The sequence below is a fragment of the Mycolicibacillus trivialis genome (assembly GCF_002102395.1).
GTDB classification, from domain to species: domain Bacteria; phylum Actinomycetota; class Actinomycetes; order Mycobacteriales; family Mycobacteriaceae; genus Mycobacterium; species Mycobacterium triviale.
The window spans coordinates 1-53,060 of record NZ_LQPZ01000007.1 but is presented as its reverse complement, the minus strand read 5'-3'; the positions used below and the strand labels follow the sequence as shown (position 1 = coordinate 53,060).

General features: G+C 70.7%; 44 protein-coding genes. 25 read left to right on the top strand and 19 right to left on the bottom strand.

Going from position 1 to position 53,060, the window contains the following annotated elements:
* Nucleotides 1–1,201, bottom strand: a 1,201-nt coding sequence (locus AWC30_RS01435; protein WP_234807892.1) for a lytic transglycosylase domain-containing protein, incomplete at its 3' end; no start/stop codon positions are given.
* Between the two features lie 270 nt (nucleotides 1,202–1,471).
* Here AWC30_RS01435 and AWC30_RS01430 point away from each other — a divergent pair.
* From AWC30_RS01430 to AWC30_RS01400, 7 genes are all read left to right on the top strand, one after another.
* Nucleotides 1,472–2,437, top strand: a complete 966-nt coding sequence (locus tag AWC30_RS01430) for an HpcH/HpaI aldolase/citrate lyase family protein (protein WP_085107821.1) — start codon at nucleotides 1,472–1,474, stop codon at nucleotides 2,435–2,437.
* Between the two features lie 130 nt (nucleotides 2,438–2,567).
* Entirely contained in the window at nucleotides 2,568–3,089 is a 522-nt protein-coding gene (locus AWC30_RS01425; protein ID WP_085107819.1) for a YflT domain-containing protein, read from the top strand.
* Nucleotides 3,090–3,127: 38 nt separating this feature from the next.
* The gene (locus tag AWC30_RS01420; RefSeq protein WP_207568379.1) at nucleotides 3,128–4,537 is read left to right on the top strand and encodes an extracellular solute-binding protein; all 1,410 of its coding nucleotides are present in this window, start codon (nucleotides 3,128–3,130) and stop codon (nucleotides 4,535–4,537) included.
* Nucleotides 4,534–5,451, top strand: coding sequence for a carbohydrate ABC transporter permease (locus tag AWC30_RS01415; protein ID WP_085107816.1), 918 nt, complete (start codon nucleotides 4,534–4,536; stop codon nucleotides 5,449–5,451). Before AWC30_RS01420 ends, AWC30_RS01415 begins: the two co-directional genes overlap by 4 nt.
* Nucleotides 5,444–6,280 (top strand): carbohydrate ABC transporter permease, encoded by an 837-nt coding sequence (locus tag AWC30_RS01410; protein WP_085107813.1) that lies wholly within the window; start codon nucleotides 5,444–5,446, stop codon nucleotides 6,278–6,280. The genes AWC30_RS01415 and AWC30_RS01410 overlap by 8 nt, the downstream gene beginning before the upstream one ends.
* Nucleotides 6,281–6,284: 4 nt before the next feature.
* Nucleotides 6,285–7,439 (top strand): ABC transporter ATP-binding protein, encoded by a 1,155-nt coding sequence (locus AWC30_RS01405; protein ID WP_085107811.1) that lies wholly within the window; start codon nucleotides 6,285–6,287, stop codon nucleotides 7,437–7,439.
* Complete coding sequence (locus AWC30_RS01400) at nucleotides 7,436–8,044, top strand: suppressor of fused domain protein (protein WP_085107808.1); 609 nt, start codon at nucleotides 7,436–7,438, stop codon at nucleotides 8,042–8,044. The genes AWC30_RS01405 and AWC30_RS01400 overlap by 4 nt, the downstream gene beginning before the upstream one ends.
* Before the next feature lies 1 nt (nucleotide 8,045).
* On the opposite strand, the gene corA is transcribed toward AWC30_RS01400, so the two are convergent.
* A complete protein-coding gene (gene corA / locus AWC30_RS01395; RefSeq protein WP_085107805.1) occupies nucleotides 8,046–9,143 on the bottom strand; it encodes a magnesium/cobalt transporter CorA in 1,098 nt (365 codons plus the stop codon).
* Between the two features lie 106 nt (nucleotides 9,144–9,249).
* Between corA and AWC30_RS01390 the strand changes: the two genes are divergently transcribed.
* Together AWC30_RS01390 and AWC30_RS01385 are read left to right on the top strand one after the other, a co-directional pair.
* A complete protein-coding gene (locus tag AWC30_RS01390; RefSeq protein WP_109561877.1) occupies nucleotides 9,250–10,419 on the top strand; it encodes an NAD(P)-dependent malic enzyme in 1,170 nt (389 codons plus the stop codon).
* A gap of 52 nt (nucleotides 10,420–10,471) precedes the next feature.
* A complete protein-coding gene (locus AWC30_RS01385) occupies nucleotides 10,472–11,281 on the top strand; it encodes a glycine betaine ABC transporter substrate-binding protein (protein WP_372507290.1) in 810 nt (269 codons plus the stop codon).
* Nucleotides 11,282–11,288: 7 nt separating this feature from the next.
* Here AWC30_RS01385 and AWC30_RS01380 read toward each other — a convergent pair whose 3' ends face one another.
* The 3 genes from AWC30_RS01380 to AWC30_RS01370 all read right to left on the bottom strand — a co-directional run bounded on the left by AWC30_RS01380 (nucleotide 11,289) and on the right by AWC30_RS01370 (nucleotide 16,993).
* On the bottom strand, nucleotides 11,289–12,119 hold the full coding sequence (locus AWC30_RS01380) for an SDR family NAD(P)-dependent oxidoreductase (RefSeq protein WP_085107799.1): 831 nt from the start codon (nucleotides 12,117–12,119) through the stop codon (nucleotides 11,289–11,291).
* A gap of 118 nt (nucleotides 12,120–12,237) precedes the next feature.
* A complete protein-coding gene (locus AWC30_RS01375; RefSeq protein ID WP_085107796.1) occupies nucleotides 12,238–16,053 on the bottom strand; it encodes a multifunctional oxoglutarate decarboxylase/oxoglutarate dehydrogenase thiamine pyrophosphate-binding subunit/dihydrolipoyllysine-residue succinyltransferase subunit in 3,816 nt (1,271 codons plus the stop codon).
* A gap of 106 nt (nucleotides 16,054–16,159) precedes the next feature.
* On the bottom strand, nucleotides 16,160–16,993 hold the full coding sequence (locus AWC30_RS01370; protein ID WP_234807891.1) for a hypothetical protein: 834 nt from the start codon (nucleotides 16,991–16,993) through the stop codon (nucleotides 16,160–16,162).
* Between the two features lie 323 nt (nucleotides 16,994–17,316).
* Between AWC30_RS01370 and AWC30_RS01365 the strand changes: the two genes are divergently transcribed.
* The gene (locus AWC30_RS01365) at nucleotides 17,317–19,290 is read left to right on the top strand and encodes an MFS transporter (protein WP_085107844.1); all 1,974 of its coding nucleotides are present in this window, start codon (nucleotides 17,317–17,319) and stop codon (nucleotides 19,288–19,290) included.
* Nucleotides 19,291–19,298: 8 nt separating this feature from the next.
* Here AWC30_RS01365 and AWC30_RS01360 read toward each other — a convergent pair whose 3' ends face one another.
* Both AWC30_RS01360 and AWC30_RS01355 read right to left on the bottom strand, forming a co-directional pair.
* Nucleotides 19,299–20,663, bottom strand: coding sequence for an FAD-binding oxidoreductase (locus AWC30_RS01360; RefSeq protein ID WP_085107793.1), 1,365 nt, complete (start codon nucleotides 20,661–20,663; stop codon nucleotides 19,299–19,301).
* A gap of 35 nt (nucleotides 20,664–20,698) precedes the next feature.
* The gene (locus AWC30_RS01355) at nucleotides 20,699–21,277 is read right to left on the bottom strand and encodes an LppP/LprE family lipoprotein (RefSeq protein ID WP_420093267.1); all 579 of its coding nucleotides are present in this window, start codon (nucleotides 21,275–21,277) and stop codon (nucleotides 20,699–20,701) included.
* A gap of 166 nt (nucleotides 21,278–21,443) precedes the next feature.
* Between AWC30_RS01355 and AWC30_RS01350 the strand changes: the two genes are divergently transcribed.
* Nucleotides 21,444–23,120: a DEAD/DEAH box helicase gene (locus tag AWC30_RS01350; RefSeq protein ID WP_085107787.1), complete on the top strand. Its 1,677-nt coding sequence runs from the start codon at nucleotides 21,444–21,446 to the stop codon at nucleotides 23,118–23,120.
* Nucleotides 23,117–24,238 carry an acyltransferase family protein gene (locus tag AWC30_RS01345; protein ID WP_085107784.1) on the top strand — a complete coding sequence of 374 codons (1,122 nt, stop codon included), beginning with the start codon at nucleotides 23,117–23,119 and terminating at the stop codon, nucleotides 24,236–24,238. Before AWC30_RS01350 ends, AWC30_RS01345 begins: the two co-directional genes overlap by 4 nt.
* A 10-nt stretch (nucleotides 24,239–24,248) precedes the next feature.
* Here AWC30_RS01345 and AWC30_RS01340 read toward each other — a convergent pair whose 3' ends face one another.
* Genes AWC30_RS01340 through AWC30_RS01330 form a run of 3 tightly spaced genes read right to left on the bottom strand, consistent with a single transcriptional unit; the run spans nucleotide 24,249 to nucleotide 27,471 of the window.
* Nucleotides 24,249–24,833: a TetR/AcrR family transcriptional regulator gene (locus AWC30_RS01340; protein ID WP_085107782.1), complete on the bottom strand. Its 585-nt coding sequence runs from the start codon at nucleotides 24,831–24,833 to the stop codon at nucleotides 24,249–24,251.
* Nucleotides 24,833–26,065: a cytochrome P450 gene (locus AWC30_RS01335; protein ID WP_085107779.1), complete on the bottom strand. Its 1,233-nt coding sequence runs from the start codon at nucleotides 26,063–26,065 to the stop codon at nucleotides 24,833–24,835. Before AWC30_RS01335 ends, AWC30_RS01340 begins: the two co-directional genes overlap by 1 nt.
* Before the next feature lie 38 nt (nucleotides 26,066–26,103).
* Nucleotides 26,104–27,471: an FAD-binding oxidoreductase gene (locus AWC30_RS01330; RefSeq protein ID WP_085107776.1), complete on the bottom strand. Its 1,368-nt coding sequence runs from the start codon at nucleotides 27,469–27,471 to the stop codon at nucleotides 26,104–26,106.
* Between the two features lie 60 nt (nucleotides 27,472–27,531).
* Here AWC30_RS01330 and AWC30_RS01325 point away from each other — a divergent pair, with 60 nt between their 5' ends.
* Both AWC30_RS01325 and AWC30_RS01320 read left to right on the top strand, forming a co-directional pair.
* The gene (locus AWC30_RS01325) at nucleotides 27,532–28,368 is read left to right on the top strand and encodes a uracil-DNA glycosylase (protein ID WP_085107774.1); all 837 of its coding nucleotides are present in this window, start codon (nucleotides 27,532–27,534) and stop codon (nucleotides 28,366–28,368) included.
* A 6-nt stretch (nucleotides 28,369–28,374) separates the two neighbouring features.
* Nucleotides 28,375–29,424 (top strand): LLM class flavin-dependent oxidoreductase, encoded by a 1,050-nt coding sequence (locus AWC30_RS01320; RefSeq protein WP_085107771.1) that lies wholly within the window; start codon nucleotides 28,375–28,377, stop codon nucleotides 29,422–29,424.
* A 131-nt stretch (nucleotides 29,425–29,555) separates the two neighbouring features.
* Here AWC30_RS01320 and AWC30_RS01315 read toward each other — a convergent pair whose 3' ends face one another.
* The gene (locus tag AWC30_RS01315; RefSeq protein WP_085107841.1) at nucleotides 29,556–29,999 is read right to left on the bottom strand and encodes a nitroreductase family deazaflavin-dependent oxidoreductase; all 444 of its coding nucleotides are present in this window, start codon (nucleotides 29,997–29,999) and stop codon (nucleotides 29,556–29,558) included.
* A gap of 14 nt (nucleotides 30,000–30,013) precedes the next feature.
* On the bottom strand, nucleotides 30,014–30,451 hold the full coding sequence (locus AWC30_RS01310; RefSeq protein WP_085107768.1) for an HIT family protein: 438 nt from the start codon (nucleotides 30,449–30,451) through the stop codon (nucleotides 30,014–30,016).
* Nucleotides 30,452–30,536: 85 nt separating this feature from the next.
* Here AWC30_RS01310 and AWC30_RS01305 point away from each other — a divergent pair, with 85 nt between their 5' ends.
* From AWC30_RS01305 to AWC30_RS01295, 3 genes are all read left to right on the top strand, one after another.
* Entirely contained in the window at nucleotides 30,537–31,928 is a 1,392-nt protein-coding gene (locus AWC30_RS01305) for an amidase (protein WP_085107766.1), read from the top strand.
* Between the two features lie 64 nt (nucleotides 31,929–31,992).
* On the top strand, nucleotides 31,993–33,102 hold the full coding sequence (locus AWC30_RS01300) for an adenylate/guanylate cyclase domain-containing protein (protein WP_085107838.1): 1,110 nt from the start codon (nucleotides 31,993–31,995) through the stop codon (nucleotides 33,100–33,102).
* A gap of 79 nt (nucleotides 33,103–33,181) precedes the next feature.
* Nucleotides 33,182–34,189, top strand: a complete 1,008-nt coding sequence (locus tag AWC30_RS01295; RefSeq protein WP_234807890.1) for an Acg family FMN-binding oxidoreductase — start codon at nucleotides 33,182–33,184, stop codon at nucleotides 34,187–34,189.
* 4 nt (nucleotides 34,190–34,193) lie between these two features.
* On the opposite strand, the gene AWC30_RS01290 is transcribed toward AWC30_RS01295, so the two are convergent.
* Complete coding sequence (locus AWC30_RS01290) at nucleotides 34,194–36,068, bottom strand: ABC transporter ATP-binding protein (RefSeq protein ID WP_085107832.1); 1,875 nt, start codon at nucleotides 36,066–36,068, stop codon at nucleotides 34,194–34,196.
* Nucleotides 36,069–36,085: 17 nt separating this feature from the next.
* Nucleotides 36,086–37,840 carry an ABC transporter ATP-binding protein gene (locus AWC30_RS01285; RefSeq protein ID WP_085107763.1) on the bottom strand — a complete coding sequence of 585 codons (1,755 nt, stop codon included), beginning with the start codon at nucleotides 37,838–37,840 and terminating at the stop codon, nucleotides 36,086–36,088.
* A 151-nt stretch (nucleotides 37,841–37,991) separates the two neighbouring features.
* Between AWC30_RS01285 and AWC30_RS01280 the strand changes: the two genes are divergently transcribed.
* Together AWC30_RS01280 and AWC30_RS01275 are read left to right on the top strand one after the other, a co-directional pair.
* Nucleotides 37,992–38,501, top strand: a complete 510-nt coding sequence (locus AWC30_RS01280; RefSeq protein WP_085107830.1) for a DUF3558 domain-containing protein — start codon at nucleotides 37,992–37,994, stop codon at nucleotides 38,499–38,501.
* Nucleotides 38,498–39,061, top strand: a complete 564-nt coding sequence (locus tag AWC30_RS01275; protein ID WP_085107761.1) for a DUF3558 domain-containing protein — start codon at nucleotides 38,498–38,500, stop codon at nucleotides 39,059–39,061. Before AWC30_RS01280 ends, AWC30_RS01275 begins: the two co-directional genes overlap by 4 nt.
* A 21-nt stretch (nucleotides 39,062–39,082) precedes the next feature.
* On the opposite strand, the gene AWC30_RS01270 is transcribed toward AWC30_RS01275, so the two are convergent.
* The gene (locus AWC30_RS01270) at nucleotides 39,083–39,589 is read right to left on the bottom strand and encodes a SixA phosphatase family protein (RefSeq protein WP_085107758.1); all 507 of its coding nucleotides are present in this window, start codon (nucleotides 39,587–39,589) and stop codon (nucleotides 39,083–39,085) included.
* A 96-nt stretch (nucleotides 39,590–39,685) separates the two neighbouring features.
* Here AWC30_RS01270 and AWC30_RS01265 point away from each other — a divergent pair, with 96 nt between their 5' ends.
* Together AWC30_RS01265 and AWC30_RS01260 are read left to right on the top strand one after the other, a co-directional pair.
* Nucleotides 39,686–40,846 carry a metallophosphoesterase family protein gene (locus tag AWC30_RS01265; RefSeq protein WP_085107755.1) on the top strand — a complete coding sequence of 387 codons (1,161 nt, stop codon included), beginning with the start codon at nucleotides 39,686–39,688 and terminating at the stop codon, nucleotides 40,844–40,846.
* Nucleotides 40,843–43,464, top strand: coding sequence for an AAA family ATPase (locus AWC30_RS01260; RefSeq protein ID WP_085107753.1), 2,622 nt, complete (start codon nucleotides 40,843–40,845; stop codon nucleotides 43,462–43,464). The genes AWC30_RS01265 and AWC30_RS01260 overlap by 4 nt, the downstream gene beginning before the upstream one ends.
* Before the next feature lie 2 nt (nucleotides 43,465–43,466).
* Here the strand turns inward: AWC30_RS01260 and AWC30_RS01255 are convergent, their stop codons facing one another.
* From AWC30_RS01255 to AWC30_RS01240, 4 genes are read right to left on the bottom strand one after another with little or no spacing between them, the layout of a single operon-like run.
* Nucleotides 43,467–45,140, bottom strand: a complete 1,674-nt coding sequence (locus AWC30_RS01255) for an oligopeptide ABC transporter substrate-binding protein OppA (protein ID WP_085107827.1) — start codon at nucleotides 45,138–45,140, stop codon at nucleotides 43,467–43,469.
* 10 nt (nucleotides 45,141–45,150) lie between these two features.
* Nucleotides 45,151–46,989, bottom strand: a complete 1,839-nt coding sequence (locus tag AWC30_RS01250) for an oligopeptide ABC transporter ATP-binding protein OppD (RefSeq protein ID WP_085107750.1) — start codon at nucleotides 46,987–46,989, stop codon at nucleotides 45,151–45,153.
* Nucleotides 46,986–47,888, bottom strand: a complete 903-nt coding sequence (locus AWC30_RS01245; protein WP_085107747.1) for an oligopeptide ABC transporter permease OppC — start codon at nucleotides 47,886–47,888, stop codon at nucleotides 46,986–46,988. Before AWC30_RS01245 ends, AWC30_RS01250 begins: the two co-directional genes overlap by 4 nt.
* The gene (locus tag AWC30_RS01240) at nucleotides 47,885–48,862 is read right to left on the bottom strand and encodes an oligopeptide ABC transporter permease OppB (RefSeq protein ID WP_085107744.1); all 978 of its coding nucleotides are present in this window, start codon (nucleotides 48,860–48,862) and stop codon (nucleotides 47,885–47,887) included. Before AWC30_RS01240 ends, AWC30_RS01245 begins: the two co-directional genes overlap by 4 nt.
* A gap of 233 nt (nucleotides 48,863–49,095) precedes the next feature.
* On the opposite strand from AWC30_RS01240, the gene AWC30_RS01235 reads away from it, so the two are divergent.
* The 4 genes from AWC30_RS01235 (at nucleotide 49,096) to AWC30_RS01220 (ending at nucleotide 52,984) form a co-directional block, all read left to right on the top strand.
* Nucleotides 49,096–49,584, top strand: a complete 489-nt coding sequence (locus tag AWC30_RS01235; RefSeq protein WP_085107741.1) for a beta-class carbonic anhydrase — start codon at nucleotides 49,096–49,098, stop codon at nucleotides 49,582–49,584.
* A 120-nt stretch (nucleotides 49,585–49,704) separates the two neighbouring features.
* Nucleotides 49,705–50,634: a sulfate adenylyltransferase subunit CysD gene (gene cysD / locus AWC30_RS01230; RefSeq protein ID WP_085107738.1), complete on the top strand. Its 930-nt coding sequence runs from the start codon at nucleotides 49,705–49,707 to the stop codon at nucleotides 50,632–50,634.
* Nucleotides 50,634–52,487 (top strand): sulfate adenylyltransferase subunit CysN, encoded by a 1,854-nt coding sequence (gene cysC, locus AWC30_RS01225; RefSeq protein ID WP_085107735.1) that lies wholly within the window; start codon nucleotides 50,634–50,636, stop codon nucleotides 52,485–52,487. Before cysD ends, cysC begins: the two co-directional genes overlap by 1 nt.
* Nucleotides 52,488–52,516: 29 nt before the next feature.
* Nucleotides 52,517–52,984 carry an Rrf2 family transcriptional regulator gene (locus AWC30_RS01220; RefSeq protein WP_085107824.1) on the top strand — a complete coding sequence of 156 codons (468 nt, stop codon included), beginning with the start codon at nucleotides 52,517–52,519 and terminating at the stop codon, nucleotides 52,982–52,984.
* Nucleotides 52,985–53,060 lie beyond the last annotated feature (76 nt).

Genomic DNA, 53,060 nt, shown 5'->3' with positions numbered 1-53,060 from the left:
GGCCGGCGGGTGGCGCCGGCGCCGGGGGCAGCGCCTGCGGGGAGAACGGCTGCGGGGGAGCCGGCGCGGGCGGCGGCGCCTGCGGGGGGAACGGCTGAGGCGGCGCCGCGGGAGGTGGTGGCGGAGCCATCCAGGGCGGCAGAGCCGGGGCGGCCGGCCGCTGCTCTCCGATGCAGATCACCGTGCAGTCGGGCTGTTGGGGACGCTGGCCCGGCGGCGGGGAACCCTGGTGATCGGCCCACGGCTGACCGAACCGGATCAGCGGTAGGTGCGACACCGGCATCTCGGTGTCCGGGTCGACCGCCGGGATGTCGGGCCCCAGTCCGTGCGGCGTGTCGAAGTGGGCGTCGGCCAGCGGTGGGATCGGTCCGACGATCGGCGGCAAGTCCATCGGGAAGACCCCGGTCGCGTACGCGGCCGCCCAGCCGAGCACGTTCTGGGCGTAGGGCACCGAGTTGTTGTAGCGCAGAATCGCCGCCATCACCTGTGAGCGGTCCCGCAGGTTCAGGCCCCCGCTGCACAGGTAGCGGGCCGCGGCCAGGGTGGCGTCATAGAGGTTCTGCGGGTCCGCCTTACCGTCGCCGTCACCGTCGGCGGCGTACCGCGACCAGGTGCCCGGCAGGAACTGCATCGGCCCCATCGCGCGGGCGTAGGTGACCCGGCCGTTGCGGTTGCTCTGCACGATGACCTCGTTGCCCGGCAGGGTGCCGTCGAGGGCCGGCCCGTAGATCGGCACGATCGCGGTGCCCCGTTCGTCGGTGGCGCCGCCGTTGGCGTGCAGCGATTCGATGCGGCCGATCCCGGCCAGCAGGTTCCAGCTCACCCCGCAGTCCGGGACGTTCTCGGCCATGATGCGTTCGGCGTTGCGGTAGGCGGTCAGCGCCACGCCCGGGATGCCGAGCTTGCCGGGGGTGGTGACGATCTTGGGCGGCGGCGGAGCGGAGGCGGCGGCCACCGCGATGTGGAAGTTGCTGGGCGGGCGTTTGAGGGCCACCACCGCGGGCCCGTCGGAGTCGGCGGGGTCGGGGCCGGGCGCCGGCACGACCGCTGCCAGCGGGGTGACCGCCGTGTCGTGGACCGGAGCGGGCTGGGCGGTGCGTGGCGGCGTCGCCCCGACGGTGCCGGCCAGCACCAGCGGCGTGAGCACTGCCAGCCCGAATGCCGGTGTCCGGGTGACCCGCTGACGCAGGACGGCACGCACGCGCCGGGCACGATCGGCGAGGGATGTTCGCTCCCTCGGATCTCCCCCATTACGCACGGGACCGTCCTCAACCTCATCGGGCGGTGATCTATGCCGCTCGGCCTTCGTGAACTACGTCACCATACATAACGGCATGGGCTGCAGTGGCAGGATTGACGGCGTTGCTGTGTCCGGTTCGTCGGGCCGCGGCCGCCGGCGCCGGCCAGGCCGCCGGGTCAGCCGCCGGGACCGTCGTATCCCGCCGGCGCGGAGAAGGGGAGAGTGTTTGCCGTGAGGAGTGACTTCCGGCCCCGCCGAACCTGCCTGTCGGTGCCCGGCAGCAACCCCGCCATGATCGCCAAGGCCCGGGGACTGCCCGCCGATGAAGTCTTCCTGGACCTCGAGGACGCCGTCGCCGCCGAGGCCAAGGACAGCGCGCGCGCCCGGGTCGCCGCGGCCCTGGCCGAACCCGGCTGGCAGGCCCCGGTGCTCGGAGTCCGGGTCAACGACTGGACCACCCCGTGGACCCACGCCGACCTCATCGAGGTGGTCGCCGCGGTCGGCGCCGCCGGCGCCCGCCTCGACGTGGTGGTGCTGCCGAAGGTCACCGACGCCACCCAGGTGCACGCCGCGGACCTGCTGCTGACCCAGCTGGAGACGCGGCACGGCCTGCCGGCCGGTCAGATCGGCATCGATGCCCAGATCGAGGACGCCCGCGGGCTGACGAACATCGACGCCATCGCCGCCGCACCGCGGGTCGAGGCCCTGGTGCTCGGCCCCGCCGACCTTATGGCCAGCCTCAACATGCGCACCCTGGTGGTCGGCGAGCAACCCGAGGGCTACACCGAGGGCGACGCCTACCACCACGTTCTGATGACGATCCTGGTCGCGGCCCGCGCCCACGGGGTGGCCGCCGTCGACGGCCCGTACCTGAAGGTCCGCGACGTCGCCGCCTTCCGTCGGGTCGCGCACCGCTCTGCGGCGCTCGGCTACGACGGCAAATGGGTGCTCCACCCCGACCAGATCGAGGCGGGGAACGAGATCTTCAGCCCCCGCCAGCAGGACTACGACCACGCCGAACGGATCCTGGAGGCCTACGAGTGGTCCACCTCGACCGCCGGCGGCGCGCGCGGCGCGGTGATGCTGGGCGACGAGATGATCGACGAGGCCAGCCGCAAGATGGCCCTGGTGGTCGCCGCCAAGGGACGCGCGGCCGGGATGCGGCGACAAGCCCCGCCGTTCAACCCGCCGGACTGAGCGCGCCACCGCCAGGCCCGCGCAGACGCCGCGGGTTGACTACCCTAGCGGGTGCGCGGCTGAGCAGGCACACCGTGAAAACCGGCGTCAACCGGGGCCGATCCAGACCAGCAGCGACGAGGAGACCACCATGACCAGCCCCTTCCAGCCCGGTCAGCCCGCGAGCGCGGGTGGTCCGGCAGCGAACCGGCGTGGGCCGGTGCGGCTGCCCACCCCGCCCAAGGGTTGGCCGATCGGCTCCTACCCGACCTACGCCGAGGCGCAGCGGGCCGTCGACTACCTCTCCGATCAGCAGTTCGCGGTCGAGCAGGTCACCATCGTCGGGGTCGACTTGATGCAGGTCGAGCGGGTCACCGGGCGGCTCAGCTGGCCGAAGGTCCTCGGCGGCGGCGTGCTCAGCGGCGCCTGGTTGGGTCTGTTCCTCGGGTTGCTGCTGGGCTTCTTCGGCAACGACCTGTCGGTGGCGCTGTTCATCGGTCTGGTCGCCGGGATCGTGTTCGGGTTGATCACCTCCGCGGTGCCCTACGCGATGGCCCGCGGCACCCGCGACTTCAGCTCGACCATGCAGCTCGTCGCCGGCCGGTACGACGTGCTGTGCGACCCGCAGAGCGCCGAACAGGCCCGTGACCTGTTGGCCCGGCTCGCGATCTGAGGCGCCCAGGTGAGGGAGCGGCGCCGGCAGGACACCCGGTGAAGCGGGCCGGGCGCGCCAGGCGGTGCGTCGCGGCCCTGTCGGCCGCGTTGATCGGGGCGACCTTGCTCGGTGCGTGCGGCACCGAACGCGGCGGACTGAGCATCAGCGTCTACGTGCCCGCCAACGAAGCGGCCACCTTCGCTGCGATCGCCGCGCGCTGCACCGAGCGGTTCGGCGGCCGCTTCGCGGTCGAGCAGGTCAGCCTGCCCCGCGGCGCCGACGACCAGCGTCTGCAACTGGCCCGACGCCTCACCGGAAACGATCGCTCGCTGGACGTCATGGCGCTCGACGTGGTGTGGACACCGGAATTCGCCGACGCCGGCTGGGCGTTGCCACTCTCCGACGATCCGGCCGGCCTGGCCGAGGACGACGCGCGCACCGACACGCTGCCCGGTCCGCTGGAGACCGCCCGCTGGCGTGACCGCCTCTACGCGGCGCCGCTGACCACCAACACCCAGCTGCTCTGGTACCGCGCCGACCTGATGGCGCGGCCGCCGGCCACCTGGACCGCGATGGTCGCCGAGGCGGGCCGGTTGCACGCGGCCGGCCGGCCGAGCTGGATCGGGGTGCAGGCCAAACGCTACGAGGGCCTGGTGGTCTGGTTCAACACCCTGCTGGCCAGCGCCGGCGGCCGGGTGCTGTCCGACGACGGCACCACCGTCACCCTGACCGACACCCCCGAACACCGGGCCGCCACCGTCGATGCCTTGCGGACCATGAAGGCGGTGGCCACCGCACCCGGCGCGGACCCGTCGATCACCCAGTCCGACGAGGGCACGGCGCGGTTGGCGCTCGAGCAGGGCAACGCCGCCATGGAGGTCAACTGGCCGTTCGTGCTGCCGTCGATCCTGGAGAACGCGATCAAGGGCGGGGTGGGGTTCCTGCCACTGGAACGTGACCCGGAGCTGGCCGGCGCGGTCGACGCGGCCGGGGCGTTCAACCCGACCGACGAGCAGTTCCGGGCCGCCTACGCGGCGGCCGGCGAGGTGTTCGGCGCCGCCCCCTACCCGGCGATGCACCCGGATCGGCCCGCCCGGGTCACCATCGGCGGATTGAACCTCGCGGTGGCCGCGACCACCCGGCACCGGGCCGAGGCGTTCGAAACCATCCGGTGTCTGCGCGATCCGGAGAACCAGAAGTACGTGTCGGTGCGCGGCGGACTGCCGGCCGTGCGGCCCTCGGTCTACGACGACCCGCAGTTCCAGGCCCGCTATCCGCAGCACGAACTCATCCGCCGCCAGCTCGTCGACGCCGCGGTGCGCCCCAAGACCCCGGTCTACCAGGTGGTGTCCACCCGGATGTCGGCGACGCTGGCCCCGATCAGTGCCATCGACCCGGAGACCACCGCCGACGACCTCGCCGAGCAGGTGCAGAAGGCGCTCGACGGGAAGGGCCTGATCCCGTGACCACCGTGCCGACCGTGCCGACCTCGGCGGGCCGTTCCGAGCGGCAGCGTTCCGAGCGACGCCTGGCCTACCTGCTCATCGCGCCCGCGGTGCTGCTCATGCTGGCCGTCACCGCCTACCCGATCGGCTACGCGGTGTGGCTGAGCCTGCTGCGGTCCAACCTCGCCACCCCCGACGACACCGCGTTCGTCGGGCTGGCCAACTACGTGACCGTGCTGACCGACCGGTACTGGTGGAGCGCGTTCACCGTCACCGTGACCATCACCGTGATCTCGGTGGCCATCGAACTCGTCCTCGGGCTGGCGCTGGCCCTGGTGATGCACCGGACCCTGCTGGCCAAAGGGCTGGTGCGCACCGCGGTGCTCATCCCGTACGGCATCGTCACGGTGGCGGCCGCCTACAGCTGGTACTACGCCTGGACGCCGGGCACCGGCTACCTCGCCGACCTGCTGCCCGCCGGCAGCGCCCCACTGACCCAACAGATCCCGTCGCTGGCGGTGATCATCCTCGCCGAGGTGTGGAAGACCACCCCGTTCATGGCGTTGCTGCTGCTGGCCGGTCTGGCGCTGGTGCCCGACGAGCTGTTGAAGGCGGCCGCGGTCGACGGGGCGGGCCCGTGGCGGCGGCTGATCACGGTGACGATCCCGATGATGAAACCGGCGATTCTCGTCGCGCTGCTGTTCCGCACCCTGGACGCGTTCCGGATCTTCGACAACATCTATGTGCTGACCAGCGGCTCCAACGACACCGGATCGGTGTCGATCCTGGGTTATGACAACCTGTTCAAAGGGTTCAACGTCGGCCTGGGGTCGGCCATCTCGGTCCTGATCTTCCTGTGCGTGGTGATCATCGCGTTCGTCTTCGTCAAACTGTTCGGCGCCGCCGCGCCGGGAGCGGACCCGGATCATGGCTGACCGCCCCACCGCGCGCCGACGCCTCGGCTGGACAGCGATCAACCTGCTGGTCGTGGCCTACGCGCTGCTGCCCGTGCTGTGGATCCTGTCGCTGTCGCTCAAGCCGACCTCATCGGTCAAGGACGGCAAGCTGATTCCGTCGACGGTGACCTTCGACAACTACCGCGCGATCTTCTCGGGCGGGTACTTCGGTGCGGCACTGGTCAACTCGATCGGTATCGGGTTGATCACCACCGCGATCGCGGTGACGATCGGTGCGATGGCCGCCTACGCGGTGGCCCGGCTGGCGTTCCCCGGTAAGCAACTGCTGGTCGGCGCGGCGCTGTTGGTGGCGATGTTCCCGCAGATCTCCCTGGTCACACCGCTGTTCGACATCGAACGTCGCATCGGGCTGTTCGACACCTGGCCGGGGCTGATCATCCCCTACATCACCTTCGCGCTCCCGTTGTCGATCTACACCCTGGCGGCGTTCTTTCGTGAGATCCCTTGGGAATTGGAGAAAGCCGCCCAGATGGACGGGGCGACACCCGGCCAGGCGTTCCGCAAGGTGATCGTTCCGCTGGCCGCCCCGGGGGTGGTGACCGCGGCGATCCTGGTGTTCATCTTCGCGTGGAACGACCTGCTGCTGGCGTTGTCGCTGACCGCCACCAAGGCGGCCGTGACGGCACCGGTCGCGATCGCCAACTTCACCGGAAGCTCCCAATTCGAAGAGCCCACCGGCTCGATCGCGGCGGGCGCGATGGTCATCACGGTGCCGATCATCGTCTTTGTTCTAATCTTCCAACGACGGATTGTCGCCGGGCTGACGTCCGGTGCGGTGAAGGGATAACCCGATGGCCGACATCGTTTTGGACCGGGTCACCAAGAGCTACCCGGACGGGGCCACCGCCGTGCACGAGTTCAGCATCACCATCGCCGACGGCGAATTCATCATCCTGGTGGGGCCGTCGGGGTGCGGGAAGTCGACCACCCTGAACATGATCGCCGGGCTGGAGGACATCACCTCCGGAGAACTGCGCATCGGCGGCCGGCGCATGAACGAAACCGCGCCCAAGGACCGCGACATCGCGATGGTGTTCCAGTCCTACGCGCTGTACCCGCACATGACGGTGCGACAGAACATCGCCTTCCCGTTGACGCTGGCCAAGAAGAAGAAATCCGACATCGCCGAGAAGGTCGCCGAAGTGGCCGCCACCTTGGACCTCACCGCACTGCTGGACCGCAAACCCGCCCAACTCTCCGGCGGTCAGCGGCAGCGGGTCGCGATGGGACGGGCGATCGTGCGCCACCCGCAGGCGTTCCTGATGGACGAGCCGCTGTCGAACCTGGACGCCAAGCTGCGCGTCGCCATGCGCAGCGAGATCGCCCGGTTGCAACGGCGGCTGGGCACCACCACCGTCTACGTGACCCACGACCAGACCGAGGCGATGACGCTGGGGGACCGGGTGGTGGTCATGAACGCCGGCGTCGTCCAGCAGATCGGCACCCCCGACGAGCTGTACACCCAGCCGGCCAACCGGTTCGTGGCCGGCTTCATCGGTTCCCCGGCGATGAACTTCTTCCCCGCCGCCCTGACCGCCGACGGGCTGCGGCTGCCGTTCGGGACGCTCGCCATCGACGATTCCACCCGCGCCGCGCTCACCCCCGGCGACCCCGACGCCCTGGTGATCGGGGTACGCCCGGAGCATCTCCACGACGCCGCGCTACTCGATGAGCAGCAACGGTCGACAACGCTGACGTTCACCGTCACCATCGACCTGGTGGAATCACTGGGATCGGAGAAATACCTCTACTTCGCCAACCCGCAAAGTGCATCGGGCACCACCGGCGGCGCGGACACGCTCCAACTGGTGGCGCGGGTCCCGGCGGAATCGGCTGCCGTGGCGGGCCATTCGATGACGCTGGCCCTCGACACCGACCGTTTCGTCGTCTTCGACGCGGCATCGGGCGTCAACCTGACCCTCCCGACCACCCTCGCCTCGGCATGACCGACGTCGCCGACCTGGTTCGCCGCCACCTGACCGAACACTTCGCCGCCGCCGGTGTGCCCGACGAACCCGACGCGGCCAGCGTCACCTTCCTCGGCAGTGAGCCGATCGAGGTGCTGCGCTACCGGCCCGACGCCGACGGCGTGGTCCATTACGTCTCGGTGGGCTGTGCCAAACACCCGATGGCCGACCCGTCGGAGATCATCGCCGACCCGGTGCGCGGACCACGCGCCGAAGTGGTGCTGGGCGTGCGTGACATCGGGCCGGCCGACGGCATCGCCCGCAGTCTGGCGGTCCTGGCCGCCGCGCCCGGCGTCGACGGTGTCGTGTTGGCACCCGACGCGTTGATCGACTTCGGGTCGCCGTTGTGGCAGGGGGCGCGCGGACCGGTGCCGTTCACCGCGGTCCTGCTGAGCGAGAGCACCATCGCCGACCTGGAATTGCCGGCCCCGGCCGAACCGGTGCGGTTCCTCACCGCGACACCGATCACCCCCACCGAGGGCGCCTGGGTGCGCATCAAGGGTCCCGACGCGCTCCGTCAGGCCTGGATCGATGACGGCGTCGACGTGTTGGATCCCAATCGCCGCGCCTCTCAACCGAGTTGAGCTACAGCCAGTCGTTGCGGCGGAAGGTGCGGTAGAGCAGCGCACAGATCCCGAACATCACCAGCATGGTCACCGGGTAGCCCCACCGGGAGTCGAGGGCCGGGATGTCGGTGAAGTTCATGCCGTAGATCCCGGCGATCAGCGTGGGCACCGCCAGCATCGCCGCCCACGCCGAGATCTTGCGCATGTCGGTGTTCTGCTGCATCCCCACCCGGGCCAGAGCCGCGTCGACCAGCGAACTGAGCATCTCGTCGTAGCTGGTGACCTGCTCGGCGGCGTGGGCCTGATGGTCGGCGACGTCGCGCAAATAGCGCCGCACCTCCCGGGAGATCAAGTCCTTGTTGTCGTTCTGCATGCGCTGGAAGGCCGTCGACAGCGGAGCCACGCAGCGACGCAACTCGACCACCTCGCGCTTGAGCAGATAGATCGGCTCCACATCGGTCTTGCGGCCCGGGGTGAACGCCGCCTCCTCGACGTCGTCGATGTCGGTCTCCATCAACGCAGTGACCTCCAGATAGTGGTCGACCACGTGATCGGCGATGGCGTGCAGCACCGCGTAGGGGCCCAACCGCAGGTGCGCCGGGTCGGCGTCCAGGCGGGCACGCACCTCACTGAGCCCGCTGTGGTCGCCGTGCCGGACGGTCACCACGAAGTCCCGCCCGACGAAGATCATGATCTCGCCGGTCTCCACGATCTCGCGGGCCGCCGCCGAATCGTGCGGGACGTAGTTGACGGTCTTGATGACGAAGAACAGCGAGTCGTCGTAGCGTTCCAGCTTGGGTCGCTGGTGGGCGTGCACCGCGTCCTCGACCGCGAGTGGATGCAGGCCGAACACCTCGGCGACCTCCGCCATCTGCACGTCGTCGGGCTGGTGCAGTCCGAGCCACGCGAACGCCTGCCCGCCGGCGGCGGTGACCTCCCGCGCCGCGGCCCGGGCCTGCGCCGGGGTGAACCGGCCCGCGCGACGCTCCCCGTCGACGTACACCCCGCAGTCGACGACCACGCGGTCGACCGGGGGAGAGGGCGCCGTTTCGGCGTCCGGCGGCGGTGTCACGGCGCCCGCCCGGCGCAGCGACGGCAATCCCCGAAACGTCGGCATCGCTGGTCCTCCCATCGCCGCGGCGTCGCCGAAAATGCTACGCGTCGACACCCGCGCCGGGCCGGGCTGACGCGGCGGCCAGGTCGAGGTGAAGTACCCTGACGCCGTGGCAGACGCGGCGGAACCCTCTCATCTGGTCATCGGTGACGAAGAGATTTTCGCAGCTCACCTGGGCGGGAAACTGTCGGTGGAGCTGAAGACCCCGCTGGACACCCAGCGGGCCCTCTCGATCGCCTACACGCCCGGGGTGGCCCAGGTCAGCCGGGCCATCGCCGGCGATGTCACCCTGGCGGCCCGCTACACCTGGGCCGACCGGCTGGTCGCGGTGGTCAGCGACGGCAGCGCGGTGCTCGGCCTCGGCGACATCGGCGCCGCCGCCTCGCTGCCGGTGATGGAAGGCAAGTGCGCGCTGTTCAAGGCGTTCGCCGGACTCGACTCCATCCCGATCGTGCTCGACACCAAAGACCCCGACGAGATCGTGGAGACCCTGGTGCGGCTGCGGCCCACCTTCGGCGCGGTCAACCTCGAAGACATCTCCGCCCCCCGCTGCTTCGAGATCGAGCGCCGGGTGGTCGAGGCCCTGGACTGCCCGGTGATGCACGACGACCAGCACGGCACCGCGATCGTGGTGCTCGCCGCCCTGATGGGTGCGACCCGGCTGCTCAACCGGGACATGACCGGGCTGCGGGTCGTGGTCTCCGGCGCCGGCGCGGCCGGGGTGGCCTGCGCCAACATCCTGCTGGCCGCCGGGATCGGGGACGTCACGGTGCTGGACTCGCAGGGCATCGTGCACGCCGACCGCGACAGCCTGACCAGCGTCAAAGCCGACCTGGCCGCCCGCACCAACCCGGCGGGACGCACCGGCGGGCTGGCCGAGGCACTCGACGGAGCGGACGTGTTCCTCGGCGTGTCGGCCGGCGTGGTGCCCGAGCAGCTCATCGCCTCGATGGCACCGGACTCGATCGTGTTCGCACTGTCCAACCCCGACCCCGAGGTCCATCCCGACCTGGCCCGCAAGTACGCCGCGGTGGTGGCGACCGGGCGCAGCGACTTCCCGAACCAGATCAACAACGTGCTGGCCTTCCCCGGCGTCTTCCGCGGCGCCCTGGACGCCGACGCCCGGCGGATCACCGAGAAGATGAAGGTCGCGGCCGCGGAGGCCATCTTCGGGGTGGCCGCCGAACACCTCGCCGCCGACTACATCGTGCCCAGCCCGCTGGATCCGCGCGTCGGGCCGGCCGTCGCGGCGGCGGTCGCCGAAGCGGCGGAGTCCTAGCCTGCGGACACCGGTGAACCCCACGACCGGTCTGCGGCTGCTGACGCTGGGTCTGCTGGCCGCCCTGATCGCCGCCTGCGTCGCCCCGGCGCCCGCGCCGGTGATGCGGGTGGGGGCGACCGACGCGGTGCGGTCGCAGGTCCTGGCCCACCTGTACGCCGCGGCGCTGCGCGACGCCGGCACCCCCGCCGAGGTGACCGTGACCGACGACCCCGTCGCCGGCCTGGACACCGGTGCGGCCGCCGTGGCCCCGGGGCTCACCGGACGGCTGCTGCGGCGGTTCCAGCCCGACGCCACCCCGCGGTCGGCCAAGGCGGTCTACCGCGCCATGGTCGCCGCGCTGCCCGAGGGCCTGGCGGCCGGCGACTACGCCACCGCGGCGCAGGACAAGCCGGCGCTGGCCGTGACCGAGAAGACCGCCCGGGCCTGGGGCGGAACCGACCTTCGGGTGTTGCCGCGGCACTGCCACGGCTTGACCGTCGGGGTGGTCGCGGGTGACGAGGCGCCTGCCAAGGTGGGCTCCTGTCGGCTGAACAACCGTGAGTTCCCCTCCGCTACAGCGATGTTCACCGCGCTGGAGAAGGGGGACATCGATGCTGGCTGGACCAGTACCGCCGCTCCGGACGCCCCGGAGACCGTCGCACTGCTCATCGACGGCTCACCGGCACTGGTACAGGCGGAGAACGTGGTGCCGCTGTACCGACGCGCGGAGTTGAGCGAACGTCAGGTGCTGGCGCTCAACGAGGTGGCCGGGGTGCTCGACACCGCCGGGCTGACCGCGATGCGCCGCCGCGTCGACGGCGGCGCCGACCCGCAGGTGGTGGTCGAGTCCTGGCTGGCCGAGCACCCGCTGGGGCGCTGAACCGACGTCAGCGCGAGGCGGGCATCGCCCGGCCCAACAGGGCGGAGAACAGCCGCTGGTAGCCGGACCCGGTGAGGCGCACGAGCACGTCGAGCACCTTGGCGTCGGGGCCGACCAGGACCCGGGCGCGCTTCTTGCGCACCGCTTCCAAGATGATGCGCGCGGCTCGCTCCGGGGTGGTGCTGGCCAGTCGCTTGTCGAAGAACTCGGCGAGCTCGTTGCTGTCCAGGCCGTCGGCGGCGGTGGCGTTGCGGGCGATCGCGGTCTTGATCCCACCCGGGTGCACGCAGGTGACCCGCACCGGGTGCTTGGCCAGCATCATCTCCTGCCGCAGTGCCTCGGTGAACCCGCGGACCGCGAACTTCGCCGAGTTGTAGGCGGCCTGCCCCGGCACCGAGAACAAGCCGAAGATGCTGGAGATGTTGACCACGTGCCCGTCACCGGAGGCGATCAGGTGCGGCAGGAACGCTTTGGTGCCGTTGACCACCCCCCAGAAATCGACGTCCATCACCCGCTCGATGTCCTTGAACTGGCTGATCTCGACGTCGCCGGTGAAGGCGATCCCGGCGTTGTTGTAGATCTGGTTGACCGCCCCGAAATGATCGCGGACGGCGTCGGCGTAGGCGAGCACCGTCTCGCGTTCGACGACGTTGAGGCGGTCGGCTTTGACCTGCGCCCCCATCGCGATCAGCTGCTGCTCGGTCTGCGCGAGACCTTCGGTGTCGACGTCACTGATCGCGACCTTCGCACCGGAGCGGCCCAGTTCCAGAGCCAGCGCGCGGCCGATACCCGAGCCCGCACCGGTGACGACGGCGACTTTTCCGGCAAACCCCTCCATGCGAACCCTTCCGTTGTGGGTGTGCGCGCCCGTCGACACACCGGTTCGGTTGTCACTGTACGCACCACGGGCGGCGTTCAACGGAGAGCGAGTGCGCCCCGACGGGCGGGGCGCGGACTCAGCCGAAGGCCTGGTCGATGATCTCCTGCTGCTCGACGGCGTGCACCTTGTGCGAGCCCGACGACGGCGCGGACATGGCGCGCCGCGAGATCCGCCGGATCCCGGTGAGCAGGTCGGGCAGCACCGCGGGCAGGGTCAGCCCCATCGACGGCCAGGCCCCCTGGTTGGCCGGCTCCTCCTGCACCCAGAAGTGCTCGGTCACGTTGGGGTAGCGCTCCAGGGTCTCGCGCAGCCGCCGGCGCGGCAGCGGCGCGAGTTGCTCGACCCGCACGATCGCGACGTCGTCGCGCTCGTCCTTGGCCTTGCGGGCGGCCAGCTCGTAGTAGAGCTTGCCGCTGGTCAACAGGATCCGGGTGACCTTGCTGCGGTCGCCCTCGCCGGCCTCGTAGTCGGGTTCCTCCAACACCGAGCGGAACTTGATCTCGGTGAAGTCGCGGACGTCGCTGACCGCGGCCTTGTTGCGCAGCATCGACTTGGGGGTGAACACGATCAGCGGCCGCTGGATGCCGTCCAGCCCGTGCCTGCGCAGCAGGTGGAAGTAGTTGGCCGGGGTGGAGGGCATTGCGACCGTCATCGACCCCTCGGCCCACAGCTGCAGGAACCGTTCGATCCGGCCGGAGGTGTGGTCGGGGCCCTGGCCCTCGTGGCCGTGCGGCAGCAGCAGCACCACGCTGGACAACTGGCCCCACTTGGCCTCACCGGAGGAGATGAACTCGTCGATCACCGACTGCGCGCCGTTGACGAAGTCGCCGAACTGTGCCTCCCACAGCACGAAGGCATCGGGGTTGCCCACCGTGTAGCCGTATTCGAAGCCGACCGCGGCCGCCTCCGACAGCGGTGAGTCGTACACCAGGAATTTCCCGCCCGTCGGGGTGCCGTCGGCGTTGGTCGCCAGCAGCTGCAGCGGGGTGAATTCGGCGCCGGTCTCCCGGTCGATGAGCACCGAGTGGCGCTGACTGAAGGTGCCCCGGCGGGTGTCCTGCCCGGACAGCCGCACCAGTTTGCCCTCCGAGACCAGCGTCCCCAGCGCGAGCAGTTCGGCGAACGCCCAGTCGATCTTGCCCTCGTAGGCCATCTCCCGGCGCCGCTTGAGCACCGGCTCCACCCGTGGGTGCACGTCGAAGCCCTCGGGGAACTCCAGATGCGCATCGCCGATGCGGGCCAGCAGCGCCTTGTCCACCGCGGTGGACAGGCCCGCCGGGATCATCTGCAGCGACTCCACCGACTCGCTCGGCTCGGCGGTGTGCTTCTCCAGCTCACGGACCTCGTTGAACACCCGCTCCAGCTGGCCCTGGTAGTCGCGCAGGGCGTCCTCGGCCTCTTTCATCGAGATGTCGCCACGACCGATCAGGGCTTCGGTGTAGCTCTTGCGCACCCCGCGGCGGGTGTCGATCACGTCGTACATCGCCGGGTTGGTCATCGACGGGTCGTCGCCCTCGTTGTGCCCGCGCCGCCGGTAGCAGAGCATGTCGATGACGACGTCCTTCTTGAACTTCTGCCGGAAGTCCACCGCCAGGCGCGCCACCCAGTCGCAGGCCTCCGGGTCATCGCCGTTGACGTGGAAGATCGGCGCGCCGATCATCTTCGCCACGTCGGTGCAGTACTCGCTGGAGCGGGAGTGCTCCGGCGCGGTGGTGAACCCGATCTGGTTGTTGACGATGATGTGGATGGTGCCGCCGATCCGGTAGCCGGGCAGCTGCGCCATGTTGAGCACCTCGGCGACGATGCCCTGGCCGGCGAACGCGGCGTCGCCGTGCAGCATCAGCGGCACCACCGAGTAGGCGCGCTGCTCGTCGGTGTCGTCGCGGCCGTGGTCGAGCAGGTCCTGCTTGGCGCGGACCTGGCCCTCCAGGACCGGGTCCACCAGTTCCAGGTGCGACGGGTTGGCGGTCAGCGAGACCTGAATCTCGTTGTCGCCGAACATCTGCAGGTACACACCGGTGGAGCCGAGGTGGTATTTGACGTCGCCGGAGCCGTGCGCCTGCGAGGGGTCCAGGTTGCCCTCGAACTCGGTGAACAGCTGCGAGTAGGGCTTGCCCACGATGTTGGCGAGCACGTTCAGCCGGCCGCGGTGCGGCATCCCGATGACCACCTCGTCGAGGCTGTGCTCGGCGCACTGGTCGATCACCGCGTCCATCATCGGGATGATGGTCTCGGCGCCCTCCAGCGAGAACCGTTTCTGCCCCACGTATTTGGTGTGCAGGAAGGTCTCGAATGCCTCGGCGGCGTTGAGCTTGCTCAGGATGTACTTCTGCTGCGCGACGGTGTGCTTGATGTGCTTGGTCTCGATCCGCTGCTGCAGCCACTGCTGCTGCTCGGGTTCGAGGATGTGGGTGTACTCCACCCCGATGTGGCGGCAGTAGGCGTCGCGCAGCACCGAGAGCACATCGCGCAGCTTCTTGTACTCCTTGCCCGCGAAGCCGCTGACCTTGAACTCGCGGTCCAGGTCCCACAACGTCAGACCGTGGGTGAGCACGTCGAGGTCGGGGTGGCTGCGGAAGCGGGAGTTGTCCAGCCGCAACGGGTCGATGTCGGCCATCAGGTGGCCGCGGTTGCGGTAGGCCGCGATCAACTCCATCACCCGGGCGTTCTTGTCCACGATGGAGTCGGGGTTGTCGGTGCGCCACCGCACCGGCTCGTAGGGGATGTTCAGCTCGCGGAAGATCTCGTCGAAGAACTCGTCGGAGAGCAGCAGTTCGTGAACCGTGCGCAGGAAGTCACCGGACTCGGCGCCCTGGATGATGCGGTGGTCGTAGGTCGAGGTGAGCGTCACCAGCTTGCCGACCCCCAGCTCGGCGATGCGCTCCTCGCTGGCGCCCTGGAATTCCGCCGGGTACTCCATCGCGCCGACCCCGATGATCGCGCCCTGCCCGGCCATCAGCCGCGGCACCGAGTGCACGGTGCCGATGGTGCCCGGGTTGGTCAGCGAGATCGTCACCCCGGAGAAGTCGTCGGCGGTGAGCTTGCCGTCGCGGGCGCGGCGGACGATGTCCTCGTAGGCGGCGACGAACTGCGCGAACCGCAGCGTCTCGCAGCGTTTGATCCCGGCGACCACCAGGGAGCGTTTGCCGTCCTTGCCCTGCAGGTCGATGGCCAGGCCGAGGTTGGTGTGCTCGGGGGTGACCGCACTGGGTTTGCCGTCGACTTCGGCGAAGTGGCGGTTCATGTTCGGGAACTTCTTGACCGCCTGCACCATCGCGTAGCCGAGCAGGTGGGTGAACGAGATCTTGCCGCCCCGGGTGCGTTTGAGGTGGTTGTTGATGACCGTGCGGTTGTCGATCATCAGCTTGGCCGGGATGGCGCGCACGCTGGTGGCGGTCGGCACCTCCAGCGACGTCGACATGTTCTTGACCACGGCGGCGGCGGCCCCCCGCAGGACCTGGACCTCGCCGTTGGTCGAGCCGGCCGGCTTGCTGTCGGACTTGGCGGCCGGCTTGCCCTCCGATTTCGCGGCGGGTTTAGCGGCCGCGGCTTTGCTGGACGCCGGTTTGGTCGAGGACTGCGCCGATTTCGCGGATTCCTTGCGCGCCGGCTGTTCGGCGGGCGACTCGGCTTTGTCGGCCGGCGGCTTCTGCGCCGGCTCGGTCTTGGCCGAACCGCTCGACGCCCCGGATGCCGACCCCGAGGAGCGGGTCGCCGAAGCCGGCCGTGCAGCGGCCGGTCGGGTCGCGCCGCCGTCGGCGGGCTCGGGCCGATAGTCGACGAGGAACTCGTGCCAACTCGGGTCGACGGAGTCGGGGTCGTCCCGGAATTTGCGGTACATCTCCTCGACCAGCCATTCGTTCTGCCCGAATGGTGAACTTGTACTGCTCACAGCAGCTGCTCGCCTCGTTCCTTCGTCCGACAGGCCGCCTCGACGGCCACCTGCCACTACTCTTTCCGCACCGCGGCTCTCGGCGCGGCTTCCGCCCACATAAAGGCTATCGCTTCCCGGACATTCCGCTAGGCAAGTTGGCCGCGCCGTCCGGTGCACCCGGCGCCGGCTCGGAGAGGGCCGCCACCGCGAGGCTCCGGTACGTTCCGGAATCCAGCGCTTGCACCGGCGCCGGCCACTGGGCGGGCGGATCGCCGAACGCGGCGTGGGCGTTGGCCACGATCTTCTTGCCCATCATCCGGTTGCCGCCGGCGCCGATCGCCGCCCCCACCCCCATCGGCAGCATCTTGCCCACGGTCAACGCACCCCGGCGCAGGGTGTAGCGGCGCACGAAGTACCGCAGCAACCGGGTGTTGAGTTTGGTCACCGCCGGTAGCGGCACGGCGGCGACGCCGTCGGTCAGCCACGCCCCGTTGGTGCGGCCGGGACCGAGCAGCGAGCGCACGGCGTGCTTGCCCTCGTCGCCCACCAGCACCGCCAGCACCAGTGCGCGGCGACGCTCCCGGTGTTCAACGGGGATGTCGTGCACGTCGGCGAGCGCCAGGACGTAGAGGGCGGTCGCCTCCAGGAACAGCACCGTTTCGGCCGCGACGCTGCCCAGCGCGGTCAGGGTGCCCAGCCCGGGAACGGTCGCGCTGGAACCGACCGCGGCGCCGCTCGCCGTCACCGCCCGCAGATAACGCTTCTCGAGCTTGCCGGTGATCTCGACGGGACCGGCGCCGGGATGGGCGTCCCGCAGCCGCCGGACATAGGCATGCACCGCCGGGCCCTGCATCCGCGAGCCCCGCTCGATGATCCGGGACAGCACCAACGCGGCGGCGGTCGGTTCGGTGTCGACCGGTTCGGGCAGTCGATCCGCGGTTGTGCGCCGGAAACGCATCGGGCCTCCCTGCCGGGTGTGCGCGGGGTGAACGTCCGTCCAACGTAACGCGGCGGCGACAAGTGCCCGCCGGTGACCACGGTCACCGTGGCGGGCGCCGGTCGCCGCCGGAGTTGTCCGGGCGGGACGCGGACCGTAACGTCGCAACGGATCACCCACTCGAAAAGACCTGAGGCCGACACCTCCGCGACGCCGCGACTCCCGCGCGTTCTTCGAGGTCGGCGGCCCGGCCGAGGTACGGAGATGGTTACGTGACCACCACCAGCGCGCGCCCGCGGCGGGCCGGCGACCGGGTAGCCAACCCGTGGCCCGCGCTGTGGGCGATGGTGGTCGGGTTCTTCATGATCCTGGTCGACTCGACCATCGTCGCGGTCGCCAACCCGAGCATCATGACCGACCTGAACATCGGCTACGACACGGTCATCTGGGTGACCAGCGCCTACCTGCTGGCCTACGCGGTGCCGTTGCTGGTCGCCGGCCGGCTGGGGGACCGGTTCGGTCCGCGCAACCTGTATCTGATCGGGCTGGCGGTCTTCACCGTCGCGTCGCTGTGGTGCGGGCTGTCCGGCAGCGTCGAGATGTTGATCACTGCCCGCGTGGTGCAGGGCCTGGGTGCGGCGTTGCTGACCCCGCAGACCCTGTCGACCATCACCCGCATCTTCCCGGCCGACCGGCGCGGCGTGGCGATGAGCGTGTGGGGGGCCACCGCGGGGGTGGCGACCCTCATCGGTCCGCTGGCCGGGGGCGTGCTGGTCGACGCGTTGGGCTGGGAATGGATCTTCTTCGTCAACGTGCCGATCGGGATCGTCGGGCTCGCTCTGGCGGCCTGGCTGATCCCGGATCTGCCCACCCAGAATCACCGGTTCGACCTCATCGGCGTGCTGTTGTCGAGCCTGGGGGTGTTCCTACTGGTCTTCGCGCTGCAGGAGGGGCAGTCGCACCACTGGCAGCCGTGGATCTGGGCGGTGATCGTGGCCGGGATCGGCCTGATGACGGCGTTCGTGTACTGGCAGTCGATCAACCGGGCCGAACCACTGATCCCGTTGCACATCTTCGCCGACCGCAATTTCAGTGTCGCCAACGTGGCGGTCGCGGTGATCGGGTTCGTCTCGGTGGCGATGATGTTCCCGGTCATGTTCTACGCCCAGGGGGTCTGCGGCCTGTCCCCGACCCGCTCGGCGCTGCTGACGGCGCCGACGGCCATCGCCAGCGGGCTGCTCGCGCCGCTGGTGGGCAAGATCGTCGACCGGGTCCACCCGCGCCCGGTGGTCGGCTTCGGCTTCTCGGTGCTGGCCATCGGGATCACCTGGCTCGCGCTGGACATGACCCCGACCACCCCGATCTGGCGGCTGGTGGTCATCTTCGCCGTGATCGGGATCGGGATGGCGTTCATCTGGTCGCCGCTGGCGGCCACCGCCACCCGCAACCTGCCACCGGACCTGGCCGGCGCCGGCTCGGGGGTGTTCAACGCCACCCGCCAGTTCGGCACGGTGCTGGGCAGCGCCGGGATGGCGGCGTTCATGACCTGGCGGCTCACCGCCGAGATGCCGGCGATGCCGGCGGGCGGTCACGCCGGTGGCGTCGAGGGGGAGATCCTGCGGCTGCCCGACTTCCTGCACATCCCGTTCTCCGCCGCCATGTCGCAGGCCACCCTGCTGCCGGCGTTCATCGCCCTGTTCGGAGTCGCGGCGGCACTGTTCATGATCGGGTTCGGCGCCACTGTGATCACGACGATCCACGCCCAGACCGGATCGCGGGCCGGGCGGACCGTCGACCTCGGCCGCGGTGGACGCGAGGTCGACACCGACGAGATCGCTCCGGTGGACGGGTCGCCCGGCGGCCCGCCGGCCGAGGATGCACTGCCCGAGGACGCAGTGCTCGAGGACCCGTGGCACGAGGACGCGCTGCAGATCGCCCCATCACATGCGGGCACCGGGGGCTCCTCCTGGGATGGGGTGCTGCCCGAGACGTTCTGGCCCGACCCGTTGGAGCCTGCCGGCGGGGCGTCCCTGCGCGCACCGGAGACCGAAGAACTGGTCGCCCTGATGCACAACGAGACCGACACCGACCGGCTTCGTGGCCTGCCGCTCGAGCACGACGGGGCACGGGTGGCCACACCGCCGCCGGTACCGGCTGCCGGCGACCTCGCGCCGCCGCGCCGACCTCACCACGACGACATCGACACCGACGAACTGTTCCGGGTGGACCGGATGTTCAACGCCTTGGGTCAACCGCTGCACGAACCACTCGACGACAGCGGCGGTTACGGCAGGCACGCCCGCCGCGACCGCGGGTAGCCGCCGGCTCAGTCCGCGTCGAACAACACCGCACGGTTCAGGGAGCCGGTCGGGTCGAAGGCGGATTTGACGGTGCGCATCGCGGCGATGTCGGCGGGCTCGCGCGACATCCCCAGGTAGGCGCGTTTGCGGCTGCCGACACCGTGTTCGGAGCTGACGTTGCCGCCGTGTTCGGCGATCAGTTCCATCATCGCCGCGTACAGCCGGTTCTCGGTCTCGCCGTCGGAGCGGCAGCGCAGCACGTTGAGGTGCAGGTTGCCCTCACCGAGGTGCCCGAACAGCACCGGGATCGCTTCGGGTGCATGCGATCTGATCACCTGCGCGGCATCCCGGCTGAACCCGGGAATCTGTGCGGGCGGCAGTGACACATCGAATTTCAGCGGCGGGCCGAAGACACCGAGGACATCGGCGATCGACTCCCGCACCTGCCACAACCGCTGCCGGGCGACCGCGTCGACACCCACCGCCGGCTCGCCGTCGAGGCGGACCGCGGTGAGCGCGTCGGCCAGGTATCCGGTCGGGTCGCGGTCGGCGACCAGCTCCACCAGCAGCAACCAGTTTCCCGCCACCGGGGCTCCCACGCCGCAGTGCTCGTCGGTGAGCACCGTTGCGGCACCGTCGATCAACTCGAGTGCGGCGATGCCGTCCAGGTCGCGGAAGGCTCCGGCGGCTTCGATCAGCCCGGCGAGCTCGCCGAACCCGCAGACGGCGGTGATCCGGTGGGCCGGCGGGTGGTGCAGCCGCACCTCGAGTTCGGTGATCACCCCGAGCGTGCCCTCGGCGCCGACGAAGAGGGCGGGCAGGTCGTAGCCGGTGTTGTCGCGTCGGACCCGGCTGCGCCGGTTCAGCACCGTCCCGTCGGGCAGCACCACCTGCAGCCCGAGCACCTGCTCGCCCATGTTCCCGTAGCGGACGGTGCGCAGCCCGCCGGCGTTGGTCGCGGCCATCCCGCCCACGGTGGCGGTGTCGCGGGCGCTCAGGTCGACCCCGAACAGCAGCCCGGCCCGCCCGGCGGCGTGGTGCAGGTCGCTGAGCGTCACCCCGGCACCGACGGTGAGTCGCCGTTCGGCGGTGTCGACCTCACCGATCCGGTTGAGGCGGGCGGTGGACAGCAGCACGTCGTCGTGTTCGGGGACCGTGCCCGCGACCAGTGAGGTGCGCCCGCCCTGGATGGTGACGTGCGCGCCTGCGGCCCGGCAGACACTCAGCACCTCGGCGACCTCGCCGGCCGAACCGGGCCGGATCAGGGCGCTCGCGTGTCCGCGGTACCGGCCGGTGTGATCGATGCTGTGGGCGGCCAGCACGTCGGCGTCGGTGCTGAGGTGCCCGGAGCCGACCACCGAACGCAGCCGGTCGGTCAAGGAGGCAGCCACCCTGCCGGTTTAGCACACCGTCGCGGCTCGGGGGGTCAACCGGTGGAGTTGGAGATCAGGTCGACGCCGGCGCCGTTCCACCGGAACTTCACCACGCTGGTCAGCCCCGCGATGCCGGTGGCGTAGGTCAGCGCGACCGTGTCGTCGGTGCACTGGGCCAGGTCGATGCCGTTGAACCCGAAGGTGTCCGGCACGCCCTCGGCGACGAACTCGCCGCGATGGAACATCACCGCCCGGGTGTTGGGGTTGGCGGCGTTGGTGTTGGCGGCCACGATCACCGTCGACAGCTGCGCGCAGGTGTTGTAGTTGCCGGCCAGCGGTTCGGGATTCCACGGCTGCCTGCTGCGCGGATCCTGGGGCAACCGCGAGACCGCCTCGGCGATGGCCGGGGCGGCCAGGTCCACCGCGCACGGGTCCGGCGGGGCGGTGCTGGTGGGTTCGGGTTCGGCGGCCGCGGGCGGATCCGCCGGCGGTGGCGGCAGCTGCGCGGAGGTGGGCGGAGGGGTCTTGGCCACGGTGGAGTCCCCTGACCCGCACCCGGCCAGCGCGGCGGCCGCCAGCAACGCCGCCGCCACCACGCTCACCACCCGACCGCGCCACAACACATCGGGCACCGTACCGGTCGTCGCGGCCCGGGGCGGGTAAGCCGGGCCGACGGTCACCGTGGTGCCCGCCACACCGGGGCGGGGCGGGCCGGGTGCACCCCGGCCGACGTGCACCGATCCACCGGCGGCGCTCGGCGTCGAGGCCGGCCGGGTTGCCCGTAGACTGCTATTCGCCATGAGCTCCCCGGACGCCGCCGCCCCGACCTTCGCCGACCTGCAACTGCACCCCGCCGTGCTGCAGGCGGTCCACGACGTCGGCTACGAATCGCCCTCGGCGATCCAGGCCGCCACCATCCCGGCGCTGCTGGCGGGGTCCGACGTGGTGGGGCTGGCCCAGACCGGCACCGGGAAGACGGCGGCCTTCGCCACCCCGATCCTGTCCAAGATCGACACCGCCAGCAGCGCCACCCAGGCCCTGGTGCTGGCGCCGACCCGGGAACTGGCCCTGCAGGTCGCCGAGGCGTTCAGCCGTTACGGCACCCACCTGCCGCGGCTGAACGTGCTGCCGATCTACGGCGGGGCGTCCTACGGGGTGCAGTTGGCCGGACTGCGCCGGGGCGCCCAGGTGGTCGTCGGCACCCCGGGCCGGGTCATCGACCACCTGGAGCGCGGCACCCTGGACCTGTCCCGGGTGGACTACCTGGTGCTCGACGAGGCCGACGAGATGCTGCAGATGGGCTTCGCCGAGGACGTCGAACGCATCCTCGCCGACACCCCGGAGTACAAGCAGGTGGCGTTGTTCTCGGCGACCATGCCGCCGGCGATCAGCAAGATCACCGCGAAATACCTGCACGACCCGGTCGAGGTCGCCGTGGAGGCGCAGACCGCGACGGCCGAGAACATCACCCAGCGCTATATCCAGGTCGCCGGGCCGCGCAAGATGGACGCGCTGACCAGGGTGCTGGAAGTCGAGCCGTTCGAAGCGATGATCGTGTTCGTCCGCACCAAACAGGCCACCGAGGAGGTCGCGGAGAAACTTCGCGCGCGGGGGTTGGCGGCGGCCGCGATCAACGGCGACATTCCGCAGGGCCAGCGGGAACGGACCATCGCCGCGCTCAAGGACGGTTCGCTGGACATCCTGGTGGCCACCGACGTGGCGGCCCGGGGGCTGGACGTGGAGCGGATCTCACACGTCCTCAACTATGACATTCCGCACGACACCGAGTCCTACGTGCACCGGATCGGCCGCACCGGCCGGGCTGGCCGGTCGGGCAACGCGCTGCTGTTCGTCTCGCCGCGGGAACGCCACCTGCTCAAGGCGATCGAGCGCACGACCCGGCAGAAGCTGACCGAAGCCGAACTGCCCACCGTCGACGACGTCAACGCCCAGCGGGTGGCCAAGTTCCGCGACTCGATCACCGACACGCTCAGCGCGTCGGGGCTCGACGTGTTCCGCAGCCTGGTCGAGGAGTACGAACGCGACCACGACGTCCCGATGGCCGACATCGCCGCGGCGCTGGCGCTGCAGTCCCGCAACGGTGACGAGTTCCTCATGGTCGAGCCGCCCCCGGAGGCGCGTCGCGACCGGGCCGACCGCAAAGCGGGACGCGACGACCGCAAAGGCGCCCGCAAGGGCGGTGCGCGCGGCGACAAACGGTTCGCCACCTACCGCATCGCGGTCGGCAAGCGACACAAGGTCGGTCCCGGCTCGATCGTCGGGGCCATCGCCAACGAGGGCGGTCTGCATCGCAGCGACTTCGGGCAGATCAGCATCCGCGGTGACTTCTCGCTGGTGGAGTTGCCGGCGAAACTGCCGCGCAGCACTCTCAAGGCGTTGGAGAAGACCCGGATCTCCGGAGTGTTGATCAACCTGCAGCAGGATCGTCCGCCGCGCCGGACCCGATCCGGATGACGGTGGCTCGGCCCGCTGCGACACGGCCGCCGCAGGTCTACCGGGTCGAGTCGCTCACCGGGATCCGGGCTGTCGCAGCGCTTCTGGTGGTCGGTACCCATGCCGCCTACACCACCGGCAAATACCCGCAGGGCTACCTCGGGCTGCTCGGCTCGCGGATGGAGATCGGGGTGCCGATCTTCTTCGTGCTCTCCGGATTCCTGCTGTATCGCCGCTGGGTGCAGGCCGCGGTGCACGAGCGGCCGAGCCCGTCGTTGCGCCGTTACACCCGCCACCGCATCCGCCGCATCATGCCCGCCTACATGGTCACGGTGTTGGGCGCCTACCTCGTCTACCACTTCCGCACCGCCGGGCCCAACCCGGGGCACACCTGGGAGGGGTTGCTGCGCAACCTCACCCTGACCCAGATCTACACCGACAACTACATGTTCTCCTATCTGCATCAGGGCCTGACCCAGATGTGGAGCCTGGCGGTGGAGGTCGGCTTCTACATCCTGTTACCGCTGCTGGCGTTCCTGTTGATGGTGACGCTGTGCCGGCGCCAGTGGCGCCCGGGGCGGTTGCTGGCCGGGCTGGCTGGGTTGGCCGCGATCACCCCGGCGTGGCTGGTCCTGGTGCACACCGTGGACTGGCTTCCCGACGGGGCGCGGCTGTGGCCGCCGGCGTATCTGGCCTGGTTCGTCGCCGGGATGGCGCTGGCGGTGCTGCAGGCGATGGGGGTGCGCGCCTACGGTTTCGCGGTGCTTCCGCTGATCGCGGTGTGCTACCTGATCGTCTCCACCCCGATCGGCGGCGAACCCACCACCTCGCCGCGCGAACTGAGCGAGGCCTTGGTCAAGGCTGCCTTCTACGCGGTGATCGCCGGTCTGGCGGTGGCCCCGCTGGCACTGGGCGACGACGGCTGGTACGCCCGGCTGCTGGGCAGCAGGCCGATGGTGTGGCTGGGGGAGATCTCCTACGAGATCTTCCTGATCCACATGGTGCTGATGGAGGTGGTGATGGTCGAGGTGCTGCAGTGGCCGGTCTACACCGGCTCGATGTGGGCACTGTTCGCGGTGACGCTGGTGCCGACGATTCCGCTGTCGTGGCTGCTGCACCGCTACACCGACCTGCGCTGAACGGGCGGTGTCAGCCGGCGTCGCGGGCCGCGGCCGGCAGCACCACCGGCGCCACGAACTCCTCGATCAGTGCGGTCTCCTCGGCGTCGTCGCGGCCGGGGAACACCAGCAGGGAGGTCATCACCCGCACCACCCAGCGGGCGCGGCGCCGCGCGGACTCCGGATCGACGGCGTCGAGGCCGTCGAGGAACGCCGCGACCAACTCGGTGATCACCTCCGAGCGGTCGGCCAGTTCACCGCCGAGCGGGTCGGTCCGACCGAACCACGCGGCGAGTGCGGGGTTGTCGCGCACGGTCGCGATGGCCGCCGTGATCCCGGTGACCAGCCGCGTGCGCGGGTCGTCGATCCCGGCGAGCCGGTCGCCGAGCGTGCGGTTCACCGCACGGGCCTCCCGGTGCACATAGGCGCGGTGCAGTGCCTCGCGGCTTTCGAAGTAGCGGTAGAGCGTCGCGCGGGAACAGCCCGCGGCCCGAGCGATTTCGGCCATGCCGATCGAGCTGGGCTCGTGCTCGGTGAACAGGTCACCGGCCGCATCGAGAATGCGTTCGGCGGCCACCGCGCTGCGGCGCTCGGCCAGCCAGTCGCGGCGCGCCATCACGGGCCCGCGGTGAACGGCACCGTCAGCGGCCGGCGCACATAGCTGCCACCGGCCCAGCGGATGCCGGCTTCGTCGACGCTGAATTCCGGGCAGCGGGACAGCAGTTCCTCCAGCGCGACCCGGGACTGCATGCGCGCCGCCTGGTTGCCGATGCAGTGGTGGGCACCGTATCCGAAGCTGAGGATCTGGGTGGGCCGGCGCTGCACGTCGAGGTCCTCGGCGTCGGGGCCGAATCGCCGCTGGTCGCGGTTGGCCGAGCCGTACAGCAGCAACACCTTGCGGCCCGCCGGGATCGTGGTGCCCTCGATCGTGACGTCGCGGGTGGCGGTGCGGCACAGGCCCTGCACCGGTGAGGTGAGACGCAACAGTTCTTCGACGGCATCGCGGATCGCGGCGGGGTTGTCCACCAACAGCTTTCGCTGGTCGGGGTGGCGGTGCAGCAGTTGCACCGATCCGCCCAGCATCCCGGTGGTGGTGTCGTTGCCGCCGGTGACCATCGTGAAGGCGAACGCCAGGATCGCGAACACCCCGGCGGCGTCGTCGGCTTCAGCGCCGACCCCTCCGGCGATCAGGTGCGAGACGGTGTCCTCGCCCAGGTCGGTGCGACGCCGCTGGATCAGTTCGGTGAAGTAGCCCATCATCTCGCCGAGCGCATCGGTCGCGGTGGCGACGCCGCCGGCGGTGGTGTTGGCGGCGACGATCGCCTCGGTCCACCGGTCGAACCGGTCGCGGTCCTGTTCCGGGACGCCGAGGAAGTGTGCGACCACCATCGACGGCAGCGGCTTGAACAACTCGGCGACGATGTCGCCGCCACCGGCGTCGCGCAACCGCTCGATGCGTTCGACGACGAACTCGCGCACCTGCGGTTCGAGGGCCTCCACCCGGGCCGGGGTGAATCCGCGGGCGACCAGTTTGCGGAACCGGGTGTGCCCCGGCGGGTCCTGCATCACCATCGGCGGGTTGTCCTGCAGGCCGATCATCGCCATGTCGCCGTAGGTGACGGTCAGGCCCTGCGCGGAGGAGAACGTCTCGTGGTCGCGGGCGGCCTCCCAGACGTCGTGGTGCCGGGCGAGGACGTAGTAGTCGTGGTCGGGCCGGTCGGCGGGGACCACGTGGTGGACCGGGTCGTGGTCGCGCAGGGCGCGGTAAGCCGGCCACGGGTCGGCCCAGGTGTCGGCGTCGAAGAGTTGGAAGGCCGGCGGAAGGCTGTGAGACAAACCTGCTGTCATGTCTTATGAATACGACGATAGCGGTGAAATGTCAATGATCAGATCGCGGCGCCGGGATTGAGGATCCCCTCCGGGTCCAGCGCCCGCTTGATGCGGTGGTTCAACGCCACCGCGTCCGCGCCGATCTGATCGGCCAGCCACGGCTGCTTCAACCGCCCGACGCCGTGTTCACCGGTGATGGTCCCGCCCAACTCGATCGCCAGGTCCATGATCTGGCCGTAAGCGACCTGCGCGCGCCGGGTGTTCTCCGGGTCGGCGGGGTCGTAGACGATCAGCGGGTGGGTGTTGCCGTCGCCGGCGTGGGCGATCACCGAGATGGTGACCTCGTTGTCCGCGGCGATCCGCTCGATGCCGGTGACCAGATCCGCCAGCGCCGGCACCGGCACGCCGACGTCCTCGAGCAGCAGGGAACCGGTCGCCTCCACGGCCGGGATGCAGAACCGGCGGGCGGCCACGAACGCCTCGCCCTCGTCGGGGTCGTCGGTGGAGAACACCTCCTTGGCGCCGTGCGCGTCGAAGACCTCCGCCATCAGCGCGATGTCGTCGGCGGCCGAGGAGCCCCGCTCGTCGGAGCCGCCGAGCACCAGCGCCGCGGCGTCGCGGTCCAGGCCCATCCGAAGCTTGTCCTCGACGGCGTTGATCGCCGCGGCGTCCATGAACTCCAGCATCGACGGGCGGATCTTCGCGGTGATCCCGAGCACGGCCTCGGCGGCCGCCTGCACGGAGGCGAACGTCGCGACCACGACGCTGGCCGGGTGCTGGGCGGGCAACAACCGCAACGTCACCTCGGTGATGACACCGAGGGTCCCTTCGCTGCCGACGAACAACTTGGTCAGCGACAACCCGGCGACGTCCTTCAGCCGCGGACCCCCGAGCCGCACCGCGGTTCCGTCGGCGAGCACGACCTGCAGACCGAGCACGTAGTCGGTGGTGACGCCGTACTTGACGCAGCACAGGCCACCGGCGTTGGTGGCGATGTTGCCGCCGATGCTGCAGATCTCGAACGACGACGGGTCCGGCGGATACCACAGCCCGTGTTCGGCGGCGGCCTGCTTGACCTCGGCGTTGAACAGCCCCGGCTGGCACACCGCGACCCGGGTGACCGGATCGATCGTGATCTCCCGCATCTTCTCGGTCGACAGCACGATCCCGCCGTCCAGTGCGGTGGCCCCGCCGGAAAGCCCGGTGCCCGCCCCGCGGGTGACCACCGGGATCGTGTGGGCGGCCGCCCACCGCAGCACAATCTGCACTTCCTCGGTGCGCTGTGGGCGCACCACCGCCAGCGGCATCCCCGCCGACGGGTCGGCGGCCCGGTCCTGGCGGTAGCCGGCCAGGATCGCCGGATCGGTCACGACCATCCGCTCGGGCAGCGACGCCACCAAATCGGTCAGCACGTCAGCGCTCATGGCCCCGATCGTACGGCGGCCGGATCGCCCGTACCCGACCGCGACGGGCACGATGGTGGTGTGCTTCCGCATCCTCGCACCGGCCGGCCGTTCGACTCCCCGGTCCCGCCCGGCACGGGCTGGCCCGGCGACCCCGCCGACGCCGGCACCCCGGTGGCCGGCGACGCCGCGACGGTCGTGGAGCTGGCCGCCGCCGCCGCGACCATCGACGATCTTGACGCCGCGGTCAGCGTCTGTCGGGCCTGTCCCCGGCTGGTGGAGTGGCGCGAGACGGTGGCGGTGGAGAAGCGCCGGGCGTTCGCCGACCAGCCGTACTGGGGCCGCCCGGTGCCCAGTTGGGGGGCGCGCCGGCCGCGGATCGTGGTGCTGGGTCTGGCTCCGGCGGCGCACGGTGCCAACCGGACCGGCCGGATGTTCACCGGCGACCGCTCCGGCGACCAGCTCTACGCGGCGCTGCACCGCGCGGGCCTGGTGAGCCAGCCGACCAGCGTCGACGCCGCCGACGGCCTGCACACCGACCAGGTCCGGATCGTGGCGCCGGTGCACTGCGCCCCGCCGGGCAACGCCCCCACCACGGTCGAACGCTCCACGTGCGCACCGTGGCTGGACGCCGAATGGCGGCTGCTGTCCCCCCATGCGCCGGTGATCGTGGCGCTGGGCGGGTTCGCCTGGCAGGTCGCGCTGCGTATGGTCGGAGACGCGCTGACCGTCAAACCGAAGCCGCGGTTCGGCCACGGCGCCACCGTCGAGCTGGCGAGCGGTGTGCACCTGCTGGGCTGTTTCCATCCCAGCCAACAGAACATGTTCACCGGGCGGCTGACCCCGGCGATGCTCGACGACATCTTGACCCGGGCCGCCGAGCTGGCGGGAAGTGCCCGGAGAGGAAAGGCGTTGTAGGAACCCGTGCGTCTCTCTGTTCTCGACCTGATCCCGGTCCGTTCCGACCAGACCACCGCCGACTCGTTGGCGGCCACGGTGCGCCTGGCGCAGACCGCCGACCGGCTGGGCTACACCCGCTACTGGGTCGCCGAGCACCACAACATGCCGTCGGTGGCGGCCACCAGCCCGCCGGTCGTCCTGGCCTACCTGGCCGCCCAGACCGACCGGCTGCGGCTCGGGTCCGGCGGGGTGATGCTGCCCAACCATGCTCCGCTGGCGGTGGCCGAACAGTTCGCGCTGCTGGAGGCGGCCGCGCCCGGCCGGATCGACCTGGGCATCGGCCGGGCCCCCGGATCGGACCCGGTGACCTCGATGGCGCTGCGTGGCTGGAGCGGACGGGACAGCGCGGCGCTGCACCAGGACGTCGAGAATTTCCCGGACTACCTCGACCACGTCCGGGCGATGATGAGCAGACACGGGGTCCGGGTGGCCGTCCCGGGCCGCGACTACACGTTGCACGCCACCCCCGAGGCGGTCGGCGAGCCACGGCTGTGGCTGCTCGGCTCCTCGCTGTATTCGGCGCACCTCGCCGCAGCCAAGGGCCTGCCCTACGTCTTCGCCCACCACTTCTCCGGCCGCGGCACCGCCGAGGCACTGCAGGTCTACCGCAACGAATTCCAGCCCAGCGAGCTGGCCGCCGAGCCGGTCACCTTCCTGACCGTCAACGCGTCGGTGGCGGCCACCCGGAGCGAGGCCGAAGAACTCATGCTGCCCAACCTCAACATGATGGCGCGGCTGCGCACCGGCGAACCGCTGGGTGCGCTGGAACTGGTCGAAGAGGCCAGGCAGGCGACACTCAACGAGGCCCAGCAGAAGCTGGTGGCCAGCGGGCTGGCCCGCGCGGTGGTCGGCACGCCCGCCGAGGCGGCCGATCAGGTGCGGTCGCTGGCCGCCGAGTTCGACGTCGACGAGGTGATGATCAACCCGGTCGCCTCGGTGCGGCGCGGCACCGACCCGGACACCAGCCCGGGCCGCGAATCGACCCTGGAGTTGCTCGCCAAGGAGTTGCTGTAACGCCCTTGCGCCAACGACGTTGCGCCAACCGTTACGCACCGAGCGTGCATCCACTGCGAGAATCCGGCGGCGTCGGTTTCGCACTCACGACACGCTCGGCGCGCCGGTAAGCGATCCGCGGAGCGCGGGCGTCACCGCGGGGACAACACCACCACCGGGATCGGCCGCGACGTCCGGCGCTGATAGTCGATGTAGCGGTCGCCGTTGTTGTCGTTGACGATCCGCCACAGTCGCGGATAGGCGGGATCGTCGGGCAACACCGGGGTGGCGGTGACCGGGAAACGCCGCGGGCCGACGTTGATCTCGACCTCGGGATCGGCCCGCAGGTTGTGGTACCAGCCCGGCGCCCTGGGGTCGCCGCCCTTGGACGCCACGATCAGATAGTTCGCCCCGTCGCGCGCGTAGGACAGCGATGTGGTGCGCCGCTTGCCGGTGCGGGCCCCGGTGGTGTGCAGCAACAAATTCGGTGCCACACCGGGAAACAAGCGGTGGCCCACCCGGCCACCGGACCGGATGTAAACGGCGTTGTGCACCCGCAGCAACGCGGGGACGACGACACTTTCGAACCGCTGCATGAGACCCATGACCGTCAGTCTGGCCGACCGGTGTCCTGCTCCGCCAGCGCTGCCCGCAGAATCCGCCCACTCTGTTCGCGATCCGGATCGCGGCGCACCAGCATCCCCTTGACGAAGGCCAACCGGTCGCCGCTGCGGCGCGGCACCACGTGCAGGTGGATGTGGAAAACGCTCTGGAACGCCGCCCGGCCGTCGTTGATCGCGAGGTTGTTGCCGTCGGCGTGCAGCCCGGAGACCCGCGCGGCCCGGGCGATCCGCTGTCCGAGGGTGACCATCCCGGCCAAGGTCTCCGGTGGGGTGTCGGTCAGGTCCACCGTGTGCGCCTTCGGGATCACCAGGGTGTGGCCGCGGGTGAACGGCCGGATGTCGAGGATCGCAAGAAACTCGTCGTCCTCATGGATCCGGACGGCGGGGGCCGCGCCGGCGGCGACGGCGCAGAACACGCAAGACATACCGGAACGCTAGCGCACCCGCCGCGCGCAACGCCTCGGCTCGCGGCGGCGGCCCGCGGAGGAGGGCGGCCCTACCCTAGGGGGCATGGACGCGGTGGATCTCGCCTTCGCGGGCGCGACGGAACAGGCACACCTGCTGGCGGCGGGACGCATCACCGCGCCGGCGCTGCTGGAGCTCTACCTGGAGCGCATCGCCCGCCTCGACCCGCAGTTGCGTGCCTACCGGGTGGTGCTCACCGAGACCGCCCGCAACGAGGCGGCCGCCGCCCAGGCCCGCATCGACGCCGGCGAACGCCTGCCGCTGCTGGGGGTCCCGGTCGCGATCAAGGACAACATCGACGTCGCCGGCGAGACCACCACGTTCGGCACCAGCGCACACGGGCCCGCGGTCGCCGAAGACGCGCAGGTGGTGCGACTGCTGCGCGACGCGGGTGCGGTCATCATCGGCAAGACCGCGGTGCCGGAGTTGATGGCCCACCCGTTCACCGAGTCGCTGACCTTCGGCGCCACCCGCAACCCGTGGGATCTGGGTCGCAGCCCCGGCGGGAGCAGCGGCGGCAGCGGCGCCGCAGTCGCCGCCGGCCTCGCCCCGCTGGCCGTGGGGTCCGACGGCGGCGGCTCGATCCGGATCCCGTCGACGTGGTGCGGCCTGTTCGGGATCAAACCGCAACGTGACCGGGTTCCGCTGGCCCCGCACGACGACTCCTGGCAGGGTCTGGACGTGAACGGGCCGATGACCCGTACGGTCGCCGACGCCGCACTGTTCCTCGACGTGACCGCGACCGGCCGGACCGCGGCCGCGGAGTTCAGCACCGCCGCCCGCCGCGATCCGGGCCGGTTGCGCATCGCACTGAGCACCAAGGTCCCGCCGCCACTGGTCGCGCGCCCCGGCCCCGCCCAGCGCGGTGCCCTCACCGAGGCCGGTGCCCTGCTGGCCGAACTCGGCCACCACGTCGCGCACGCTGACCCGGACTACCCGGCCGCGGTGACGATCAGCGACTACCTGCCCCGCTACCTGCGCGGCATCCACGACGATGCGCGCCTGCTGCCCCACCCCGAGCAACTCGAGCGACGCAGCCGGGCCCTGACCCGCCTCGGCGGGCTGTTCTCCGACCGGCGGATCCGGGCGATACGGGATCGGGAAGCGGCCGTGGCCGCGCGGATCCAGGCGATCTTCCACGACGTGGACGTGGTGGTCACCCCGGGTACGGCGACCGGGCCGCCGCGTATCGGCGCCTACCAGCGCCGCGGCGCGGTGAGCACCCTGCTGCTGGTCGGGCAGCGGGTCCCTTACCAGCCGGTGTGGAACCTCACCGGCCAACCGGCCGCGGTGGTGCCGTGGGGACTCGACCGCGACGGGCTGCCGGTGTCGATCCAGCTCGTCGGGCGCCCGGACGACGAGGCCACCCTGCTGGCGCTCAGCGCGCAGATCGAGGCCGCGCACCCCTGGGCGCAGCGCCGGCCCGCAGGCGCCTGACCGGCCGGACCCGTCGACAGGCGCGCACCTGCTCGCCTACGTTGACGAGGTGACCGACCCCCGGATGACGGAACTGCTCGACGGCCTCGAGGGCGCCGCCCGCGCCGAACGCGCCGAGTTGATCGACTGGCTGCTCGAGCAGGGGGTCACGATCGAGGAGATCGGTGCCACCGGCACGCCACCGTTCCTGTTGGCGACCCGGCGGGTGGTCGGTGACGACGGTGTCTACGTCTCGGCGCGCGAGACCGCCACCCGGTACGGGCTGGACCTGGACCTGTTGCAGCGTCTGCAGCGCGCGGTCGGCCTGGCCGGGGTCGATGACCCCGACGCCGCGGTGCACATGCGCGCCGACGCCGAGGCCGCCGCCCGGATCAAGGAATTCCTCGACCTCGGCCTGGACCCGGACAACCTGGTCGCGGTGGCGCGGGTGCTCGCCGACGGGCTGGCCAACACCGCGGAGGTGATGCGCTACACCGCCCTGGCGGCGGTGCTCGAACCGGGTGCGACCGAACTGGAGATCGCTCAGCGCTCCCAGGCCCTGGTCAGCCGGATCGTGCCGCTGCTGGGTCCGCTGGTCGAGGACATCCTGCTGGTGCAGCTGCGCCACATGATGGAGACCGAGGCCGTCAGCGCCAGCGAACGGTCCGCGGGTTCGGCGCTGCCCGGCGCCCGGGAGGTCACGGTCGCCTTCGCCGACCTGGTCGGGTTCACCCGGTTCGGCGAGGAGGTGCCGCCGGAGGACCTCGAGCACCTGGCCAACCGGCTGGCCGGGCTCGGCCGTGAGGTCGCGGTGCCGCCGGTTCGGTTCGTCAAGACCATCGGCGACGCCGTCATGTTGGTCTGCCCGCACCCGGAGCCGCTGCTGGACGCGTTGCTGCGGCTGGTGGAACTGGCCGACGGCGCCGATGATTTCCTGCGGCTGCGGGCCGGTGCGGCGACCGGCCCGGCGGTCAGCCGGGCGGGGGACTGGTTCGGCGCCCCGGTCAACCTGGCCAGCCGGGTGACCGGGGTGGCGCGTCCGGGCGCGGTGCTGGTCAGCGACACGGTGCAGGACGCCGTCGGCGCGGAAACCGGATCCGGATTCCGGTGGTCGTTCGCCGGGGCGCGCCGGCTCAAGGGGATCAGCGGTGAGGTCAAGCTGTTCCGGGTCCGTCGCGCCGAGCGGTTGAGCTGAGCTCGGGTGATCAGGGCCGAAGGACCCTGGTCTACCGGGTCACGCTGGGCCAACCTGGAGGGGACAAGGGAGGTCGAGCGTGACATCAACGTCGCAAACCCCGGCCGCGTCAGCGGCGCTGTTGGACAACGAGATCATCCAGGACGCGGTGGCGCTGGCCTGCCGCGCCCCGTCCCTGCACAACAGCCAGCCCTGGAAATGGGTGCGCGACCACGCCGGGCTGCACCTGTTCCTCGACCCCAGCCGGGCCGTCTACACCGACGAGACCGGCCGCGAGGCGCTGATGTCGTGCGGTGCGGCACTGGATCATCTGCGCGTGGCGTTGGCGTCGGCGGGATGGCGCGCCGTGGTCCAGCGGTTCCCCAACCCGAACAACCCGCATCATCTGGCCAGCGTCACCTTCGCCGCAGCCGACACGGTCGACGATGAGGCGCGTCGCACAGCCGACGCGATCCTGTTGCGGCGCACCGACCGGCTACCGTTCGCGGCGCCACCGAATTGGCCGCTGGTCGAGTCGATGCTGTTCGACGCCGCAGGCACCGAATCGGTCCGCGTCGATGTGCTCGCCGAGGACGCCCGGCCCAACGTCGCCGAAGCCTCCCAACTCAGTGAGTGGGTGCGGCTCTACGACCGGGACTACCACGCCGAACTCGACTGGTGGACCGCGCCGTTCGACGTCGCCGACGGGATCCCGCAGAGCTCGCTGGTGTCGGCGGCTGAAAGCGATCGGGTCGACGTCGGCCGGAACTTTCCGGTCACCCGCGCCGGGAACCGGCGCAGTGACATCACCGAGGACCGCGCGGCGATCGTGGTGCTGTCCACCGCGGGGGACAGTCGCGCCGAGGCGCTGGCATGCGGAGAGGCGCTCTCGGCGGTGCTGCTGGCCTGCACCCGGCTGGGCCTGGCGACCTGTCCGCTGACCCACCTCACCGAGGTGCCGACCAGCCGAGAGATGGTGCGGTCCCTCATCGGCGGTGAACACCTGCCGCAGGTGCTGGTGCGGATCGGGGTGGCGCCGCAGATCGAGGCGACCCCGCCGCCGACCCCGCGGCATCCGGTCAGCGAGGTGCTGCGCCTGGAGGCGTGACCGGTCAGGGCCTGCTCATCCGGTAATAGGCGCCGCGGTGCGCCATCAACTCGGTGTGGGTGCCCCGTTCGACGATGCGACCCGCCTCCAGCACCACGATGAGGTCGGCGTCGCGGATCGTGGAGAGCCGGTGGGCGATCACGAAACCGGTGCGGTCCCGGCGCAATTCGGTCAGGGCGCGCTGGATCAGCAACTCGGTTCTGCTGTCGACGGAGCTGGTCGCCTCGTCCAGGACCAGCAGCGGCGGGTCGGCCAGGATGGTGCGTGCGATCGTGATCAGCTGTTTCTCCCCGGCGCTGATCGTGCCGCCGTCGTTGCGCACCCGGGTGGCGTAGCCGTCGGGCAGTGAGCGCACGAACGCGTCGACGCGGGCGGCTCGGGCCGCGGCGACCACGTCCGCCTCGGTGGCGCCGGGGCGACCGTAGGCGATGTTCTCCGCGATGGTCCCGTCGAACAGCCAGGTGTCCTGCAACACCATGCCGATCCGGGACCGCAGTTCGCTCCGGGGCAGCGCGGTGATGTCGACACCGTCGAGCAGGATCCGGCCGCCGTCGACGTCGTAGAACCGCATCAGCAGGTTGACCAGCGTCGTCTTGCCGGCGCCGGTCGGGCCGACGATCGCGACCGTGGTCCCGGCGTCGACCCGAAGCGACACGTCGTCGATGACGACACGGTCGGGTCGGTAGCCGAAGCGCACCGCGTCGAACTCCACCCGGCCCGGTGTCCCGGAGCTGTCGGGCAGCCGCCCTGCCGGTGGGTCGGGGGCCTCCTCGGGTTCATCGAGGAGCTCGAACACCCTTTCAGCGCTGGCGATCCCGGACTGCAGCGTGTTGTACAGCCCGGCCAACTGGGTGAGCGGCTGGTTGAACTGGCGGACGTAGGCGATGAACGCCTGGATGCTGCCCAGAGTGACCCGGCCGGTGGCCACCTGCAGACCCCCGACCACTGCGACCGCGACGTAGGAGAGGTTGCCGATGAAGCCGGCGGCCGGCGAGATCAGCCCGGAGAACAGCTGGGCGCCCAGCCCGGCCCGGTACACCTCGTCGTTCTCCCGGTGAAAACGTTGCAGGGCGCCGTCCCGGTGGCCGTAGGTGCGCACCAGAGTGAAACCGCTGTAGGTCTCCTCGATGTGCGCGTTGAGCCGCCCGGTCGCCGCCCACTGCGCGACGAACAACCGCTGCGAGCGGCGGGTGATCGCGCGCACCGTCAGCAGCGACAGCGGCACCGCGAGCACGGTGATCGCGGCCAGCAGCGGCGAGATCGACACCATCATCGCCAGCACCGCCACCACGGTGAGCAGCGCACTGAGCAGCTGGTTGAGCGTCATCGACAGCGTCGTCGCGACGTTGTCGACGTCGTTGGTGACCCGGCTGAGCAGCTCGCCGCGGCGGCGGCCGTCGAAGTACGCCAGCGGCAGCCGATGCACCTTGTCCTCGACGTCGGCGCGCAACGCCATCAGCGTGCGCTGGGTGACCTTGTTGAGTGTTCGGGCCTGTAACCAGACCGCCAGCGCGGCAAGTAGATACACGGCCAATGCCAGTGCCAGTGTGCGTCCGAGGGCGCCGAAGTCCACACCGCGCCCGGGGATCACGTCCATGCCGGTGAGCAGATCGGCGAACGTGGTGTCCCCGCGGGCCCGCGCCGCGGCGATCGCCTGCGCTTTGCTCGACCCCGCAGGCAGGTCGCGGCCGATGACCCCGTTGAACAACAGGTCGGTGGCGTGGCCCAGGATGCGCGGACCTGCGACCCCCAGGCCGATGCCCGCCACCGACAACGCGACCACGATCGTCGCCGGACCGCGGTGCGGGGTCAGCCGGCGCAGCACCCGCAGCGCGGTCACGCGGGCGTCCCGCGACGCGGTGGGCGGTGCGGCGAGCATCTGCCGCAGCGCCGAGGTCACCGCGGCCCTCCCACCCCGACGCCGACCGACTGGGATGCGGCCAACTCGGCGTACAACGTGCTCTCCCGCAGCAGGGACTCATGGGTGCCTGCGGCGGCGACCACACCGTGGTCGACGACGAGGATCTGATCGGCGTCGGCCACCGTGGCGACACGCTGGGAGACCACGATGACGGTCGCGTCGGCGGCCACCGTGCGCAGGGCCTGCCGGACCCGGGCGTCGGTCCGGGTGTCCAGAGCGGTGAAGGCATCGTCGAACAGGTAGATCCGTGGCCGGCGGACCACCGCGCGGGCGATCGCCAGCCGCTGCCGTTGCCCGCCGGAGAGATTCGCCCCGCCCTGCGCGATCGCCATCCTCAGCCCGTCGGGGTGGGCGCCGACGAAATCGTCGGCCGCGGCGACCCGCAGCGCCGCCCACATCCGCTCCTCGTCGACGTCGTCGTCCGGCACCGCGCCGAGACGCAGGTTGTCGGCGACGGTCCCGGAGAACAGGTAGCCACGCTGGGGGACCAAGCCGATCGCCGCCCACAGTCGCTCCAGGTCGTGATCACGCACATCGACCCCGTCGACGACGACCGCACCGCCGGTGACGTCGTGGAGCCGGCAGAGAAGCGACACCAGCGTCGACTTCCCCGACCCGGTGCTACCGACGATCGCGGTCACCTCGCCCGGCGACGCGGTGAACGAGATGTCCTGCAACACCGGACGATCAGCGCCCGGGTAGCCGAACGTGACGGCCTCGACCCGCACCACGCCGCGCAGTCCCGCGGCCGGGCTGATCGGGGCGGCGGGGGGAGCGATCGCGGTGCCGGTGGAGAGCACCTCCTCGATCCGCTCGGCGCAGACCGACGCGCGGGGCAGCACCGAGACCACCATGGTGGCCATCACCACCGCCATCAGGATCTGGGTGACATAGGCCAGAAACGCCACCAGCGATCCGACCTGCAGATGCCCGCCGTCGATGCGCTGCGCGCCGAACCAGATCAGCGCGACACTCGAGCAGTTGATCACCAGCGTGGTGCCGGGCAACAGCAGCGCCTGCCAGTTGGCGGCGGTCAACGCGGCGTCGGACAGCGCCCGGTTGGCGCGGCCGAACCGGTCCCGCTCGGCGGGCTCTCGCGCCAGCGCGCGCACCACGCGGATCCCCGCCAGCTGGTCGCGCAGCACCCGGTTGACGCCGTCGATCAGGGCCTGCATGCGCCGGAAGGTCGGCAACATCCGTGACACGATCGCACCGTTGACCGCCGCCAGCAGTGGGACGCTGACCAGCAGCAGCCAGGACAGTCCCACGTCCTGCCGCAGGGCCATGACGATCCCGCCCACGCTCATGATCGGCGCGGTCACCAGCACCGTGCAGATCACCTGCACCAGCACCTGGATCTGGCGGATGTCGTTGGTGCTGCGGGTCAGCAGCGACGGCGCACCGAAGCGGGCCGTCTCGGACTCGGAGAATCCCAGGACCCGGTCGAACACCGCCAGTCGCAGGTCCCGCGCGACACCGGTGGAGGTCTTCGAGCCGAAATAGACCGCACCGACCGCGCACCCCACCTGCACCGCGGTGACGGCCAGCATCAGCCCGCCGTACTCGACGATCAGGGCGGTGTCCCCGGTGGCGATCCCGTCGTCGATGATCACCGCGTTGATCGTCGGCAACGTCAGCGCGGCCAGCGCACTGACCGCCTGGACCGCCAGCAGCGCCGCCACCAGCCGGCGATACGGCCGGATGTGGCAGCGCAGCAACGCCAGCAGCATCTGGTAACTGTCGCATACCGCGACGGCTTTCCCTGGTCAGGCGTGGTGTGCTGAGAGCACGCGGGTTGGCGGCTACAGTGCAGTCTGTGATGTGCGGTAGGTGTGGGTAACGGTGCGATTCAACCCGACTCTGTGGGCCGCGACGGCCGCGATGGTGCTCCCGCTGGCCGTCGGCTGCACCTCCTCCGGCAGTGACGGCGCCGCCCCCACGCTGCCCCCCTCACCGACCGTGCAACCGGCCACCCACGGCCCGATGTTTCCGCAGTGCGGGGGGATCAGCGACGAGACCATCGCCGAGCTGACCAGGGTGAGCGGCCTGGTCAACACCGCGCAGACCTCGGTGGGCTGCCAATGGCTGGCCAACGGCGGCATCATCGGGCCGCACTTCTCCTTCTCCTGGTACCGGGGCAGCCCGATCGGGCGGGAACGCAAAACCGAGGAGCTGACCCGGAGCAGCGTCGAGGACATCACCATCGGCGGCTATGACGGCTTCATCGCGATCGGCAGCATGCCGATGCTCGGTGATTCACTGTGTGAGATCGGCATCCAGTTCGACGACGACTTCATCGAATGGTCGGTCAGTTTCGACAAGGAGCCCTATCCGGACCCGTGCGAGGTCGCCACGGAGCTGACCAGCCAGACGATCGCGAACGCCCGATGAGCGCGCGCGTCACCTCGATCCGGTTCGGCCGGCGCGCGGCGGTGCTGCTGGTGGTGGTGCTGGCGGTGCTGGCCGGATGCTCGCGCACCGTCGACGGCACCGCGGTCAAGGCCGGTATCACCGACTCGGCCCGCAACGACGACTCCCGCCAGCAGTTCCCCAACCTGCTCAAGGAGTGCGACGTCCTCGGCGAGGACATCCTGGCCAAGACCGTCGACGCCGACCCGCTCGACATCCAGGGCACCTTCGTCGGCGCGATCTGCCGCTGGCAGGCGGCCGGCGCCTCCGGGCTGGTCGACATCACCCGGTACTGGTTCGAGCAGGGCAGCCTGGACAACGAACGCAAGGTGGCCGAGGACCTGGGCTACCAGATCGAGGAACGCCGCATCGAGGGCATCGAATCGATCGTGATGCGTCCCGGTGACCCCAACGGCTCGTGCGGGGTGGCCAGCGACGCGCAGGGCGCGGTGGGTTGGTGGGTCAACCCGCAGACGCCCGGGGTGGACGCCTGTGAGCAGGCCATCAAGCTGATGCAGCTCACCCTGGCCCGCAACTACTGACCCGGCCCCGGTGCGGCCGGGTCAGCGGGGGACGTGGAAGTCGGTGAGGGCGGCCCCGCCGAGTTCGAGCCGTTCCCACCGGCACGGCACCCGCAGCACCGCCATCGCCGAGGTCGGGAACTTCGTCGAGAGCCGGGCCAGCGCGGCCCGGTCGGTGCCCGCCGCCCCGGAGAGCCCCACCGCGACCGCCGACAGCGCCGGCTCGTGCCCGATCACCAGCAGCACCCCGACGTCGTCGGCGACGGTGTTGATCTCGGCGAGGACGGTGCCCGGTGCGGCCGCATACAGCCGATCGCGGAAACTCACCGGTGCGTCGAGGTCGAGGCGCGCCAGGGTCTCCCGGGTGCGCGTCGCGGTCGAACACAGCACCGCCTCGACCGGCGCCAGGGTGGCCCGCAGCCATCGTCCGGCCAGCCCGGCCTCCCGCACCCCACGAGGCGCCAGTGGCCGATCGTGGTCGGTGACCTCGTCGGGGTAGTCCGACTTGGCGTGGCGCAGTAGCACCAGGGTGCGGGTGGGTTCGGTCATGCCGCCACCGTAGGCGAGCGGCCGAAGGACGCGGCGCGGCGCGGCCGATGTTGTCGGTCCCCGGTCCTACACTCGCGGCGACGGGAAGGGAGCGGCATGCGGTTCGTGCACACCGCCGACTGGCAGCTCGGGATGACGCGGCGCCGGCTCGGCGAAGACGCCCAGGCGCGATACTCGGCGGCCCGACGCGACGCGGTGGCCGGGCTCGGCGAACTCGCGGCGCGCACCGGTGCGGAGTTCGTCGTCGTCGCCGGCGACGTCTTCGAGCACAACCAGCTCGCCCCGCAGGTGATCAGCCAGTCCCTGGAGGCGATGCGCCGCATCGCCGTGCCGGTCTACCTGTTGCCCGGTAACCACGATCCGCTCGACGCGGCGTCTGTGTACACCAGCAGGCAGTTCATCCGGGAATGCCCCGACAACGTCACAGTGCTCGACCGCGACGGGGTGCATCCGGTGGCTCCCGGGGTGGAACTGGTCGCCGCGCCGTGGCGGTCCAAACGCCCCACCACCGACCTGGCGGCCGCCGCACTCGACGGGCTCGGCCCGGCCGGCGACGGCGTGCGCATCCTGCTCGCCCACGGCGGGGTGGACAGCCTCGACCCCGACCCCACCAACCCGGCGCTGATCGGGTCCGCGGTGATCGAGGAGGCGCTGGCCCGTGGCATCGTCCACTACGTCGCACTGGGGGACAAGCACTCCCGCACCGAAGTAGGTGGCAGCGGCCGGTTCTTCTACTCCGGCTCCCCGGAGGTGACCAACTTCGCCGACATCGAACCCGACCCCGGCCATGTGCTGGTCGTCGACATCGACACCACCGACTCGCGCCGTCCGGTCACGGTGAGCCCGCACCGGGTGGGCCGGTGGCGGTTCCACACCGTGCGCCGGCGGGTGGACACCGCGGCCGACATCGACGCGCTCGCCGACGAACTCGACCGGCTGCCCGACAAGGACCGCACCGTGGTCCGCTGGGCGCTGACCGGGACCCTGACCGTCACCGACCGTGCCGCCCTCGACGACTGCCTGGAGCGGTACTCGCGGTTGCTGGCCAGCCTCGAACCCTGGGACCGCCACACCGATCTCGCGGTCCTCCCCGCCGACGGCGAGTTCGACGATTTGGGCCTGGGCGGATTCGCCGCGGCCGCGGTCGAGGAGTTGACGACCCAGGCCCGCGGCGCCGACCCGCAGGCCGCCGATGACGCGCAGGCCGCGCTGGCACTGCTACTGCGGCTGGTCGACCACGATCGGGGGGCGGCGTGAGACTGCACCGGTTGGTCCTGACCAACTACCGCGGCATCGCTCACCGCGACCTCGAGTTCCCCGACCAGGGCGTGGTGGTGGTCTCCGGCGCCAACGAGATCGGCAAGACATCGATGATCGAGGCACTGGATCTGCTGCTGGAGGTCAAGGACCGGTCCCGCAACAAAGACGTCAAGGCGGTCAAACCCACCCACCTCGACGCCGGCACCGAGGTCACCGCCGAGATCAGCACCGGCCCGTACCGGTTCGTCTACCGCAAGCGCTTCCACAAGCGCCCGGAGACCGAGCTGACCATCTCCGCGCCGCGCCGGGAACAGTACACCGGCGACGAGGCGCACGACCGGGTCTGCGCGATGCTCGCCGAAACCCTCGACACCCAGTTGTGGCACGCCCAGCGGGTGCTGCAGGCCGGGTCCACCGCGGCGGTCGACCTCTCCGGCTGCGACGCGCTCTCCCGGGCCCTCGACGTGGCCGCCGGTGACGCGGCGGCGCTCACCGGCGGGGAACCGGTGCTCATGGCGAGCGTCGACAGCGAGTACGGCCTCTACTTCACCGGCACCGGCCGTCCCACCGGGGTGTGGGCGAGTGCCCGCGCCCGACTCGACGACGCCGAGGCGGAACTGGACCGCTGCGCCGCACTGGTCGCCGAGGTCGAGGAACGGGCCGCCCGGCACGACGAGCTCACCGGCGAGCTGGCCGAGGTGGCCGCCCGGCACGAGGCCGCCGAGACCGAGAAGGTGGCCGCGCTCGCCGCCGCCGACACGGTCACCGAGCTGACGACCACGCTGCGTGACGCGGAGTTGGCCGCCGATGCGGCCACCTCGGCGGCCGCCACAGCCCGGTCCGCCCACGGCGAGCGGCAACGCCTGATCGTCGACGCCGACCGCTGGGCGGCCACGGTCGGCGAGCTGCAGGACCGGCTCCCGGAGGCCGGCGGCGCCGCGACGACGGCGCGGCACGACGCCGCGGCCGCCGAGGCCGCCGCCGCACAGGCCGCCGCGGAACTGGCCGCCGCCGAAGCGCGGTCCGACGCCGCACGCCGTGACCTCGACCGGCTGACCGAGCGGGCCGAAACAGACCGGCTGAGCGACCGGCTGGAGCGCATCGAGACCACCGTGGGTGAGCGTGACGCGCTCCGCGCCGAGCTGGCCGCGATCACGATGACCGAGGCCACGCTGCGCGGTATCGAGGACGCCGCGGGCGCGGTCGACCGCGCCGAAGCGGCCCTCACCGCGATCTCGGCGACCCTGCGGTTCACCGCGCTCGCCGACCTGGAGATCCGCGACGGCGAGGAACGCCGGGCCATGGGGGCCGGCGAGAGCTGGTCGACCACCGCGACCGCCGCCACGCGGCTGGAGGTGCCGGGCGTGCTGACCGTGCGGGTCGAGCCGGGCGCGGACGCCCGCACCGCCGAGGACGACGCCGCCGGTGCACGCACCCGGCTCGCCGCCGTGCTGGCCGACGCCGGAGTGGCCGACCTCGCCGCGGCCCGCGAGGCCGACCGGCGCCGCCGCGATCTGCAGAGCCGCTGCGATCAACTCGGCGCCACCGTCGAGGCGCTCTGCGGCGACGACCCGATCGAGCGGCTGCGGGAGCGTCTGGAGCGGCTACGCGCCACCCAGACGGAGCCGGAGCCGGGAGCACCCACCGATGTCGACAGCGCCCGTGCCGCGCTGGCCGACGCCGAGGCCGCGCGTACGGAGACCGCCGGCCGGCACACCGCGCTGCAGGAGCGCGCCGCCGAAGCCACCGCACTGGCCACCGAACGATCGACGCGCGCCACAGTGGTCACCAACGACCTGGACACCCACCGCAGGCAACTGGCCGCGGCCACCGAGCGGTTGTCCGAGGCACGCGAGCGGGCCGGCGACGACGCCCTGGCCGCGGCGGTCGAGGAGGCGCAGCGCGCGGCGACCGAGGCCGACGAACGGGTCGCCGAGCTGCGGCGGCAGCTGGCCGCCGGCGACGCCGAAACCGTGCTCGCCGAACGGGACCGCGCGATCGCGGCGGCCGAACACCTCGACGCCGAACACCGGCGGATCACCGCCGAGTTGCGCGACATCGCCGTGGAACTGGCGGTGATCGGCACCGAGGGGCGACACAGCAGGCTCGACGCCGCCGAAACCGAACACGCACACGCCGCCGATGAACACGCCCGTATCGGCAGGCGCGCCCGCGCCGTCGAGTTGCTGCGCAGCGTGCTGCGCAGATACCGCGACGACACCCGGCGCCGCTACGTCGAACCGTTCCGCACCGAGATCGAACGGCTCGGCAGACCGGTCTTCGGTTCCAGCTTCGAAGTCGACGTCGACACCGGCCTACGGATCGTCTCGCGCACCCTCGACGGCTGCACCGTCCCCTACGACGCGCTCTCCGGCGGCGCCAAGGAACAGCTGGGGATCCTGACCCGATTGGCGGGGGCGGCCCTGGTCGCCAAGGAGGACAGTGTCCCGGTGCTCATCGACGACGCGTTGGGTTTCACCGACCCGCAGCGGTTGGGGAAGATGAGCCAGGTCTTCGACACGGTCGGCAGCCGCGGGCAGGTCATCGTGCTCACCTGCACTCCGGAGCGTTATCAGGGCATCGGTGACGCGCACCGCATCGAGCTGACCGGCTGACCTCAGTCGCGGATGAATCCGATCGCGGTGTAGTCGACGCTGGCCAGACCGGGCGCCCCGAAGTTGGCCAGTGAACTGCGCACCGCGATGTTGCCCGGCACCTGGATGAGCGGCAGGCTGAACCCCTCGGCCCACAGCATCTCGTCGAGTTCGTTGGCGCGCTGCCGGGCGGTCTCGGGATCCAGGGTGAGCAGGGTCTGCTCGATCTTGCGGTCGATCTCGGGGCTGCCGATCTTGCCGAAGTTGGCCTCCCCGTAGGAGGCGTAGATCTGGGTCAGCCCGGACAGCGGGAAAGCATCGCCGACCCAACCGAACTGGGCGATGTCGAAGTCGCCGACGTTGATGTAGTCGCTGAAGAAGCTGCCGCCGGACTTGGCGTCGAGTTCGAGTTTGACCCCGATCTGGGCCAGGCTGTGCTGGGCCACCTGACCGTACTGTCTGGTGCTCTGCGCGTCGTAGAGGACCTGACGGATCGTCAGGGTGCGGCCGTCCTTCCGGCGGAACTTGCCGTGCATCCGCCAGCCGAGCGCGTCCAGTTCCCGTTTGGCGCGTTCGGGGTCGTAGGCGACGATCGCGCTGTTGTCGCGGTAGCCCTCCTGGCCGGCGACGTAGACGTGGTTGTTCAGCGGCACCGGGTCGGTGGTCATGCCGCGTTGGGTCACCTTCGCGATGGTGGCGCGGTCGATGCCGCGGGCGATCGCGAGCCGCAGGTCCTTGTCGGCCAGGATCGATCCGGGCGCACCGTTGAAGGTGAAGTGGTACCAGGTCGGTGTCGGAGCCCGACGGATCGCGATGCCCTCGGTGCGCCGGGCGATGGTGAGCTGGTCGAGGGTGGAGATTCCGGCCGCGTCGATGGTGTGGTTCTGCAGCGCGGGCATGATCGCCGGTTGGTCGAGCACCAGGTAGGTGATCGAGTCCAGTCGCGGGGGCCGGCCCCACCAACGCGGATTGCGGGTCAGCACCACCCGCTGGGTGGTCCGGTCCAGCGAGGCCACCACGAACGGGCCGGCCGACGGCCCGGGATGGCGCAGTTGGGCTTCGTTGAACGCCTCCGGCGTGGCGGTCATGCTCTTGGGCAGCAGCATGCCGTTGCCCGCGAACATGCCCCGCCACTCCGCGTACGGCTCGGCGAAGGTCATCACCGCCTGCCGGTCGTCGACACCCTGGGTGACCGAGGCCACCCGGTCGGCACCGGACTTGCTGGCGATCGCGAAGCGGGGATCTTTGCCGCTGAGCGCATGGATCTGGCTGGCGATGTCCGCCCAGGTGATCGGGGTTCCGTCCGACCAGACCGCCTGCGGGTTGATCGTGTAGGTGATCACCTGCGGGTCGGTGCCGGTGAGTTCGATGCTGGTGAAGTAGTCGGTGTCGACGCGGGTCGAACCGTCGGGCTCGATGGCGAACGACCGCGGCATGGTCGCCTTGAGCATCGCGGCGTTGTCGGCCAGGTTGCCGTCGATGTGCAGCGGGTTGAAGTTGGGCGGGAACTGGCTCAGCGACAGGCGTAGGTCACCGCCGTCGCGCAGGGAGGCGGGATCCTGGGGGTTGATGTCGCTGGTGGTGCCGACGGTGGCCGAGCCGCTGGGTAGTTCGGCGAGTTCGCCGCCGGAGCAACCGGCCAGCACCAACGTCGTGGCCAGCGTCACGGCGGCGATCCGGGCACCGATGCGGCACAGCACCACGTGATCAGCTCCTTCGCGTCGGGTCGGGTTGTGGCACCGCGGCCAGCAGCCGACGGGTGTAGTCGTCACGCGGCGCGTCGAACACCGCGGTGCTCGGGCCCTGCTCGACGACCCGGCCGCGGTGCAGGACGACGACATCGTGGGCCAGGTGTTTGACCACCGAAAGGTCGTGGGAGACGAACAGATACGACAACCCGAACTGTTGCTGCAAGTCCAGCAGCAGGTTGATGATCCCGGCCTGAATGGACACGTCGAGGGCGGAGACCGGCTCGTCGAGGGCGAGGATCTTCGGCTGCAGGGCCAGTGCCCGGGCGATGCCGATCCGCTGCTTCTGGCCGCCGGAGAACTCCGCCGGGTAGCGGCTCGCGTCGGCGCGGCGCAAGCCGACGATGTCGAGCAGTTCGGCCACCCGGGTGCGAATCGCGGTCTTGTCGAATCCGTTGGCGTGCAACGGCTGAGCCAGGATGTCGAAGATGGGCAGCCGCGGGTCCAGCGAGGCGACCGGATCCTGGAACACCACCTGCAGGTCGCGGCGCAGCGCGCGTCGGCGCGCGGAGTTCAGGCCGGCGACGTCGACGCCGAGGACCTCGATGGAGCCCGACTGCGGGGCCGTCAGTTCCAGGATCTCGCGCAGCGTCGTGGATTTGCCGGACCCGGATTCGCCGACGATCCCCAGGGTCCGGCCCTCGCGCAGCGCGAAACTCACGGTGTCGACGGCCCGGATCTCGCCCACCGTGCGGCGCAGCAGCACGCCTTTGGTCAGGGGATAGGTCTTCACCAGGTCGCGCACCCGCACCACCACGTCGGACTCCTCGGTCGCCGGCGGCGCGGCAGCGGCGCTGACACCGTAGATCTGCGCGGCGGTGCGGCCGGCGACCCGGTCGGTGTGGATGCACGCGGCGTGGTGGTCGGCGCCGACCTCCAGCAACTCCGGTTCGGCGGCCCGGCATTCGTCGGTCGCCAGCGGGCAGCGCGGCGCGAACGGGCACCCGGACTCGAGTGCGGCCGGAGCCGGGGGAGCGCCGGGGATCGGCACCAGCCGGGTGCCCTGGGCGGCGTCGAGGCGCGGCACCGAGCCCAGCAGGCCGACCGTGTAGGGCATCCGGCGGTCCCGGTAGAGGGTGTTCACGGGCGCGGACTCGACGACGCGTCCGGCGTACATCACCAGGGCACGGTCGGCGAACTCGGCGACCACACCCAGATCGTGGGTGATGATCAGCACCCCGGCGCCGGTGACGTCCCGGGCGGTCTTGAGCACGTCGAGGATCTGCGCCTGCACGGTGACGTCGAGGGCGGTGGTGGGTTCGTCGCAGATCAGCAGGTCGGGGTCGTTGGCGATCGCGATCGCGATCACCACGCGCTGGCGCTCCCCGCCGGAGAGTTCGTGGGGGAAGGCGCGGGCGCGTTCAGCCGGACGGGCGATGCCGACCAGCTCCAGCAACTCCACCGCTGTGCGGCGCGCGGCGGCGCGTCCGGTGCCGGGGCGGTGGACGCGGATCGCCTCGGCGATCTGGTCGCCGACCGGATAGACCGGGGTCAGCGCCGACATCGGGTCCTGGAAGACCATGCCGATCTGCTTGCCGCGCACCGCGGACAGCGCACGGTCGCCCAGACCGAGCAACTCGGTGCCGTGAAGGCGCACCGATCCGCTGACGGCGGTGTGCTCGGGCAGCAGGCCCATCACCGCCATCGCGGCCGCGGATTTGCCCGAACCGGATTCGCCGACCATGGCCACCACCTCGCCGGGTTCGACGTGGTAGTTCACGCCGCGCACCGCGGGCACCTGTTCGTGGTCGGTGGTGAAGGTGACCGCGAGGTCACGCACCTGCAGCAGTGGGCTCATCGCCGGCTCCGGCGCAGCGTCGCGCTCTGCGGGTCCAGGGCGTCGCGCAGTCCGTCGCCGGCGAGGTTGGCGCAGACCAGGATCGCGACCAGCACTCCGGCCGGGAAGAGGAACACCCACGGGAAGGTGATCGCCGAGGCGGTGCCGTCGGCGATCAGGGTTCCCAGTGACACGTCCGGCGGCTGGATGCCGAAACCCAGGTAGCTCAGGCCGGTCTCGGCGAGGATCGCCACCGCCACGTTCAGGGCGGTGTCGATGATCAGGATGGAGGCGACGTTGGGGATGATGTGGCCGGTGATGATCCGCCTGCTGGACACCCCCATGTAGCGGGCGGCGCGGATGAACTCGCGGTCGCGCAGGCTCATCGTCAGGCCGCGCACCATGCGCGAGCTGATCATCCAGCTGAACGCGGCGAGCAGCAGCACCAGCATGCCGATGTTGGCGGAGTTCTTGGTGCGCGGCGTGACGATCGCGATCAGGATGAAGCTCGGCACCACCAGCAGCAGATCCACCAGCCACATCAGCGCGCGGTCGCGCCAGCCGCCGAAGTACCCCGAGATCGCGCCCACGGTCGCGGCGATCAGCGTGGAGATGAACGCCACGCAGACCCCGATCAGCATCGACTTCTGCATCCCCCGCAGGGTCTGGGCCAGCAGGTCCTGGCCCAGCGCGTTGGTGCCCAGCCAGTGCCTGGTGCTCGGTGGGTGCAGCAGGGCGTCGTAGTCGAGGTCGGTGTAGGAGTAGGGCAGCAGCGGAGGCAAGGCGTAGGCGCCGATGAACAGCAAGGCCAGCAGTGCCAGCGAGCCGACCGCGGCCGGGTTGCGCAGGAACCGGCGCAGCACCAGGGTGCGCCGCGAGGTGAAGGTGGCGAGTTCGCCGTCCGGGTCGGTGCGGGTCATGACACCCGCACCCGCGGATCGAGGATGGCGTAGATGACGTCGGAGAGCAGGCCGGCCAGCAGCACCGCGGCACCGGAGAACATCGTGATCGCGGCGACGATGTTGGCGTCCTGGGTGGCGATGCCCTGCACCACCCATTCGCCCATGCCGTGCCAGCCGAAGATCTTCTCGACGAAGACGGCGCCGGTGACCAGGCCGGCCACCCCGTAGGCGAACAGGGTGGCCATCGGGATCAGGGCGGTGCGCAGGCCGTGTTTGATCAGCGCCTGACGCCGGGTCAGCCCCTTGGCGCGGGCGGTGCGGATGAAGTCCTGGCCGAGGACGTCGAGCATCGCGTTGCGCTGGTAGCGGCTGAAGCCGGCCGCCGCGGCCAGCGCCAGCGTCATGGTGGGCAGCACCAGGTGCTGGAGGCGGTCGAGCAGGGCGTGCCAGCCGCCGCCGGTGACGCCGGGGGAGGTCTCCCCGACGTACTCGAACATTTGGGTGCCGGTCACCCAGTTGGCCTGCAGCCCGCCCTGGATGAGCAGGTTGGCCAGCACGAAAGTGGGGATGGACAGGATCAGCAGGGCCAGGGCGGTGATGACCCGGTCGGAGAGCCGGTATTGGCGGATCGCGCCCCAGGCACCCAGCGCCACCCCGGCGAGGGTGCCGACCAGCGAGCCGATGACCAACAGGCGCAGGCTGACCCCGATCCGGCGCCACAACTCCTCGGAGACCGGCTGGCCGGTGACGGTGACACCGAAGTCGCCGCGGACCGCGCCGGACGCCCAGTGCGCGTAGCGCAGCGGGATCGGCTTGTCCAGGCCCAGGTCGGCGGCCTTGGCGTCGATGACGGCCTGCGGTGGTCGCGGGTTGCGCTGCATCAGGCTCTCCAGCGGGGAGAACGCGAGCGAGGTCAGACAGTAGGTGAGGAACGACGCCAGCGCGAGCAGCACCAGATAGTTGAGCACGCGACCCGCCAGGAATCGGGTCATGTGCGAACCGGCCTGCATCGCATTGACTCAGCGTAGAGAACACCCGCGGGGGGAAGGCGCGCCGGTTGGGCCGGGCGCGGCGGCGTGTCGCCGGTGGCGGTGGAATGGGCGCGGGCGCACGCCGATGCGGGTATAGCGGATCGGGATGATTTAAACCCTGGAGCGGGCGCGACGGTGTTGCTAGACTGCCGTCGCCGAAATTTTCTGTGCGCCAAGACGATAGGGGATGTTGCGTGCCGATCACCGATGAGTACCTGGCCAACAACCGCGAGTATGCGCAGACCTTCAGCGGTCCGCTGCCGATGCCGCCGAGCAAGCACGTGGCGATCGTCGCCTGCATGGACGCCCGGCTCGACGTGCACCGGATGCTCGGGATCAAAGACGGCGAGGCGCACACGATCCGCAATGCGGGCGGGGTGATCACCGACGACGTCATCCGCTCGCTGGCGATCAACCAGCGGTTGCTCGGCACCCGGGAGATCATCCTGGTCCACCACACCGACTGCGGCATGCTGACCTTCACCGACGACGAGTTCAAGGCGAGCATCCAGGAGGACACCGGGATCCGGCCGGGGTGGGCGCCGGAGGCCTTCCCCGACCCCGCCGACGACGTGCGGCAGTCGATCCGGCGGCTGCGGACCAGCCCGTTCGTCTCGCACAGCGCGCTGCGCGGCTTCGTGTTCGACGTCGCGACCGGCCGGCTCGAGGAAGTGACGCCCTAACCCCGGGCGGCGGCGGCCGGGAGGCTCCGACCCGCGGCGTTGACAACACGAACACCCGCCTGCTTCCATGGGGGCTATGCGGATAAATCTGGCCAGATCAGCCAACTTTACCGGGAAACCGTGAGCGCGCCTGCCGTGACCCGGCCGGTGCCCGGGCAATACGAGTTGAGCCAGCTGCGCGCCCTGGAGGCCGAGGCCATCCACATCATCCGCGAGGTGGCCGCGGAGTTCGAACGTCCGGTGCTGCTGTTCTCCGGCGGCAAGGACTCGATCGTGATGCTGCACCTGGCGTTGAAGGCGTTCCGGCCGGGCCGGCTGCCGTTCCCGGTCATGCACGTCGACACCGGCCACAACTTCGACGAGGTCATCACCACCCGGGACCGGCTGATCGAGCAGACCGGGGCCCGGCTCGTCGTCGCCTCGGTCCAGGAGGACATCGACGCAGGCCGGGTCGCCGAGACCTTCCCGTCGCGCAACCCCATCCAGACGGTGACGCTGCTGCGCGCGATCCGGGAGAACCGGTTCGACGCCGCGTTCGGCGGGGCGCGCCGCGACGAGGAGAAGGCGCGCGCCAAGGAGCGGGTCTTCAGTTTCCGCGACGAGTTCGGCCAGTGGGACCCCAAGGCGCAGCGTCCGGAGCTGTGGAACCTCTACAACGGCCGGCACCGCAAGGGCGAGCACATCCGGGTCTTCCCGCTGTCGAACTGGACCGAGTTCGACATCTGGAACTACATCGGCGCCGAGGAGATCACCCTGCCGTCGATCTACTACGCCCACCGCAGGCAGGTCTTCGCCCGCGACGGCATGCTGCTGGCCGTCCACCGGTTCCAGCAGCCGCGCCCCGATGAAGAGGTGTTCGAGACGATGGTGCGGTTCCGCACCGTCGGCGACGTCACCTGCACCGGATGCGTGGAGTCCACGGCGAGCACGGTGGCCGAGGTGATCGCCGAGACCGCCGTGTCGCGGCTGACCGAGCGCGGCGCGACCCGCGCCGACGACCGCATCTCCGAAGCCGGCATGGAAGACCGAAAACGGCAGGGCTACTTCTGATGAGCGAACCGACCACACTGCTGCGCATCGCGACCGCCGGTTCGGTCGACGACGGGAAATCGACCCTGATCGGCCGACTGCTCTATGACTCCAAGGCGGTCATGGAGGACCAGTGGGCCTCGGTGGAGCGCACTTCGGCCGAACGGGGCAACGACTTCACCGATCTGGCGCTGGTCACCGACGGGCTTCGCGCAGAACGCGAGCAGGGCATCACGATCGACGTCGCCTACCGCTATTTCGCCACGCCCAAACGGAAATTCATCATCGCCGACACCCCGGGGCATCTGCAGTACACCCGCAACATGGTGACCGGCACGTCCACCGCGCAACTGGCGATCGTGCTGGTCGACGCGCGGCACGGGCTGCAGGAACAGTCCCGGCGGCACGCCTTCCTCGCAGCGCTGCTGGGCATCCGCCACATCGTGCTCGCGGTGAACAAGATGGACCTGATCGATTGGGACCGTGAGCGTTTCGAGGCGATCCGCGACGAATTCCACGCCTTCACCACCCGGCTGGACGTCCAGGACGTCACCACGATCCCGCTGTCGGCGCTGCACGGCGACAACGTGGTGACCAAATCCGAGAAGGCGCCCTGGTATGAGGGTCTGGCGTTGCTGCCGCACCTGGAACAGGTCTACATCGGCGGGGACCGCAACCTCGTCGACGTCCGCTTCCCGGTCCAGTACGTGATCCGCCCGCAGACCCGTGAGCACTGGGACCACCGCAGCTACGCCGGGACGGTGGCCAGCGGCGTGATGCGCCCGGGCGACGAGGTCGTCGTCCTGCCCGCAGGCAAATCCAGTCGCATCACCGCGATCGAGGGCCCGGCCGGGCCGGTGGACGAGGCCTTCCCGCCGATGGCGGTGTCGGTCAGCCTCGCCGACGACCTCGACGTCTCGCGCGGTGACATGATCGCGCGCACCCAGAACCAGCCGCGGGTCACCCAGGACTTCGACGCCACCGTGTGCTGGATGTCCGATGACTCCGCGCTGGAGCCGGGGCGCACCTACGTGATCAAGCAGACCACCCGGACCACCCGGGTCCGGGTCAGCGCGCTCGACTACCGGCTGGACGTCAACACGCTGCACCGCGACAAATCGGCCACCGCGCTCAAGCTCAACGAGCTCGGCCGGGTCGCGCTGCGCGCGCAGGTGCCGCTGCTGCTCGACGAGTACTCCCGCAACACCAGCACCGGCTCGTTCATCCTCATCGATCCCGACAGCAACGCCACCGTCGCCGCCGGCATGGTGCTGCGCGACAGTTCGGCGCGGACCTCCAGCCCCAACGCCGTGCGGCACACGTCGCTGGTCACCGCCGAGGACCGGCTCGCCCGCGGTCGCACGGTCTGGTTCACCGGGCTGTCGGGTTCGGGGAAGTCCTCGGTGGCGGTCCACGTGGAGCGCCGGCTGCTTGAGCTCGGCGTCGCCGCCTACGTGCTCGACGGGGACAACCTGCGGCACGGGCTCAACGCGGACCTGGGGTTCTCGATGGCCGACCGGGCGGAGAACCTGCGCCGGCTGGCCCATGTCGCCACCCTGATGGCCGATTCCGGACAGATCGTGCTGGTGCCTGCGATCAGCCCGCTGACCGAGCACCGGCAGCTGGCCCGCCAGGTGCACACCGACGCCGGAGTGGAGTTCTACGAGGTGTTCTGCGACACGCCGCTGGAGGACTGCGAACGCCGCGACCCCAAGGGGCTGTACGCCAAGGCGCGTGCCGGCGAGATCACCCACTTCACCGGCATCGACAGCCCCTATCAGCGGCCGAAGAACCCCGACCTGCGGCTGGTGCCGGACCGTTCGGTGGAGGAGTTGGCCGAGCAGGTCATCGCCCTGCTCGACATCGGGCGGTGACCGCGGCGCCGGGTGGCAGAATGCGCGGCATGCGCATGTCGGCCAAGGCGGAGTACGCCGTACGGGCGATGGTGCAGTTGGCCACCGTCGAACCCGGCACGCTGACCAAGACCGAGGATCTGGCACAGGCGCAGGGCATCCCGGCGCAGTTCCTGGTCGACATCCTCGCCGCGCTGCGCACCGACCGGCTGGTGCGCAGCCACCGGGGGCGTGACGGCGGCTACGAATTGGCGCGGGCGGCCACCGAGATCAGCCTCGCCGACGTGTTGCGCTGCATCGACGGCCCGCTGGCCAGCGTGCGCGACATCGGGCTGGGCGATCTGCCGTATTCGGGGCCGACCGCCGCGCTCACCGACGTGTGGCGTGCGCTGCGGGCCAGCATGCGGGCCGTGCTCGAGCAGACCACGCTGGCCGACGTGGCCGGCGGCACGTTGCCCGCCCACGTCGCGGCGCTGGCCGACGACTACCGGGCCCAGGAGCGCACCCGGCGCGGCTGACCTAATGGGAACCGATCAGCGTGTCCTAACGGGGATCTTGGTTCTTGAGCGGGAGGCTGATCACCGAGCCGCCGGC

What these genes read in the sequence shown, in the direction of transcription:
- AWC30_RS01425 (WP_085107819.1), top strand. Translation starts at nt 2,568, where the DNA reads ATGACCAGCCCCTTCCAGCCCGGTCAGCCCGCGAGCGCGGGTGGTCCG.
- AWC30_RS01410 (WP_085107813.1), top strand. Translation starts at nt 5,444, where the DNA reads ATGGCTGACCGCCCCACCGCGCGCCGACGCCTCGGCTGGACAGCGATC.
- AWC30_RS01405 (WP_085107811.1), top strand. Translation starts at nt 6,285, where the DNA reads ATGGCCGACATCGTTTTGGACCGGGTCACCAAGAGCTACCCGGACGGG.
- AWC30_RS01400 (WP_085107808.1), top strand. Translation starts at nt 7,436, where the DNA reads ATGACCGACGTCGCCGACCTGGTTCGCCGCCACCTGACCGAACACTTC.
- corA (WP_085107805.1), bottom strand. Translation starts at nt 9,143, where the DNA reads ATGCCGACGTTTCGGGGATTGCCGTCGCTGCGCCGGGCGGGCGCCGTG.
- AWC30_RS01380 (WP_085107799.1), bottom strand. Translation starts at nt 12,119, where the DNA reads ATGGAGGGGTTTGCCGGAAAAGTCGCCGTCGTCACCGGTGCGGGCTCG.
- AWC30_RS01370 (WP_234807891.1), bottom strand. Translation starts at nt 16,993, where the DNA reads ATGCGTTTCCGGCGCACAACCGCGGATCGACTGCCCGAACCGGTCGAC.
- AWC30_RS01365 (WP_085107844.1), top strand. Translation starts at nt 17,317, where the DNA reads ATGGTGGTCGGGTTCTTCATGATCCTGGTCGACTCGACCATCGTCGCG.
- AWC30_RS01350 (WP_085107787.1), top strand. Translation starts at nt 21,444, where the DNA reads ATGAGCTCCCCGGACGCCGCCGCCCCGACCTTCGCCGACCTGCAACTG.
- AWC30_RS01345 (WP_085107784.1), top strand. Translation starts at nt 23,117, where the DNA reads ATGACGGTGGCTCGGCCCGCTGCGACACGGCCGCCGCAGGTCTACCGG.
- AWC30_RS01340 (WP_085107782.1), bottom strand. Translation starts at nt 24,833, where the DNA reads ATGGCGCGCCGCGACTGGCTGGCCGAGCGCCGCAGCGCGGTGGCCGCC.
- AWC30_RS01335 (WP_085107779.1), bottom strand. Translation starts at nt 26,065, where the DNA reads ATGACAGCAGGTTTGTCTCACAGCCTTCCGCCGGCCTTCCAACTCTTC.
- AWC30_RS01330 (WP_085107776.1), bottom strand. Translation starts at nt 27,471, where the DNA reads ATGAGCGCTGACGTGCTGACCGATTTGGTGGCGTCGCTGCCCGAGCGG.
- AWC30_RS01315 (WP_085107841.1), bottom strand. Translation starts at nt 29,999, where the DNA reads ATGCAGCGGTTCGAAAGTGTCGTCGTCCCCGCGTTGCTGCGGGTGCAC.
- AWC30_RS01310 (WP_085107768.1), bottom strand. Translation starts at nt 30,451, where the DNA reads ATGTCTTGCGTGTTCTGCGCCGTCGCCGCCGGCGCGGCCCCCGCCGTC.
- AWC30_RS01305 (WP_085107766.1), top strand. Translation starts at nt 30,537, where the DNA reads ATGGACGCGGTGGATCTCGCCTTCGCGGGCGCGACGGAACAGGCACAC.
- AWC30_RS01300 (WP_085107838.1), top strand. Translation starts at nt 31,993, where the DNA reads ATGACGGAACTGCTCGACGGCCTCGAGGGCGCCGCCCGCGCCGAACGC.
- AWC30_RS01290 (WP_085107832.1), bottom strand. Translation starts at nt 36,068, where the DNA reads ATGCTCGCCGCACCGCCCACCGCGTCGCGGGACGCCCGCGTGACCGCG.
- AWC30_RS01285 (WP_085107763.1), bottom strand. Translation starts at nt 37,840, where the DNA reads ATGCTGCTGGCGTTGCTGCGCTGCCACATCCGGCCGTATCGCCGGCTG.
- AWC30_RS01280 (WP_085107830.1), top strand. Translation starts at nt 37,992, where the DNA reads ATGGTGCTCCCGCTGGCCGTCGGCTGCACCTCCTCCGGCAGTGACGGC.
- AWC30_RS01275 (WP_085107761.1), top strand. Translation starts at nt 38,498, where the DNA reads ATGAGCGCGCGCGTCACCTCGATCCGGTTCGGCCGGCGCGCGGCGGTG.
- AWC30_RS01270 (WP_085107758.1), bottom strand. Translation starts at nt 39,589, where the DNA reads ATGACCGAACCCACCCGCACCCTGGTGCTACTGCGCCACGCCAAGTCG.
- AWC30_RS01265 (WP_085107755.1), top strand. Translation starts at nt 39,686, where the DNA reads ATGCGGTTCGTGCACACCGCCGACTGGCAGCTCGGGATGACGCGGCGC.
- AWC30_RS01250 (WP_085107750.1), bottom strand. Translation starts at nt 46,989, where the DNA reads ATGAGCCCACTGCTGCAGGTGCGTGACCTCGCGGTCACCTTCACCACC.
- AWC30_RS01245 (WP_085107747.1), bottom strand. Translation starts at nt 47,888, where the DNA reads ATGACCCGCACCGACCCGGACGGCGAACTCGCCACCTTCACCTCGCGG.
- AWC30_RS01240 (WP_085107744.1), bottom strand. Translation starts at nt 48,862, where the DNA reads ATGACCCGATTCCTGGCGGGTCGCGTGCTCAACTATCTGGTGCTGCTC.
- cysC (WP_085107735.1), top strand. Translation starts at nt 50,634, where the DNA reads ATGAGCGAACCGACCACACTGCTGCGCATCGCGACCGCCGGTTCGGTC.
- AWC30_RS01220 (WP_085107824.1), top strand. Translation starts at nt 52,517, where the DNA reads ATGCGCATGTCGGCCAAGGCGGAGTACGCCGTACGGGCGATGGTGCAG.